56 protein-coding genes and 1 pseudogene (2 of these 57 cut by a window edge) are annotated in these 55,484 nt (G+C 60.4%); 30 read left to right on the top strand and 27 right to left on the bottom strand.

All coding sequences use genetic code 11. The features are described from left to right. A protein-coding gene (locus GGD57_RS13980) for a class I SAM-dependent methyltransferase (RefSeq protein WP_184470622.1) crosses the window boundary here: on the top strand, window positions 1–177 show its 3' portion. It extends 846 nt beyond the left edge of the window; the window shows 177 of its 1,023 coding nt (coding positions 847–1,023); its start codon lies beyond the left edge, outside the window; it ends in the stop codon at window positions 175–177. A gap of 36 nt (window positions 178–213) precedes the next feature. On the opposite strand, the gene GGD57_RS13975 is transcribed toward GGD57_RS13980, so the two are convergent. Further along, window positions 214–957 (bottom strand): sulfite exporter TauE/SafE family protein, encoded by a 744-nt coding sequence (locus GGD57_RS13975; protein ID WP_184470620.1) that lies wholly within the window; start codon window positions 955–957, stop codon window positions 214–216. Window positions 958–1,054: 97 nt separating this feature from the next. On the opposite strand from GGD57_RS13975, the gene GGD57_RS13970 reads away from it, so the two are divergent. Further along, complete coding sequence (locus GGD57_RS13970; protein WP_184470618.1) at window positions 1,055–1,945, top strand: LysR family transcriptional regulator; 891 nt, start codon at window positions 1,055–1,057, stop codon at window positions 1,943–1,945. A 192-nt stretch (window positions 1,946–2,137) separates the two neighbouring features. Next, entirely contained in the window at window positions 2,138–3,166 is a 1,029-nt protein-coding gene (locus tag GGD57_RS13965; RefSeq protein WP_184470616.1) for a trans-3-hydroxy-L-proline dehydratase, read from the top strand. Window positions 3,167–3,285: 119 nt separating this feature from the next. Here the strand turns inward: GGD57_RS13965 and GGD57_RS13960 are convergent, their stop codons facing one another. Together GGD57_RS13960 and GGD57_RS13955 are read right to left on the bottom strand one after the other, a co-directional pair. Beyond that, window positions 3,286–4,008: a response regulator transcription factor gene (locus tag GGD57_RS13960; RefSeq protein ID WP_049735793.1), complete on the bottom strand. Its 723-nt coding sequence runs from the start codon at window positions 4,006–4,008 to the stop codon at window positions 3,286–3,288. 13 nt (window positions 4,009–4,021) lie between these two features. Beyond that, on the bottom strand, window positions 4,022–5,425 hold the full coding sequence (locus GGD57_RS13955) for an ATP-binding protein (protein WP_432443358.1): 1,404 nt from the start codon (window positions 5,423–5,425) through the stop codon (window positions 4,022–4,024). Between the two features lie 114 nt (window positions 5,426–5,539). On the opposite strand from GGD57_RS13955, the gene GGD57_RS13950 reads away from it, so the two are divergent. The 5 genes from GGD57_RS13950 to GGD57_RS13930 all read left to right on the top strand — a co-directional run bounded on the left by GGD57_RS13950 (window position 5,540) and on the right by GGD57_RS13930 (window position 10,899). After that, the gene (locus GGD57_RS13950) at window positions 5,540–6,556 is read left to right on the top strand and encodes an ABC transporter substrate-binding protein (protein WP_184470612.1); all 1,017 of its coding nucleotides are present in this window, start codon (window positions 5,540–5,542) and stop codon (window positions 6,554–6,556) included. A 71-nt stretch (window positions 6,557–6,627) separates the two neighbouring features. Beyond that, a complete protein-coding gene (locus tag GGD57_RS13945) occupies window positions 6,628–8,079 on the top strand; it encodes a sugar ABC transporter ATP-binding protein (RefSeq protein WP_184470610.1) in 1,452 nt (483 codons plus the stop codon). Beyond that, a complete protein-coding gene (locus tag GGD57_RS13940) occupies window positions 8,076–9,023 on the top strand; it encodes an ABC transporter permease (RefSeq protein WP_184470608.1) in 948 nt (315 codons plus the stop codon). Before GGD57_RS13945 ends, GGD57_RS13940 begins: the two co-directional genes overlap by 4 nt. Then, a complete protein-coding gene (locus GGD57_RS13935; protein WP_184470606.1) occupies window positions 9,020–9,970 on the top strand; it encodes an ABC transporter permease in 951 nt (316 codons plus the stop codon). The genes GGD57_RS13940 and GGD57_RS13935 overlap by 4 nt, the downstream gene beginning before the upstream one ends. A gap of 14 nt (window positions 9,971–9,984) precedes the next feature. Then, window positions 9,985–10,899: an SMP-30/gluconolactonase/LRE family protein gene (locus GGD57_RS13930; RefSeq protein ID WP_184470604.1), complete on the top strand. Its 915-nt coding sequence runs from the start codon at window positions 9,985–9,987 to the stop codon at window positions 10,897–10,899. Window positions 10,900–10,955: 56 nt separating this feature from the next. On the opposite strand, the gene GGD57_RS13925 is transcribed toward GGD57_RS13930, so the two are convergent. Further along, on the bottom strand, window positions 10,956–11,138 hold the full coding sequence (locus tag GGD57_RS13925) for a hypothetical protein (protein WP_184470602.1): 183 nt from the start codon (window positions 11,136–11,138) through the stop codon (window positions 10,956–10,958). Window positions 11,139–11,392: 254 nt separating this feature from the next. Here GGD57_RS13925 and ligD (GGD57_RS13920) point away from each other — a divergent pair, with 254 nt between their 5' ends. Next, complete coding sequence (ligD, locus tag GGD57_RS13920; RefSeq protein WP_184470601.1) at window positions 11,393–12,445, top strand: non-homologous end-joining DNA ligase; 1,053 nt, start codon at window positions 11,393–11,395, stop codon at window positions 12,443–12,445. 485 nt (window positions 12,446–12,930) lie between these two features. Further along, on the top strand, window positions 12,931–14,931 hold the full coding sequence (locus GGD57_RS13915) for an SPFH domain-containing protein (protein ID WP_184470599.1): 2,001 nt from the start codon (window positions 12,931–12,933) through the stop codon (window positions 14,929–14,931). A 78-nt stretch (window positions 14,932–15,009) separates the two neighbouring features. Here the strand turns inward: GGD57_RS13915 and GGD57_RS13910 are convergent, their stop codons facing one another. The 3 genes from GGD57_RS13910 to GGD57_RS13900 form a co-directional block, all read right to left on the bottom strand. Further along, window positions 15,010–15,291, bottom strand: coding sequence for a hypothetical protein (locus tag GGD57_RS13910; protein WP_184470597.1), 282 nt, complete (start codon window positions 15,289–15,291; stop codon window positions 15,010–15,012). Between the two features lie 152 nt (window positions 15,292–15,443). Continuing rightward, window positions 15,444–15,929 carry an NUDIX domain-containing protein gene (locus GGD57_RS13905; RefSeq protein ID WP_184470595.1) on the bottom strand — a complete coding sequence of 162 codons (486 nt, stop codon included), beginning with the start codon at window positions 15,927–15,929 and terminating at the stop codon, window positions 15,444–15,446. Between the two features lie 300 nt (window positions 15,930–16,229). Continuing rightward, a complete protein-coding gene (locus GGD57_RS13900; RefSeq protein WP_184470593.1) occupies window positions 16,230–16,628 on the bottom strand; it encodes a RidA family protein in 399 nt (132 codons plus the stop codon). Between the two features lie 154 nt (window positions 16,629–16,782). Here GGD57_RS13900 and GGD57_RS13895 point away from each other — a divergent pair, with 154 nt between their 5' ends. Further along, the gene (locus GGD57_RS13895) at window positions 16,783–17,376 is read left to right on the top strand and encodes a TetR/AcrR family transcriptional regulator (RefSeq protein ID WP_184470591.1); all 594 of its coding nucleotides are present in this window, start codon (window positions 16,783–16,785) and stop codon (window positions 17,374–17,376) included. Between the two features lie 26 nt (window positions 17,377–17,402). Here GGD57_RS13895 and GGD57_RS13890 read toward each other — a convergent pair whose 3' ends face one another. From GGD57_RS13890 to ligD (GGD57_RS13855), 8 genes are all read right to left on the bottom strand, one after another. Next, window positions 17,403–18,083 carry a redoxin domain-containing protein gene (locus GGD57_RS13890; RefSeq protein ID WP_184470589.1) on the bottom strand — a complete coding sequence of 227 codons (681 nt, stop codon included), beginning with the start codon at window positions 18,081–18,083 and terminating at the stop codon, window positions 17,403–17,405. An 88-nt stretch (window positions 18,084–18,171) separates the two neighbouring features. Further along, entirely contained in the window at window positions 18,172–19,089 is a 918-nt protein-coding gene (locus GGD57_RS13885; RefSeq protein WP_184470587.1) for a carbohydrate ABC transporter permease, read from the bottom strand. Between the two features lie 24 nt (window positions 19,090–19,113). Continuing rightward, window positions 19,114–20,046, bottom strand: a complete 933-nt coding sequence (locus GGD57_RS13880; RefSeq protein WP_184470585.1) for a carbohydrate ABC transporter permease — start codon at window positions 20,044–20,046, stop codon at window positions 19,114–19,116. Between the two features lie 82 nt (window positions 20,047–20,128). Further along, entirely contained in the window at window positions 20,129–21,433 is a 1,305-nt protein-coding gene (locus tag GGD57_RS13875) for an ABC transporter substrate-binding protein (protein ID WP_097615653.1), read from the bottom strand. 159 nt (window positions 21,434–21,592) lie between these two features. After that, window positions 21,593–22,660 carry an ABC transporter ATP-binding protein gene (locus tag GGD57_RS13870; protein WP_184470582.1) on the bottom strand — a complete coding sequence of 356 codons (1,068 nt, stop codon included), beginning with the start codon at window positions 22,658–22,660 and terminating at the stop codon, window positions 21,593–21,595. Between the two features lie 145 nt (window positions 22,661–22,805). Continuing rightward, the gene (gene denD, locus GGD57_RS13865) at window positions 22,806–23,798 is read right to left on the bottom strand and encodes a D-erythronate dehydrogenase (protein ID WP_184470580.1); all 993 of its coding nucleotides are present in this window, start codon (window positions 23,796–23,798) and stop codon (window positions 22,806–22,808) included. Window positions 23,799–23,819: 21 nt separating this feature from the next. Beyond that, window positions 23,820–24,548 carry a FadR/GntR family transcriptional regulator gene (locus GGD57_RS13860; RefSeq protein WP_184470578.1) on the bottom strand — a complete coding sequence of 243 codons (729 nt, stop codon included), beginning with the start codon at window positions 24,546–24,548 and terminating at the stop codon, window positions 23,820–23,822. Between the two features lie 159 nt (window positions 24,549–24,707). Further along, window positions 24,708–27,362, bottom strand: a complete 2,655-nt coding sequence (gene ligD, locus GGD57_RS13855; protein ID WP_184470576.1) for a DNA ligase D — start codon at window positions 27,360–27,362, stop codon at window positions 24,708–24,710. Window positions 27,363–27,552: 190 nt separating this feature from the next. Here ligD (GGD57_RS13855) and GGD57_RS13850 point away from each other — a divergent pair. Beyond that, window positions 27,553–29,317, top strand: a pseudogene (locus GGD57_RS13850) (SLC13 family permease). 69 nt (window positions 29,318–29,386) lie between these two features. Here the strand turns inward: GGD57_RS13850 and GGD57_RS13845 are convergent. After that, the gene (locus tag GGD57_RS13845; RefSeq protein ID WP_184470574.1) at window positions 29,387–29,626 is read right to left on the bottom strand and encodes a hypothetical protein; all 240 of its coding nucleotides are present in this window, start codon (window positions 29,624–29,626) and stop codon (window positions 29,387–29,389) included. Window positions 29,627–29,764: 138 nt separating this feature from the next. Between GGD57_RS13845 and GGD57_RS13840 the strand changes: the two genes are divergently transcribed. Both GGD57_RS13840 and GGD57_RS13835 read left to right on the top strand, forming a co-directional pair. After that, window positions 29,765–30,250: a DMT family transporter gene (locus GGD57_RS13840; protein ID WP_184470572.1), complete on the top strand. Its 486-nt coding sequence runs from the start codon at window positions 29,765–29,767 to the stop codon at window positions 30,248–30,250. Next, window positions 30,247–30,687 (top strand): DMT family transporter, encoded by a 441-nt coding sequence (locus GGD57_RS13835; protein ID WP_184470570.1) that lies wholly within the window; start codon window positions 30,247–30,249, stop codon window positions 30,685–30,687. The genes GGD57_RS13840 and GGD57_RS13835 overlap by 4 nt, the downstream gene beginning before the upstream one ends. A 22-nt stretch (window positions 30,688–30,709) precedes the next feature. On the opposite strand, the gene GGD57_RS13830 is transcribed toward GGD57_RS13835, so the two are convergent. From GGD57_RS13830 to GGD57_RS29210, 7 genes are all read right to left on the bottom strand, one after another. Then, window positions 30,710–30,928 carry a hypothetical protein gene (locus GGD57_RS13830; protein ID WP_184470568.1) on the bottom strand — a complete coding sequence of 73 codons (219 nt, stop codon included), beginning with the start codon at window positions 30,926–30,928 and terminating at the stop codon, window positions 30,710–30,712. A 324-nt stretch (window positions 30,929–31,252) separates the two neighbouring features. After that, window positions 31,253–31,633, bottom strand: coding sequence for a RidA family protein (locus GGD57_RS13825; protein WP_184470566.1), 381 nt, complete (start codon window positions 31,631–31,633; stop codon window positions 31,253–31,255). A gap of 51 nt (window positions 31,634–31,684) precedes the next feature. Further along, complete coding sequence (locus GGD57_RS13820; RefSeq protein WP_281423744.1) at window positions 31,685–32,488, bottom strand: amino acid ABC transporter ATP-binding protein; 804 nt, start codon at window positions 32,486–32,488, stop codon at window positions 31,685–31,687. After that, on the bottom strand, window positions 32,485–33,429 hold the full coding sequence (locus tag GGD57_RS13815) for an amino acid ABC transporter permease (protein WP_184470564.1): 945 nt from the start codon (window positions 33,427–33,429) through the stop codon (window positions 32,485–32,487). Before GGD57_RS13815 ends, GGD57_RS13820 begins: the two co-directional genes overlap by 4 nt. 105 nt (window positions 33,430–33,534) lie before the next feature. Further along, the gene (locus GGD57_RS13810) at window positions 33,535–34,380 is read right to left on the bottom strand and encodes an ABC transporter substrate-binding protein (protein WP_184470562.1); all 846 of its coding nucleotides are present in this window, start codon (window positions 34,378–34,380) and stop codon (window positions 33,535–33,537) included. A gap of 278 nt (window positions 34,381–34,658) precedes the next feature. Then, entirely contained in the window at window positions 34,659–35,828 is a 1,170-nt protein-coding gene (locus tag GGD57_RS13805; RefSeq protein WP_184470560.1) for an aminotransferase class V-fold PLP-dependent enzyme, read from the bottom strand. A 113-nt stretch (window positions 35,829–35,941) separates the two neighbouring features. Next, complete coding sequence (locus GGD57_RS29210; RefSeq protein ID WP_246713650.1) at window positions 35,942–36,079, bottom strand: hypothetical protein; 138 nt, start codon at window positions 36,077–36,079, stop codon at window positions 35,942–35,944. Here GGD57_RS29210 and GGD57_RS13800 point away from each other — a divergent pair. Further along, entirely contained in the window at window positions 36,014–36,922 is a 909-nt protein-coding gene (locus GGD57_RS13800; protein ID WP_432443361.1) for a LysR family transcriptional regulator, read from the top strand. The genes GGD57_RS29210 and GGD57_RS13800 overlap by 66 nt on opposite strands. A 141-nt stretch (window positions 36,923–37,063) precedes the next feature. Continuing rightward, entirely contained in the window at window positions 37,064–37,999 is a 936-nt protein-coding gene (locus GGD57_RS13795; protein ID WP_184470556.1) for a DMT family transporter, read from the top strand. A gap of 59 nt (window positions 38,000–38,058) precedes the next feature. On the opposite strand, the gene yghX is transcribed toward GGD57_RS13795, so the two are convergent. Continuing rightward, on the bottom strand, window positions 38,059–38,946 hold the full coding sequence (gene yghX / locus GGD57_RS13790) for a YghX family hydrolase (RefSeq protein WP_184470554.1): 888 nt from the start codon (window positions 38,944–38,946) through the stop codon (window positions 38,059–38,061). 297 nt (window positions 38,947–39,243) lie between these two features. Between yghX and GGD57_RS13785 the strand changes: the two genes are divergently transcribed. From GGD57_RS13785 to GGD57_RS13740, 10 genes are all read left to right on the top strand, one after another. Next, the gene (locus tag GGD57_RS13785; RefSeq protein ID WP_184470552.1) at window positions 39,244–40,401 is read left to right on the top strand and encodes a Gfo/Idh/MocA family protein; all 1,158 of its coding nucleotides are present in this window, start codon (window positions 39,244–39,246) and stop codon (window positions 40,399–40,401) included. A gap of 13 nt (window positions 40,402–40,414) precedes the next feature. Next, window positions 40,415–41,299: a carbohydrate ABC transporter permease gene (locus tag GGD57_RS13780; RefSeq protein ID WP_184470550.1), complete on the top strand. Its 885-nt coding sequence runs from the start codon at window positions 40,415–40,417 to the stop codon at window positions 41,297–41,299. Continuing rightward, a complete protein-coding gene (locus GGD57_RS13775; RefSeq protein WP_184470548.1) occupies window positions 41,296–42,153 on the top strand; it encodes a carbohydrate ABC transporter permease in 858 nt (285 codons plus the stop codon). Before GGD57_RS13780 ends, GGD57_RS13775 begins: the two co-directional genes overlap by 4 nt. Window positions 42,154–42,226: 73 nt before the next feature. Then, on the top strand, window positions 42,227–43,432 hold the full coding sequence (locus GGD57_RS13770) for an ABC transporter substrate-binding protein (RefSeq protein ID WP_184470851.1): 1,206 nt from the start codon (window positions 42,227–42,229) through the stop codon (window positions 43,430–43,432). Window positions 43,433–43,528: 96 nt separating this feature from the next. After that, entirely contained in the window at window positions 43,529–44,662 is a 1,134-nt protein-coding gene (locus tag GGD57_RS13765; protein WP_184470546.1) for an ABC transporter ATP-binding protein, read from the top strand. A 420-nt stretch (window positions 44,663–45,082) separates the two neighbouring features. Then, the gene (locus GGD57_RS13760) at window positions 45,083–45,577 is read left to right on the top strand and encodes a GrpB family protein (RefSeq protein ID WP_210303871.1); all 495 of its coding nucleotides are present in this window, start codon (window positions 45,083–45,085) and stop codon (window positions 45,575–45,577) included. Between the two features lie 40 nt (window positions 45,578–45,617). After that, on the top strand, window positions 45,618–45,842 hold the full coding sequence (locus tag GGD57_RS13755) for a hypothetical protein (protein ID WP_184470542.1): 225 nt from the start codon (window positions 45,618–45,620) through the stop codon (window positions 45,840–45,842). 22 nt (window positions 45,843–45,864) lie between these two features. Then, window positions 45,865–46,737: an aKG-HExxH-type peptide beta-hydroxylase gene (locus tag GGD57_RS13750; RefSeq protein ID WP_184470539.1), complete on the top strand. Its 873-nt coding sequence runs from the start codon at window positions 45,865–45,867 to the stop codon at window positions 46,735–46,737. Window position 46,738: 1 nt separating this feature from the next. Continuing rightward, entirely contained in the window at window positions 46,739–47,812 is a 1,074-nt protein-coding gene (locus GGD57_RS13745) for a hypothetical protein (RefSeq protein WP_184470537.1), read from the top strand. A 439-nt stretch (window positions 47,813–48,251) separates the two neighbouring features. Then, window positions 48,252–49,847 (top strand): SIR2 family protein, encoded by a 1,596-nt coding sequence (locus GGD57_RS13740; RefSeq protein ID WP_184470535.1) that lies wholly within the window; start codon window positions 48,252–48,254, stop codon window positions 49,845–49,847. A gap of 316 nt (window positions 49,848–50,163) precedes the next feature. Here GGD57_RS13740 and GGD57_RS13735 read toward each other — a convergent pair whose 3' ends face one another. From GGD57_RS13735 to GGD57_RS13725, 3 genes are read right to left on the bottom strand one after another with little or no spacing between them, the layout of a single operon-like run. Beyond that, the gene (locus GGD57_RS13735; protein WP_184470533.1) at window positions 50,164–51,264 is read right to left on the bottom strand and encodes a D-TA family PLP-dependent enzyme; all 1,101 of its coding nucleotides are present in this window, start codon (window positions 51,262–51,264) and stop codon (window positions 50,164–50,166) included. Next, window positions 51,265–52,740: a M81 family metallopeptidase gene (locus tag GGD57_RS13730; RefSeq protein ID WP_184470531.1), complete on the bottom strand. Its 1,476-nt coding sequence runs from the start codon at window positions 52,738–52,740 to the stop codon at window positions 51,265–51,267. Between the two features lie 30 nt (window positions 52,741–52,770). After that, window positions 52,771–53,253 (bottom strand): hypothetical protein, encoded by a 483-nt coding sequence (locus GGD57_RS13725; RefSeq protein ID WP_184470528.1) that lies wholly within the window; start codon window positions 53,251–53,253, stop codon window positions 52,771–52,773. Window positions 53,254–53,364: 111 nt separating this feature from the next. Here GGD57_RS13725 and GGD57_RS13720 point away from each other — a divergent pair, with 111 nt between their 5' ends. The 4 genes in view from GGD57_RS13720 to GGD57_RS13705 are tightly spaced (at most 37 nt apart) and all read left to right on the top strand, a layout consistent with a single transcriptional unit that may run on beyond the window. Continuing rightward, the gene (locus GGD57_RS13720; RefSeq protein ID WP_184470526.1) at window positions 53,365–53,754 is read left to right on the top strand and encodes a RidA family protein; all 390 of its coding nucleotides are present in this window, start codon (window positions 53,365–53,367) and stop codon (window positions 53,752–53,754) included. A gap of 23 nt (window positions 53,755–53,777) precedes the next feature. Next, complete coding sequence (locus GGD57_RS13715; protein WP_184470525.1) at window positions 53,778–54,641, top strand: MurR/RpiR family transcriptional regulator; 864 nt, start codon at window positions 53,778–53,780, stop codon at window positions 54,639–54,641. A 37-nt stretch (window positions 54,642–54,678) separates the two neighbouring features. Beyond that, window positions 54,679–55,455, top strand: coding sequence for an SDR family oxidoreductase (locus GGD57_RS13710; RefSeq protein ID WP_184470523.1), 777 nt, complete (start codon window positions 54,679–54,681; stop codon window positions 55,453–55,455). A gap of 14 nt (window positions 55,456–55,469) precedes the next feature. Then, a protein-coding gene (locus tag GGD57_RS13705) for an MFS transporter (RefSeq protein ID WP_184470521.1) crosses the window boundary here: on the top strand, window positions 55,470–55,484 show its 5' portion. Its footprint extends 1,209 nt past the window's final position; 15 of the gene's 1,224 nt are visible here — the first part of the coding sequence; it begins with the start codon at window positions 55,470–55,472; the stop codon falls past the right edge of the window.

The raw sequence follows: 55,484 nt of genomic DNA, 5'->3' as shown, positions 1-55,484 counted from the left end.
GATGGCGTGTCGCCGCCTTTTCCCGCGGCCTTCTCCTGGGAGATGCTGGCCAGCACGCCGGCGGGTCAGGCTTATACGCAAGGTGAGCTGACGGAGATGGCAAGACTGGCCGGCCTTGCCGGCGTCACGGTCAAACCGATGCCGCCAACGCCGGCAAGCATCATCCTCTTTGAATAGCGGGCCGATCGCCGCTCCATGAAAACCGGAACCGCTCTAGAAGAGCGGTCTGAGGGCCATTTCTGCGCCGAGCAGGAACAAAAACACGAGAAACCCGCGGCGAAAGGCTATTGGACTGATGCGATCGCGCAGGCGTTGACCCGCCCACATCCCGACAAGCGCCGGGACGACGGCAAGAATGGAGAATGCCGTCTGTTCCAGTTGTAACGCACCCTGCGCGCCGATGCCTGCCGCAAGGGCCATGGTCGAAATGGTGAATGACAATCCCAATGCTTGAACCAGGTCATCCTTCGAAAGGCCGAGCGCCTGAAGGTAGGGCACCGCTGGAATGACAAATACGCCGGTCCCGCCCGTGATCAGGCCCGTCAGCGCTCCAATGATCGGCGACATCAAGGGTTCGACCTTCTTTGGAATGCTCAGTTGACGCGCCAAAAGCGTGTAGAGCGAATAGAGGGCGAGCGCGCCTCCGAGCGCGGCCGTTGTGAGAACGGTGTTGTCGCTTGTGATCAATGAAGATCCCAACACCGTCGCAACGACGATCGCCACCATCATCGGCCAGAACCTCAACAGCAGCGGGCCAAAGCTCGGGCCGGCGAAGAGCTGCCATAGATTGGTGACGAAGGACGGAACGATCAGCAAGCTTGCTGCGGCCAGCGGCGAGAGGAGAGAGCCGAGCACGCCCATCGCCACGGTGGGCAGGCCCATTCCGGTAACGCCCTTGACGATACCGGCGGCGAAGAAGGTGACGGTGACGATTACGCATATGGACAGGTTCGACATGCTTTTCGAATACCAGCCGCCCACAGGTCGACAATGCGGAAGGAACGGCGGCTGACTTCGGCTGGACCGAAGGCTGGCAGTTGGATATCCTCGCCGAATGCGTTTCGACCTGACCGATCTGCGCCTGTTTCTCGCCGTGGTGGATGCCGGCAGTATCACCCACGGGGCTTCGGATGCCGGCCTCTCCCTTGCGGCCGCGAGCGAGAGACTGCGAGACATGGAATTGGCTGGAGAGGTTGTGTTGCTGGAGAGAGGCCGGCGGGGCATAACGCCGACGGAAGCCGGCGAAGCGCTTGCTCACCACGCTCGGACCATCCTGCATCAGATAGCTCGGATGCGTGGCGAGATCGGTCAATTCGCAAGGGGAGTGCGCGCCACCGTGCGCATCCTGGCCAACACCGCCGCGGTGACCGAGATTTTGCCGGCGCGGCTCGCGCCGTGGATGGCCGCACATCCTCAAGTCGATGTCGAACTTCGGGAACGGCAAAGTGCGGAGATTGCCAGGAGCGTCGTCGCCGGCTTCGCCGAGCTCGGCATATTGTCGAGCGCGGTTGAGACCGGCGGTCTCGTCTTGCGACCCTTCGCGATAGACCGGCTGGTCGTGGTGACGGCGCGTGATAATCCTCTTTCAAAAAGACCGCAGATACGCTTTGCCGATTTGCTCGACCATCATTTCATTTCCCTCGCGGGAGGCGCCCTGCAGGATCATATCGACGCTCAGGCGTCTAAGCTTGGCGCCAAGCTCAAGAGCCGCATAGCACTGCGCAGCTTCGACGGGATTTGCCGCATGGCCGGTGAAGGCGTGGGCATCGGCATCGTGCCGGAAGCAGCGGCGCGCCGATGCAAACGGCTCACACAAATCGGCATTCTTCGCCTTCAGGACGAATGGGCGACGCGCCGGCTCTCGATATGCGTTCGAGCCGAGCACGACCTGACGCCGCATGCGCTCTCACTGTTTCAGCATCTCGGCGCGAAAGTGACGGAATGACGGCTGGTCATGCGTGTTGCATTCGGAAACTTTATGTAGCCGGCTACATAAAATGTGGCGTAATCGATCTTATGGAACATCAGAGGAGTCATCTCGTCGGGCGCTTGACTTGATCTTCAAAAATCGTATACGATATTCTATATCAAGGGTGCCTGAGCGTACCAGCAGGCGGTCACTCAGCAGGAGGAGCATATGCGCACATCGAAGGTCGTCCATATCGTGAGTTGCCATGCGGAAGGCGAAGTCGGCGATGTGATTGTCGGCGGCGTCGCGCCGCCTCCGGGCGCCACGGTCTGGGAGCAATCCCGCTGGATCGCCGAGGATGAGACGCTGCGCAATTTCGTGCTGAACGAGCCTCGCGGCGGCGTCTTCAGGCACGTCAACCTGCTGGTTCCCCCGAAGAATCCAAGGGCGCAGATGGGCTGGATTGTCATGGAGCCGGCCGATACCCCGCCGATGTCCGGTTCGAACTCGATGTGCGTGTCGACCGTCCTGCTCGACACCGGCATCATCCCGATGCAGCAACCGGTCACCCGCATGGTTCTCGAGGCGCCGGGCGGTCTGATCGAGGTCGAGGCGGAATGCCGTGACGGCAAGGCCGAGCGGATCCGGGTCAGGAACGTCCCGTCATTTGCCGACAAGCTCGATGCCAAGATTGAAGTCGAGGGTATCGGCACCATCACGGTGGATACGGCTTATGGCGGCGACAGCTTCGTTCTTGTCGATGCCGCATCGCTCGGCCTCAGCCTGCAACCCGATCAGGCGCGCGATATCGCCCGCATGGGTGTCAAGATTACCGCGGCGGCCAATGAGCAGCTCGGCTTCAAGCACCCTGCCAACGACTGGGACCACATTTCCTTCTGCCAGATCACGGATCCCCTGACGATGAAGGACGGCGTGCTCTGGGGCAGGAACGCGGTCGCCATCCGGCCGGGCAAGATCGATCGGTCTCCATGCGGGACGGGTTGCTCCGCCCGCATGGCGGTCCTTCATGCCAAGGGGCAGATGAAGGCGGGCGACAAGTTCGTCGGCACCTCGCTCATCGACACGGAATTTCATTGCAGCATCGACAGCGAGGTCGACATCCACGGCAAGGCCGGGATCAGCCCGATCATCTCGGGCCGAGCCTGGGTGATCGGCACCAAGCAGCTGATGGTCGATCCCGCCGACCCCTTCCAGGCCGGCTACCGCCTCTCCGATACCTGGCCGATGGACCTATAGCAGAGCCCTATCCAGAAGCGGCCCGACGCCTGGTTGTTTGGCTTTTGGTCGCTGCCATGCCAGCGCCGAATGCATGTTGCCGGCGTCTATATCCCGTTTGCCCGAACGCGTGTGCGCTCCTACTTTCCGTCAAGCCACTCCTGCAGTTCCGCCTCGGCCCGCTCCAGAGCGCTGTAGTTCAGGAGCTTGCGCAGGAAGGCGACGGTAACGGCGCGGGCGCGGAGATTGAAGCGGCCGTCCTCGTGGTCGTCGCCGGCGCTCTGGTAGACATCGAGCTTGTCGTAGAGTTGCTGCAGGCGGTTCTGCACGCTGCGCAGCGACAGGCCCCGGCGTTTGGCGATCGCCCGGTCGGTGAGGCCAAGCGCGATATCGACGAGGATCTCGTATTCGGAATCGGTAAAGCCGTTCGTCTGGCCGAGGCTCTTCTGCTGCAGGCCGCGCACCTCGCGGTCGATGACGCACTGGCTCTCGATGAAGATCGAGCGCAGCGCAAGCTTCAGCCGCTCGTCGGAAGCGGATTTCAGTACATAGCCGTAGGCCGCGCCATCCGGCACGATGCGCGAGACGCCGCGCACATAGGCCTCGTCGGAATAATTCGACCAGAACAGAATGCGGGTCTCCGGCCGCTCCTTCCAGATGGTGCGCGCCGCCTCGATGCCGTTGCGGTTCGCCATCTGCAGGTCCATGACGATATGCGCCGATTTGTGGTCGCGGGCGAGCTTTTCGCCGGCCGTCCCGTTCTCGGCCTCGATCACCGTGTCGCATTCCGGCAAGGCGGCGTTGACAGCCTCGTGCAGATAGGAGCGGTGCAGCGGGTCGTCCTCGACGATCAGAACCTTCATTGCGCCCTTCTCCTCAGTTCGGCTCGTTCGCCGGGTCGTGCGGGCCAAGCGGCAGCACGACGCGCACCACGGTCCCGCGATTGTTGTGGCCTGGCCCGGTCGCAAAGCGCGCCGAAATCAGCCGCGCCCGGGTCTTCATGTTGTCGATGCCGCCGCCGATCCGCCCCCTGGCCTTGGCGAGCCCGGTGCCGTCGTCGGAAATTTCGATCGACAGCCGCTCGTCGTCGGCCTCGAGCCGCACCGTCACAGTGAGCGGCGCGGCATGGCGCACCGCATTGTTGATCGCTTCCTGGGCGATCCGGAACAGGGCGACGCTGACCGTCGGCTCCAGCCGCTCCAGCGCGCCGTGCGTCTCGTCGACCAGGCCCCATTCGATCGTCGATCCGGTGTCGCGGGTCGACCGGTCGAGATGATGCTCGATTGCCTGGGAAAGCCCGAAGAGCTGAAGCACGGAGGGTTTGGCCTGTTCGATGATCTGCCGCAGATCCTGCATGCAATGCTGCAGCGAGCGGGAGACCGGCTCCAGCGCCTCGGGCGCCACCTCGCCGTTGCGCGACAGCCGATCGATCCGGCGGGCGAGCCGCGTCAGGTCGGCGAGCGTCTGGTCGTGCAGGTCCATGCCGATGCGCTGGCGTTCCTGCTCCAGCGCTTCGGTCAGCTTCAGCGCGCCTTGCCGCAGGCCCTCCTCGCGGGCGCGGGCCTCGGCCTCGACGATCGCCGAGCGCTGCGCCTGCTCGGCCGCCTGCAGCGCGAAGAAATAAGGCGTCAGCAGGTCGGCGATGATGCGGGCCCGTTCGATATCCTCCATCGTATAGACGCCGGCCGTTTGCGACGAACAGGAAAGCGCGGCGATGATCGTGCCCTGCACCTTCATCGGCACATGCAGACGGCTCTTCAGCGATTGTTCGACGATCGGCCGTTTGAACGCGCCCTCGAAGTGGAACCGCGGGTCGGTCATGGCGTCGTCGGCCAGCAGAAAGTCCACCTCCCCCCAGAGCAGCGAGCGGATCGGGCTGTTGACGACAGGCGCGCCGGCAATCTCGCCCCAGGCGGTCTCGATGCCCGTTTCGTAGGCGGTGTGGTAATTGCCGCCCTCCAGCAGCACGCAGACATCGAGATGGTCGTGCGGAATGATATGGGCGACCTCGGCGGCGACGGAACGGATGGCCGAACGGAAGTCGAGCTGGCCCGCGAGCAGCCGGGAAATGCCGAGATAATGTTCGAACATGGCTGCGGGTGCGAGTTGCAGCATTGTGGTTCCTCCCCGAGACGGCGACAGGCTCCTCAACCCGCCACGATCCCTTCGCAGTAAGCGCCCGCGGAAGCGCGCCGTCTTGCATAAACCCGCAGCTTGTTGCGCAAAACCCGCAAACGACTTGCTGCCTTGCCCCTGTACAGGCCGGTGGATCTCCCGCATCCTGCCCTTACTGAGAGGAGGAAGCTCAGTGCAAGAACAATTTTCACTCGAGCCCGATTGGGTCGGCAGGAGTGAAACGATCCGCCGACCGGCGCGATCATCAGGGAGGAAGACATGACAATCCGCAAGATGCTTCTGGCATCGGCCGCTATTGCTTGCGCCGCGATGCCCGTTTCCGCCTTTGCCGACACCTCGGCCAAGAAAATCGCCCTTTCCAACAATTATGCCGGCAACTCGTGGCGCCAGGCCATGCTGACGAGCTGGGGCAAGGTGACAGGCGAAGCCGTGAAGGCTGGCGTCGTTGCCGCCGCCGATCCTTTCACCACCGCCGAGAACCAGGCGACGGAACAGGCGGCGCAGATCCAGAACATGATCCTGCAGGGCTATGATGCGATCGTGCTGAACGCCGCCTCGCCGACGGCGCTGAACGGCGCGGTCAAGGAAGCCTGCGACGCCGGCATCACCGTCGTTTCCTTCGACGGCATCGTGACCGAACCCTGCGCCTGGCGCATCGCCGTCAACTTCAAGGAAATGGGCCGCAGCGAGGTCGAGTATCTGTCGAAGAAACTGCCGGCCGGCGGCAATCTGCTCGAGATCCGCGGTCTGGCCGGTGTCTTCGTCGACGACGAAATCTCGGCCGGCATCCATGACGGTGTCAAGCAGTTCCCGCAGTTCAAGGTCGTCGGCTCGGTTCACGGCGACTGGGCGCAGGACGTGGCGCAGAAGGCCGTTGCCGGCATCCTGCCGAGCCTGCCCGATATCGTCGGCGTGGTGACGCAGGGCGGTGACGGTTATGGCGCCGCGCAGGCGATTGCCGCGACCGACCGGAAGATGCCGACCATCATCATGGGCAACCGCGAAGACGAGTTGAAGTGGTGGAAGGAACAGAAGGACGGCAAGGGCTACGAGACCATGTCGGTGTCGATCGCCCCCGGCGTCTCCACCCTGGCCTTCTGGGTCGCCCAGCAGATCCTCGACGGCAAGCAGGTCAAGAAGGATCTCGTCGTGCCCTTCCTGCGCATCGACCAGGACAATCTCGAAACCAACCTCGCCAATACACAGGCCGGCGGCGTCGCCAACGTGGAATACACGCAGGCTGATGCGATCAAGGTCATCGAGCAGGCAAAGTAATCTCCCGGCGACTGCCGCGCGGCCGCAAATGGCCGCGCGGCATTCTTTGCGAGCAGGCATGGCGGGGCAGCATGGATGAGGTTTTGAAGGCGGTGATCGCCGTCGATGGCGCCAAGGTGAGTTTCGGCGCGGTCAGGGCGCTCGACGGCGTCACGCTCCGCGTCATGCCGGGCGAATGCGTTGGGCTCGTCGGGCATAACGGCGCCGGCAAATCGACGATCGTCAGCGTCATCAATGGCGGCCTGACGCCGCATGAAGGAAGTGTGGCGAGCGACGGCGAGCGGCTGGAGCGCTACGGCATCAACGCGGCGCGCGCCCGCGGCGTACGCTGCGTCTTTCAGGAGCTGTCGCTCTGCCCCAATCTCTCCATCGTCGAGAACACCCGCATCATGCATCGCCATCTCGGCGGTTTCGGCTGGCGCAGGCGCGCCGCCGATATCATTGAGAAGAGCCTCGACACCGTCTTTCCCGGCCACGGCATCGACAGCGGCCGGGCCGTCGGTGATCTTTCGATTGCCGAGCGGCAGATGGTCGAGATTTCAATGGCCTTTTCCGACGCCGGCACGCCGCCGCGGCTGGTCATCCTCGACGAACCCACCTCGTCGCTCGATGCAAGCCTTGCCCGCCAGATGCTCGATCATGTCCGCCGTTTCATCGCCACCGGCGGGGCCGTCATCTTCATTTCGCATATCCTGCACGAAATCCTTGAAACCTCCGACCGCATTATCGTCATGAAGGATGGCCGCGTCGTCGCCGAACGGCCGGCTGAGGGATTCGACCATCACGGCCTCGTCGAAGCGATGGGCACCGTTGCGAAGGAGGAGAGCGGGCAGCGCGCGGCGCGCGAACAATCAACCGCGCCCGTCATTCTGTCGCATCCGGCAAGAGGCCTGCCCTTTGCGGCGCGCAAAGGCGAGATCGTCGGACTGGCGGGGCTGGCCGGCCACGGCCAGACCGAGCTGCTGCTTGCCCTGCATGCCGCCCAGTCCGGCAACTGGCTGCCCGAGCGCGATCCGCTCGTCACCTTCGTCGCCGGCGACCGCCGCCTCAACGGCGTCTTCGAACTTTGGAGCATCATGCGCAACTTCTCCATCGCCTCGCTCGGCGATCTGTCACGACGCGGCCTCATCCTTGCCACCGAAGAAGAGACGAAAGGCGCCGACTGGAAGCGGCGGATCGAGATCCGCACGCCCGATATGGAAAACCGCATCCTGTCGCTTTCCGGCGGCAACCAGCAGAAGGTGCTGTTCGCCCGGGCGCTCGCGACGCGCGCGCCCGTCGTGCTGATGGACGATCCGATGCGTGGCGTCGATGTCGGAACCAAGCAGGAGGTCTACGCGATCATCCGCGAGGAGGCAGCGCACGGCCGCACCTTCATCTGGTATTCGACCGAAATGGACGAGGTGCGGCTCTGCGACCGCGTCTACGTCTTCCGCGAAGGCCGCATCACCGCCGAACTCGCTGGCGACGCCGTCAACGAGACGAATATCATCGCCGCCTCCTTCGAAGGGGGCGCCGCATGACGTTCCGGCTGTCGTCCGACGCCCTGCGTCTTGCCATTCCCGCCTTGTCGCTGACGCTGCTGCTGGCCGCCGTCTTCTGGCTGCAGCCGCGCGCCATGAGCTATGTCGGCCTCAACCTGCTGTTCAACCTGGCGGTGCCGATCGCGCTTGCGACGATCGCCCAGATGCTCATCATGGCGGTCAACGATCTCGATCTGTCGATGGGCACCTTCGTCAGCTTCGTCGCCTGCGTCACCGCGACCTTCCTGCGGGATGACCCCGCGATTGGCGTGCTGATCCTTGCCGGCGCGATCGCCACCTATGCGGCCCTCGGCGTCGTCATCCATCTGCGCAACCTGCCGTCCATCGTCGTCACCCTCGGCATGAGTTTCGTCTGGGGCGGCCTTGCCGTGCTGCTGCTGCCCGCCCCCGGCGGCCAGGCGCCGGACTGGGTGCGCTCCCTGATGACCGTCAAGCCGCCGCTGGTGCCGATGGCGATCGTCGCCAGCATCGTCATCGCCGCGGTCGCCCATCTCCTCGTCATGCGCTCCTCGCTCGGCGTGCTGATCCGCGGCATCGGCGGCAACCAGCGCTCGGTCGAGCGCGCCGGCTGGTCGATCGTCGGGGCGCGGGCCACCGCCTACGGACTTGCCGGCTTCTTCGCGGTGCTCGCCGGCATCGCCCTCGTCGGCCTGACCACCTCGGCCGACGCCAATATCGCGCTGCGCTACACGCTGCTGTCGATCGCCGGCGTGATCCTCGGCGGCGGCGAGTTCATCGGCGGCCGTGTGTCACCTGTCGGCGCCGTCATCGGCGCGCTGACGCTGACGCTTGCCGGCTCGTTCCTGTCTTTCCTGCGCATCTCGCCGGACTGGCAGATCGGGGCTCAAGGGGCGATCCTGATCGTCGTTCTCGCGCTCCGCCTGATGCTGAACCGCCTGGAAAAGCGGGAGAAACGCCGATGACCCCACTGCTTCGCCTTTTCCGTAGACCCTGGATCTGGTCGTGGCTTGCCGCCTTCGTCGTCTGGTTCCTGACGATCATGGTGACGCTCGGGGCGAGCACGCTCGGCCTGTCGCAGGCAGCCCTGACATTTGCCGCCTTCTCGGTCATCGTCGGCATCGGCCAGATGTTCGTCATCACGCTCGGTCCCGGCAATATCGATCTCTCGGTTCCCGCCACGATGACGTTGGCCGGCACGGTGGCGCTAAAGCTGATGAATGTCGAAAACGGCCTGATCCTGCCCGGCCTTCTCGTCGCCATCGTCCTCGGCCTTGTCGTCGGCCTCGGCAATTATGCGCTCATCAAGGCGCTGCGCATTCCGCCGATCATCGCGACGCTGTCGATGAGCTTCATCGTGCAGTCCGCCGCGATCTGGACGAACCGGGGATTGCGCATCAAGCCTCCGAGTCTGCTCGCGGAATTCACCACATCGAACACGCTCGGCATGCCGAATGTGGCGATCGTCGCGCTGCTCATCTCGCTTCTCGCCTGGTTTCTGCTCGAGAAGACGATCTACGGGCGCTGGATCTCGGCGATCGGCCAGAGCATGCCGGCCGCGCGCATGGCCGGCATCCCGGTCGACGGCACACGTTTCGTCACCTATCTGTTCTGCGCCGTGCTCGCCTCGGTCGCGGGTTATCTGCTCGCCTGCTTCTCCGGCGGCGCAGCACTCAACATGGGCTCGGAATATCTCTTGATGTCGATTGCCGTCGTCGTGATCGGCGGCACGGCGGTCGCCGGTGGCGATTCCAACGTGCCGGGCATCTGGGGCGCTTCGCTCTTCATGTTCCTGGTTGTTTCCATGCTCAACACCTACGGCGTCGGCGCAGGCATCCGCCTCATCATGACCGGCCTCATCATCATCAGCGTCATCATGCTCGCCGGCGGCCGCCGGGCCGGCATGCGATAAACGGGAAGACCGCCATGGCCGAGGCCAGTATCTATGAAATCCACGACCCGCGCTTCCGGCAGATGATCGTGACGAGCGCCGGCCTCGATGAACTCTATTCCGGCTGCCGCTGGGCGGAAGGTCCCGTCTGGTTCAATGATGCCAACCAGCTGCTGTGGAGCGATATTCCCAACCAGCGCATGCTGCGATGGACGCCGGAGAGCGGCGTCTCCGTCTACCGGCAACCCTCCAATTTCGCCAACGGCCACACGCGCGACCGGCAGGGCCGGCTGGTCTCCTGCGAACATGGCGGGCGCCGCGTCACCCGCACCGAGGTCGACGGTTCGATCACCGTGCTCGCCGACCGTTTCGAGGGCGCCAGGCTCAATTCGCCGAACGACGTGGTGGTGAAATCGGACGGCTCGATCTGGTTCACCGACCCCACCTACGGCATCATGTCGGACTACGAAGGCTATCGCGCCGATCCGGAGCAGCCGACCCGCAACGTCTACCGGCTCGACCCGACGACCGGCGCGCTTGCGGCCGTCGTCAAGGATTTCATCCAGCCGAACGGCCTCGCCTTTTCGCCCGACGAGACCATCCTCTACGTGGCGGATTCGGCAGCAAGCCACGACGAAAGCCTGCCGCGCCACATCCGCGCTTTCCAAGTGATCGACGGCAGCAGGCTTACAAACGGCCGCGTCTTCTGCCAGATCGACAACGGCATTCCGGACGGCATCCGCACCGACGTGAACGGAAATCTCTGGTCGAGTGCGGCCGATGGCGTGCATTGCTTCGACCCGGAAGGCAAACTGATCGGCAAGATCCGCGTGCCGCAAACCGTTGCCAACCTCACCTTCGGCGGGCCTCAACGCAACCGGCTGTTCATCGCGGCGACGCGGTCGGTTTATGCGGTGTACGTTGCCGTGAGTGGGGCGCAGGTGCCGTGAGAGCCTGATGGTCTGCTCGCGGATAGAGCTCTTCGATACCGGAGCACGCTGCCTTGTCAGTGCTTGGTGGCCCGATCGCCGCGGTCGCCCTCGCCCGGCTTTGCTTTGGTCTTTGCCGTTTGGCGGCGATCGGCCGACAGAGAGCGGCCGACATCGTCGCTTTCCTTGAATTGTCCCTTTTCATTGCGTCTGGTGTAACGTTTGTCGGTGCCGGTATCGATGAGTTCGCGCTTTGTCATGTCATGCATTCCTATGGTTGCCGTCTGGTTAGAACGCGTGACGCCGCAAAAAGATGCATGGAATCAACGGCATCTCCGGGCTGGCGATACGGGCGGTGCTTAGGCCCCATGTCATTGAATTTTGATTCTTTTCGACGCGGAACAATCCGCCGGCCGATTGGGTTGAATCGCACCGGTTGCGTCACGTCCAATATCCGGACACACTGCGCATTCGGTCGAGGCCGAAACCGGTCCGGGAAGGGTGAACATCGATCATGACGCGCTCGCGCCGCCCCTCATTGCCATTCCTCAACGAGTCCAATGCGACGCTGCAGTCTCGTCCGATCCGCAAGCGCGATCCTGACCAGCCGAGCCTGCCGTTCGATCCGATGCCGTCGAGGATCGAGCCATGCCTGGCGCTGCTGAAGCCCGCCGTGCCGCCGGGATCGGATTGGCTCTACGAGGTGAAATGGGATGGCTACCGGCTGGCGATCCATATCGAGCCGAAGGGCGTTCGCGTTATCACCCGCGGCGGCCATGACTGGACGCACCGCTTCCCCACCATCGCCGCGGCAGCAAAAGAACTGGGCGTGACCACCGCCATACTGGACGGGGAAGCGGTGGTTTTGGACGATGACGGCCGATCGGATTTCGGCGCGCTGCAACGTTCGCTCGGAGGCCGAGGCGGCAAGCGGGCTTCGACCGAGTCCATATTCTACGTCTTCGACCTTCTCTATCTCGACGGGCATGACCTCGCAGGCACTGAGCTCGCCGTGCGCCGGCACCTTCTTGAAGACCTGATACCAGGCGGTGATGGGACGATCCGCTTTTCCGAAGAGCTGGAACTGCCGGCCGAAGACCTGCTTGCGCATGCCTGCCATCATCGGCTGGAAGGCATTATCGCCAAGCATCGCGACCGGCCCTACAGCAGTGGCCGTACCGGCGATTGGCTGAAGATCAAGTGCGTCGAGAGCCAGAGCTTCATGATCGTCGGTTACGAACAATCGGCATCCGCCCGCGGCGGCATCGGCAGTCTGCTGCTTGCCGGCAAAAAAGGCTTCGACTGGATTTACGTCGGGTCGGTTGGAACCGGCTTCAGCGCCAGGGATGCCGAGCAGCTGAAAAAGACGCTCGACCGGCTGAAGACGAGCCGGCCGGTCGTTTCCCTGAAGGGCAAGGGCCTTGTCTTCGTGCAGCCGACCCTCATCGCCGAGATCGAGTTCCGCGGCTGGACCGATGACGGCAGCCTTCGTCACGCCTCCTACAAGGGGCTGCGCGAAATTCAGGACAACGCAGCCGTGTTCGATATGACCGGCTTCGGCGGTTGAGGGATCACGATTGCCGGTGGAAGACGCGAAACCTCGATGGTCGCGTCTGGAACGCGCTCTGCTCGTCGGGCTTTGCAATCACCAATACTGTCGCCAAACTTTGCGGAAGCTTGGCGAGGGAAATACTGACCGAAAAACAGACTGAAACAACATAATTTAGTAGAATTGAATGCTCGAAATATAGAAATCGTTGGAAGTACTTACTCGATTTGCGCATCCGCCATCTTTAAACCTGTAGGCGCAATCCTTACGTCCTCCATCGTCATGTCTATCAAGGCGACACCGATGTGAGAGCATTCACGACCACGCCGCCCCTCATCGGGGACTCGGGACGCGCGGTCGTTTTTTCCGGACAATGAGCAGCCCAAGCGTTCGACACACTCTGAGTGCGTCGAGCCAATAGGCGCGTCCTCCCCATTTTATCAACCTGTACCAACCGGGCGGCCATCGGGTGGATGAACCCGTGCGCCCATACGAGAGAAAAGATGGAAAACCTGCAATATTTAGGTCCGATGGCAGCAAGGGCGATCGTCATCGCCTTGCCGTTCATCGTGGTGGCACTGCTGTTCCGGTGGAGCGGCGTGATCCGCTATATCCCGAACGACAGGCTCGGCATTCTCGAAAAGCTCTGGAGTTTTCGCGGCTCCGTCGACAACGGCTTCATCGCGCTTTACGGCGAGGCCGGCTTCCAGCCGGAAGTCGTGCGCGGCGGCCTGCATTTCTTCATGCCGTTCCAGTATTCGATGCATCGCGCCAATCTCGTCACCATTCCGCAGGGCCAGATCGGCTATGTCTTTGCCCGTGACGGCGAGCCGCTGCCGCCGACCCAGACACTGGCCTCGAATATCGATGCCGATGATTTTCAGGACGTGCGCAGCTTTCTCACCAAGGGCGGCCAGAAGGGTCCGCAGCGCAAGATCCTGCGCGAAGGCACCTATACCATCAATCTCGCGCAGTTCATCGTGCTGACCGCGCAATCGACCTACGCCGTCAACCTGAACGCGTCGGAACAAAAACTATTTGCCGACATGTCTACTTTGATCAGCGAGCGCGATGGCTTCGAGCCCGTCGTCATCCATGACGCCGAGGACCTGATCGGCATTGTCACCATCCATGACGGTCCGGCGCTGCCGGATGGCGAGATCATCGCGCCGACGGTTGCCAACAATCCGAAGGATGCAAACTTCCACAATAATTTCCAGGATCCGGAGAAGTTTCTCAATGCCGGCGGTTATCGCGGCCGGCAATTGCAGGTGCTTGCCGACGGCAGCTATTTCCTCAACCGCATCTTTGCGACGGTCGAACTTGTGGAGAAGACGATCATCGACGTCGGCACGGTGGGTGTCGTCGTCTCCTATACCGGCCGGCGGAGCGCGGATATTTCAGGCCAGTCCTATCGCCATGGCGAGCTGGTCGAGACGGGGGCACGCGGTGTCTGGTCGACACCGCTTCTGCCGGGCAAATATGCGTTCAACACCTATGCCGGCAATATCATCATCGTGCCGACCACCAACTTCGTGCTCAAATGGACGAAGGAACAGTTCGGCGAGCACAGGCTGGACGAAAATCTTTCCGAAGTGTCGTTGATCACCAAGGATGCATTCGAACCCGTGCTGCCGCTCTCGGTCGTCGTGCATATCGACTATATGAAGGCGCCGCTGGTGGTGCAACGCTTCGGCGATATCAAACGGCTGGTCGAACAGACGCTCGATCCAATGGTCTCGGCCTATTTCAAGAACATCGCTCAGACCAAGACGCTGATCCAACTGCTGCAGGAACGCAGCGAAATCCAGCGCAAATCCGGCGACGAAATGCGCGAGAAGTTTGGCTCCTACAGCCTCGAGCTGCAGGAGGTGCTGATCGGCACGCCGCGGGCCAACAATGGCCAGAACAGCATCGAGCAGATCCTGATCCAGCTGCGCGAGCGTCAGATCGCCGTTGAAAAGGTCGAGACCTATAAATTGCAGGAAGCGGCCGCAATCCAGGAGCGCACATTGCGCGAGAAGGAAGCGCTCGCCGAACAGCAGGCCAAGATCACGACATCGGCACTGACCATCGAGATCAGCGAGAACGAAGGCAAGGCGCAGCTCGCCCGCACCCGCCAGCAGGCAGAGACCATTCAGGTCACCGCCAAGGCGGAAGCGGAAAAGGTCCGGCTTGCCGGCCTTGGCGAGGCCGACCGGATCAAGGCGATCGCCCTTGCCGATGCGGAGCGCATCAAGGCGACTGGTCTCGCCGATGCCCAGAAGGTGCGCGCCGTCGGTCTGGCGGAAGCCGAGGCCACGGAGAAGAAGGTCGCGGCCTTCGGCGGTCCGGACTACCAGCTGCATTCGCAGGTGCTGATGCGGTTTGCCGAAGCGATCGAGAATGGCAGGCTGCCGCTCGTGCCGCAGATCCAGCTCGGCGGTGCCGGCGGCGAAAAGGGCGGTGCAAACGGCCTGGTGGAAATGATGTTGTCGATGCTGGTCGCCGACCGGCTTGGATGACAGGATTCCCCTGATGTCGTGCCGGCACCGGCCGAATAGCATTGATTGCAGATGGGCCGGTTTTGCCGGCCCATCTTTTTAATGAACCATTCCGCGTGGTTTCGCCCGGTTGGCGAACTGGTGGACGAGCATGATGCCCTGCTCGAGCAGCAACTCGGCGGCGCGCAGATCGTGTGGGCCAAGCTCCCCGGCCAGTCCGCGGATGGTATTGGCGATGCAGACGGAGTTGGCGACGAAGCGGGCGTCGCCCTCCCCTTCGGCCTCCTCGGCAGTGGCCTCCAGGGCATCGGCGACGGTGTCGAGCAGGCTCGACCGTTCAACAAGCGTCATGTCGTTCAGGGTTTTCGAAATGCCGTTCATGATTGTCTCCTCGCGCGTGTCCAAGGCGGGCCGCAGCACCGATTTTCTCGATGTGAGAGAGGTGGCTGTGACTGTCAGATGGAGATGAATGTCTGCAGAAGCAAAGCATGGCTGCCGCGCGCTTGACGCATGCGTGCAGCAAGACGGGCGGCTCAATCACTATTTCGCGTCGATCCTTGCTGATGCCTCAGCAGGTCGGCAAGCATCGGTCGCTGTCCTTTCAAGAGCTTCGTCGCTGCCTCGGCGAGAGAAAACCAGCCTGCGCGATCAACCTCGGGAAAGCTCTTCACCCGGCCCGATTTCGGCGGCCATTCCATTTGAAATTCCGAACTCCGTATCGCGTTCAGGTCCAGCACCGGATCGGCTTCGATCGACCAGGCGACGACGATCTTGCCGCCGGGCTGTCGGTATTCGCCGAGCAGCGTGGCTATGCCGTCGACTTCTACACCCAGCTCTTCGGCCGTCTCCCTCAGCGCCGCCGTGAGCTCATCTTCCTCAGGCTCGATCAATCCCTTCGGGATCGACCAGGCAGCCTCGTCTTTCCCAGCCCAGAAGGGACCACCTGGATGGACGAGAAGGACTTCGACGTCCGTGGACAGGCGCCGATAGATCAGAAGTCCGGCGCTACGGATTGCCATTGCCTTGTGCCCTTGTCGCGTTCACGAGGCCAGGCATTCCTCGCAAATGCCGCAGCCGTCGTCATCCATCCACCGGCATCGGCGCTGACAGCAAAGGCAGGCACGGCCATCGGGTTCGTCTTTCGTGTCTTCCGGAGGAAAGATCTCGATCACCGTATCGTATAGAGTGTCGGCCACAAGCTCCGCCATCACGTCGCTCCATCAGTCTCTTGGATATGAGATAGGAGCGGCCGCCGATGTCGGCAAGTTCTCGACAACGGCAGCGGCAGGCGTTTTCCGTGCACCCGGGGTTTGGCGATGTCAGTGACTGGCCGGAATGCGGGCGATGACCTTGATCTCGAAGTCGAAGCCGGCGAGCCAGTTGACGCCGAGCGCAGTCCAGTTCGGATAGGGTGGCTTGCTGAAAATCTCCTGCTTGACCGCCAGGATGGTTCCGAACTGGTTTTCAGGATCGGTGTGGAAGCTGGTGATATCGACGATATCGTCGAACGTGCAGCCGGCGGCGCCGAGCGTCTCCTTCAGGTTTTCAAAGGCCAGCCGGACCTGGCGTTCGAAATTGGGTTCCGGCGTTCCATCGGAGCGGCTGCCGACCTGTCCGGAGACAAACAGCAGGTCACCGGAGCGGATCGCGGCGGAATAGCCGTGCTTCTCGTAAAGATCATGCCTGCCGGCAGGAAAGATTGCTTCGCGTTGGGTCATTCTGATCTCTCTTGATTGTTGGGAATCACCGATGAGGGCCGGATGAGACTTCACAAGCCGGCCCATCATTTGATATACGGTGCGTATGTGAAGTAACAGACATACGCTTCGTATGTCAAGTCCATATACGCTTCGTATATGAATTGAGGGTCGAATGGCAAAAACGCGCAGCGAAACGATGCAGGAAAACCGCGCCAAGCTGATCGCGGCTGCGCGCAAGGCCTTTGCCGAAAAAGGCTACGCGGCAGCGTCCATGGACGAGCTGACGGCTGACGCCGGGCTGACGCGCGGCGCGCTCTACCACAATTTCGGAGACAAGCGCGGTTTGCTGGCGGCGGTCGTCGATCAGATCGACACCGAAATGGCGGCGCGCGCCAAAGAGATCGGAGCCAGAGCTGATAGCGACTGGCAGGGCCTGCTTGCCGAGGGCGCCGCCTATATCGAGATGGCGCTCAATCCGGAGGTCCAGCGTATCGTTCTGCTCGACGGGCCCGCGGTGCTGGGGGATCCCTCGCAGTGGCCGAGCCAGAACAGCTGTCTGCAGGTGACCAAGAGCACCGTGGAACGCCTGACCGCACAAGGCATCCTCAAGCCGCTCGACGCGGAAGCGGCGGCCCGATTGCTGAGCGGCGCGGCTCTCAATGCGGCTCTCTGGATTGCTGCGAGCGAAAACCCGCAGGGCGTGCTGCCGAAGGCGGTCGAGGCTTTTCATGCCTTGGCGGCAGGTCTGCTGTTGCAGCGTTTGTGATCGGCTGGCGGACCATTCGCTGCAGGTCAGTGCCCAAGGCTGCCGGCGGCGGCGATGATCTCGGCTGTCGTCGGGAAGACGGAGAGGCTGTTCGGCTCGTCCAGCGCCTCGATTCGCGTCCAGCCGATGGTGCCGTCCGCATTGACCAGGAAGTGCCCGACGAGCTGGGTCGCGTGTTTCGCGAAGATCGCATGATCGGCTTCGGTAAGCTCGAAGTGGTCTTTGGCGTTGAGTATCGTGTTGGCTTCCATCGGGTGCAGCGGTTCCCGCAGTTCGCCGGTGGGGTTGATGCGCACCGCCTGGAACTGCGCCATCGTTGCGCTATAGGGCCATTCCGGCTGCTCGTGGCTGCCATCGGGCAGGAACTCGGCATGCGGCACGCCGTAGGCCCGGTGCGTGCGGCAGTCCGGGTCACAGAGAAGCACTACCGGCGTCGGCCGGTGGCGGAAATACAGGCGGGCCCGTTCCGCCGGCGTGTTGATAACCGCGACGGTCTCCACGCCGGCGGCGTGCAGGGTCGGCTGTACCGCGGCAAGCTGTTCCAGCTGGCGCCGGCAGAATGGGCAGTGCAGCCCGCGAAAGAAGCCGATCAGGAACGGGCGGCCGCGCAAGTCGGCGAAAGAGACTGTTCCGTCGAAGTTGGCGGCGGCCAGTGCGAATCCGGGCGCCGTTTCTCCAGGCTGCAGCGGGTGTTTCTGGTCCCCCATGGAATATTTCCCTTGTCGTATCGTCCAGCAGGACGACCGGAATTCAACTATACCACGTGTCGCAAGAAGGCCCAGTGCTCAGCGTCCGTCACTCCTTCACCGCCCCGGTCATCGAGGAAACATAGTAATCCACGAAGAACGAGTAGAGGATGACCACCGGCAACGAGCCGAACAGGGCTCCCGCCATCAGCGCCCCCCATTCGAAGACATCGCCGCGCACCAGCTCGGTCAGTACCCCGACCGGGATGGTTTTGTTTTCCGAAGACTGAATGAAAGTAAGGGCATAGATGAATTCGTTCCAGGACAGCGTGAAGGCGAAGATGCCGGCTGAAATCAGCCCCGGCACGGCGAGCGGCAGGATGATCTTGACGAGGATCTGCCACCGGTTGGCGCCGTCCACCAGCGCGCTTTCCTCCAGTTCGAAGGGGATCGAGCGGAAATAACCCATCAGCAGCCAGGTGCAGAAGGGAATGAGAAAGGTCGGATAGGTGAAGATCAGCGCCAGCCGCGAGTCGTAGATCCCGAGCTTGAAGACGATGAAGGCAAGCGGGATGAAGAGGATCGACGGCGGCACGAGATAGGCGAGGAAGATCACCAGGCCGACCGAACGGGAGCCGGTGAAGCGGACGCGTTCGATGGCATAGGCGCCCAAGACCGAAGCCACCAGCGAGAGAAAGGTCGAGCAGATCGCCACCAGCATCGTGTTCCACAGCCAGCCGGGATAGGAGGTTTCGAGGAACAGGTATTTGATGTGGGCGATCGTCGGTCCCACCACCCAGAAGGGGCTGTAATTGCTATAGTCGGTCAGCTGTTCATTGGGTTTCACCGCGGTGATCGCCATCCAGTAGAACGGGAAGAGCAGCACGAAGACGAAGACGGCCATCGGCAAATAGAGCATCACGATCCGCCGCGGCAGGCGGTTCAGATAGCTCATGCCTTCGGCATTGTCGGTCAGGGCCTGATCGGTGGTGTTGGCCTGGTCGGCGGTGTTTGAACGTGTCGACATTGTCATTTTCCTAATCCTTGGCCCCTAGTCCTGGCCGCCCTGTTGCCATTTGCGCCGTTGCAGGCCGAAGAAGCTGAACATGATGGCGCCGAGCAGGAAGGGCACCATGGCGACCGCGATGGCCGCGCCCTCGCCAAGCTGGCCGCCGGGAATGCCGCGTTGGAAGGACAGCGTCGCCATCAGATGCGTCGCGTTGACGGGGCCGCCCTTGGTCAGCACGTAGATGAGCTGGAAATCGGTAAAGGTGAAAAGCACCGAGAAGGTCATCACCACGGCGATGATCGGCGTCAGCATCGGCAGCGTCACATAGCGGAAACGCTGCCAGCTCGTGGCGCCGTCCAGCGAGGCTGCCTCCTGCAGCGAGGCCGGGATCGTCTGTAGCCCGGCAAGCAGCGAGATCGCCACGAAGGGAATGCCGCGCCAGACATTGGCGACGATGACCGATATGCGCGCATTGATCGGGTCGCCGAGGAAGTTGATCGGTCCGCTGATCAGCCCCAGCTTCATCAGCGACCAGGAGATGATCGAGAACTGGGAATCGTAGATCCACCAGAAGGCCAGCGCCGAAAGCACGGTCGGCACCACCCAGGGGAGCAGGACGATTGCCCGGAAGAAGGATTTGTAGGGCAGGTGCTGGTTGAGCAGCATCGCCAGCCAGAGCCCGAGCGCGAATTTCAGCACCGAGGCGATGAAGGTATAGAGAACGGTGTTGAAGACCGACAGCCAGAAGACCGAGTCCTCCATCAGGAACTGGTAGTTTTCCAGGCCGATGAAGATGCCGTCGCGGCCGATCCTGGTATCGGTGAAGCCGAGCCAGACGCCGAGCCCCAGCGGATAGGTGAGAAAGCAGACGAGAAACACCGCCGCCGGCAGCATGAACAGGAAGCCGAGCACATTATTGTTCTGCAGGAGCGAAGAGACCGGCCCGCGCCCACCCTCCGAATTCGCCATCGACATTGCTGATCTCCAGATCGCCGTTTGAACTGCCAGTTATCGCGGCATGCCGAAGGCCGGCATGCCGCGTGGTTTGAAGCGCGGGTCAGACGCGGTAGTAGCGGTTTGCCCGGCGTTCGGCTTCCTTCATCGCATCCTCCGGCGACATCTGGCCGGTGACGGCGGCCGCATACATGTCGACCAGAACGTAGTCGGCCATGGTCGCTGCCGAGGCGTAGCCGAGCGGACCGGCATAACCGTTCGGGCGCAGCTTCTCCGAAGCCCGCGCATAGGGCGCGTGGACCGGATCGGCGGTCCAGATCGGGTTCTTGGCGAAGGCCTTGAGCGGCTGGCAGCAATAGGCGCTGGAGCCCTGGATCCAGGCATTCATCTGGTCGGCTTCCATCATGAACTTGATGTAGGCCTTGGCCGCTTCCGGATATTTGCTGTGCTTGAAGAGCAGCAGCGAGCTCGTCTGGCAAAGCTCCACGCTCTTGCCGACGGGCCCGATCGGGAAGTTCGTCGTGCGGATGTCCTTGGCGATCTCGGCGAGCTTCGGGTCGTTCTTGGCGGTGTAATAGACCGAGACGCCGTTGGCGATCAGCGAGACCTGGCCGGCGAGGAAGGCGCGGTTGTTGTTGACGTCCTGCCAGCTTTCCGTGCCCGGGATGAAGGTCGCATAGAGCTCCTTGGCATAGTTGATCGAGGCCAGCGTTTCCGGGCTGTTGATCGTGACCTTGCCGCTTTCGTCGACCATCATGCCGTTATGGCTCCACAGCAGCCAATGGGCGTAGTTGTTACCGTCGCCGACCGCCTTGCCGTGCGGGAAGCCGGCCGGCGTGCCCTTTGCCTTCATCGCCTTGCAAAGCTCTAGGAAGCCCGCGGTATCGTTGGGGAATTCGTTGAAACCGGCGGCCTTCACATGGCTGTCGCGATAGACGACGGCATTGCCGATCGCCGTCAGCGGCATGGCGATGAAGGTGTCGCCGCGCGTGGCATAACCCTTCACGCCGTCGTACCAGCCCTCGTACTTGTTGCCGAGATAATTGCCGAGTTCGGTGAGGTCGACCAGCTTGTCGGGATACTGATGCGCGTCGTCGAACCAGCACATGATGAGATCGGGACCGGAGCCGACATTGGCGGCAACGGCTGCCTTCGGGCGGATGTCCTCCCAGCTTTCCTTGTCGATGCGGACTTCCACACCCGTGGCTTCCGTGAATTTCTTGGTATTGGCGATCCAGGCCTCTTCGTCACCCTTGACGAAGGGCGTCCAGCGCAGCAGCCGCAGGCTCGCTCCGCTTTCCGGCGTGTAGGTCGGTTCGGCCTGCGCCAGCGATGGCTTGATGCCGAAGCCGGCGGCGCCGGCGACGGCAGCCGTTGCAGCAAGAAATTCACGTCTCTTGATCGTCATGAGATTCCTCCTCATTGAAACAGCGGGAGCAATTCTCCGGCATCCACCTCCCGCTTGGCGAACGTCGGTCTGGCACCCCCGGAACCGAAGCTCCCATGGAATGCGTGCGCTCCGGCGGCCGGGAAGACTCCTCGCCTCCCGTGCCGCCGCCGGATGGCGTCAGTCGGTCAACCTCTGTCCGCCTTCGGCATCGAAGAGATGGACGTGCGAAGCGTCGATCGCCACGCGGATCGCTTCGCCAGGGCGCGCATTGACACGCTCCCGGAACACGCAGCTGACGTCGCTGCCGCCGAGGCGAACGGTCAGATGGGTCTCATAGCCGGTCGGCTCGATCACCACGATTTCGGCCGGCACCCCGTTGGCATCGAGCGAGATATATTCGGGGCGCAGCCCGTAGACGAGATCGCGGCCGATCGCGCTCGCCGGCGGATTGGCGACGGGCAGCCGCGTGCCGTTGGCGGCGACGAACTGACCGGCGTCTTCCGGATCGAGCCTGCCCTTGATCATGTTCATCGCCGGCGAGCCGATGAAACCGCCGACGAAGAGATTGGCCGGCTTGTCGTAAAGCTCGAGCGGCGAGCCGATCTGCTCGACGATTCCGTCATGCATGACGACGATCTTGTCGGCCATGGTCATCGCCTCGATCTGGTCGTGGGTGACGTAGACGGTGGTGGTTTTCAGCCGCTGATGCAGTTCCTTGATCTCGGCGCGCATGGCGACGCGCAGCTTGGCATCGAGGTTGGAGAGCGGTTCGTCGAACAGGAAGACTTCCGGATCGCGCACGATGGCGCGGCCCATGGCGACACGCTGGCGCTGGCCGCCGGAAAGCTGGCGCGGATAGCGGTCGAGCAGCTTGTCGAGGCCAAGGATGCCGGCGGCATATTTCACACGGCTTTCGGCTTCCGCCTTCGGCGCCTTGTTCAGCATGAGCGAAAAGCCCATGTTCTGCTCCACCGTCATATGCGGATAGAGTGCATAGTTCTGAAACACCATGGCGATGTCGCGGTCCTTCGGCGGCAGCGTGTTGACCACGCGCCCGCCGATCTTGATTTCGCCGCCGGAAATGTTCTCGAGCCCGGCCAGCATCCGCAGCAGTGTGGATTTGCCGCAGCCCGAAGGGCCGACGAGGATGACGAATTCCCCATCGGCAATGTCGATATCCACCCCCTTGATGACAGGATGCACACCGAAGGACTTCCGCACATCTGCGAATTGAACGCCTGCCATACTCACTCCTCCCAGAAATCGAGCGTTACATGCTTTAAGTATTCGTATTTCACTATGTCTTGCCGGCGGCTGCCATCATCTCTCCCAAGTCCTTCAGCCACCGCAATCCCGCATCTGTAGGGGATGGGCCTCCTCCGTCCTCCCCTCAATCTCCTCGGGACGCACCCGGAGCGTCTTCGGCAAGATAGACCTCGATCAGCTCGTCGACGCTGGTTTCGGCGGTAAAACCCAGCTGTGTCGCACGTTCCGGCGTAAAGGATTTCGGCCATCCGGCGACGATCCCTTCGATGACCTCGTCGCGGCGACGGTCGATCAGTTCGGCGGCCTCCGGCCCGGCAACACGGCGCAGCGCATCGATCTGGTCGGCAACAGTGGCGGCAAGCCCCGGCATGGTCAGCGTACGGCGAACGCCGAGCGCCGATGTGTCGAGCGTCGCGGCGTGGATCAGAAAGCTGACGGCCGAGCGCGGGCTCGCCAGCCAGTGTTTGACCGTTTCCTCGACAGGAAGAACGGCCCGCTGGCCGGCGAGCGGTTCGCGAAGGATCCCGGAAAAGAAGCCCGATGCGGCGGCATTCGGCGCACCCGGCCGGATGACGATGGTCGGCAAGCGAATTCCGATGCCGTCAACGAAGCCGCGGCGCGAATAGTCGGCAAGCAGAAGCTCCGATATCGCCTTCTGCACGCCGTAACTGGTGAGCGGCGCCAGCACGTAGTCGTCGGGAATGGGATCGGGAAACGGCGAGCCATAGACGGCAATCGAGGAGGAGAAGACGAAACGCGGAACATAGGTCTCGCGCATGCCTTCCCGGCGGATCGCTTCCAGCAAGGCGCGCGTGCCGTCGAGGTTGACCCGATAGCCGAGTTCGAAATTGCGCTCGGCTTCGCCGGAAACGATCGCGGCGAGATGAAAGATCACATCGGCCCGGTAAGCCGCCAGCGTCTGCGCGCCGCCGCTTTCGGAAATATCGACGGCCAGGGCTTCCACCGGTGCGACGACGCCTGATGGCACCGGCGGGGTGGCGAGATCCGCAAGCGTCATGCGGGTGATGCGATGACCGTCGAGAGAACCGCTGCGCCCCAGTGTGGTGGCGAGCTTCCGGCCGACCATTCCTCCGGCGCCGATAATGAGAATATGCATCGTGTTTCGCCTCCCTGCGAGCTACGAGATCAGCAGCTTGGTTGTCGTATAAATACGGGTTTCGTGGATGGCGAAGGCCGCGGCCGCGGCCTCCGGGTCCCGCGTCTCCAGGCCGGCAAGGATCAGCCGATGATCGGCGATGCTCGTGGCGATCGTACCCGGCTGCGATACGACGCGCCTTCGGTGGCTGAGAAGATAGGAATAAAGGTCGGCGGCCATGTCGGCCAGCACCGCATTGCCGCTGGAACGGTAGATGGCGGTGTGAAATTCGCGGTCGCAGATCAGAAAGCGGACGGGATCGTCGCAGGCGGCTTCCTGCGCTGCGATCGATTTGCGGAGATAATCGAGGGTCGCCGGCTCCATCTTGACGGTAGCCGCCCTGACGACCTGCGCTTCGATCAGCAGCCGCGCCTCATGCACATTGTCGAGACTGTAGGCCGCAATGTCGCGATACCGCGCCGTCTGCACCGCCAACTCCCCGACATCCTCCGACGCCACGACCGTCCGCGTTCCCTGGGCAACCGAGAGAATTCCATGGGTGGACAGGATCAGGATCGCGCCGCGAACGGTCTCGCGGCTGACGGAGAGCGCGGAGGCCAGCTCCCGCTCGCTGGGCAAGGGATCGCCTGTTTTGAGGATACCGGTGGCGATGAAAGTCACAATCTTCTGAACGACGAAGTCTTTCATGGACTTCTTCGGCGCTCCCCCAAGCGTCGCAACATCGTCTTCGAGCATCGCCCGAACGTCCATGGCCATCCCTCCCCCGAGGTCTACTGGTCCGGTTAGTGGGCCAGTAGACCTGAGGGGCAGGAGATTGTCAACGCCTGGTGTCCGCGATCCACTCCGCTGTTATTTGGAGCAGTTTGAGGAAGGGCAAGATCGGCCGGTTGAGAAAAATCACCCGCATGCTCAGGCCGCCTTGGAGGCCTTGCCGAGGCGTTTGATCGCCTGCTCCAGCGGGCGCTGGCCATCGCGGTAATCCTCCCAGGCCGGCGATTTCGACAGCAGTGCCGGCACGGTGCGGATGGTGAAGCGTCTGGGGTCCAGATCCGATTTGACCTCAGTCCAGGTCAGCGGCATCGAGACGGTGGCGCCCGGCCGGGCGCGTGGCGACAAGGGCGCCACGGCAGTCGCCATCCGGTCGTTGCGGAGATAGTCGAGGAAGATGCGGCCGTTTCTCAGGCTCTTGGTCATCTTGATCAGATAGAGATCGGGATTTTCGCGGGCCATCTGCTGGCAGACGTCGTGCGCGAAGCTCTTCGCCTCGGCCCAGGAAAGCGGCTTGCGTTTGTTGATGGCAAGCGGCGTGACGACGTGCAGGCCCTTGCCGCCTGTCGTCTTGCAGAAGCTGACGAGACCCAGCGCGTCGAGACGATCGTGCATTTCTCGGGCGGCGGAAACGACTGTCGAAAACGGCACGTCAGGGCCGGGGTCGAGGTCGAACACCAGCCGTCCCGGCACCTCCGGCCTATGCGGTTGGCAATTCCAGGGATGCAGTTCGACGGCGCCGATCTGCGCGACCGCGGCCAGTCCCTCGATCCGGTCGATCTGCAGATAGGGCTTCTTGTCGCCGAAGACTTTGACCAGTTCGAGAAGGTTCGAGGTGCCGAGCATCGCATGGCGCTGGAAGAACTGCTCGCCGCCGATCCCGTCGGGCGCACGGATGATCGAACAGGGGCGCCCCTCGATGTGCGGGATGATCCACGTTCCGACGGCTTCATAGTAGCGGGCCAGATCTTCCTTGGTCACCGGCTTGCCGTCATTGGCATCCGGCCACAGCGGCTTGTCCGGATTGGAGATAAATACGCCCATGACTTCGGCTTTGGCGCCCTTCCGGCGGGCGGGCCCGGCCTTCGTCTTCGCCTTCACCGCCGCCGGCTCCGGCACCTCGGTCTCGGCGGGCTTGGCCGGCCGTTCGGCCTTGACCTCCCTCGCCGGCTTGTCCTCGCGCAGGCCCTTGAACGCCGCCTGGCGGACGATGCCGTCGGCAGTCCAGCCGGCGAACTCGATTTCCGCCACCAGCTTGGGCTTCACCCAGGTGACCGCGGCCTCCTTCTTCGGCGCGCCGATGCCGGTGAAGGGCGATTTCGCCGTCTCCAGCGCTTCCAACTTCGGCAGCAGCGTCTCCACTTTCTTCGCGCCATATCCCGTGCCGACGCGGCCGACATAGACGAAGTGATCGCCGCGATAGACGCCGACCAGCAGCGAGCGGAATCTGCCGTTGGTCCTGGCATAGGCGCCGATCACCACTTCGTGGCCGGCGCGGCATTTCGATTTCGCCCAGCTATCGGTGCGGCCGGATTGATAGGGAGCGTCGGCCTGTTTGGAGACGATGCCTTCCAGGGAGAGCTTGCAGGCGGAGCGAAACACCGCATCGCCGCCGGTCTCGAAATGCTCGACGAAACGCAATCGAGGGTCGCTGCCGGCATCCGACAGCAGGTTTTGCAGCCGCGCCTTGCGATCGACCAGAGGCAGGGATCGCAGGTCCTCGCCGCCGTCATAAAGAAGGTCGAAGGCGAAATAGACGAGATCGACCGTCTTGCCTTCCGAAATGGCCGCCTGCAGGGCTGCGAAATCCGGTGCGCCATGATCGTCGAGAGCGCAGATCTCGCCGTCGATGATGGCGTCGGGCAGCGCCGATGCCGCCTCGGCGATCTCCGGATATTTGCCGGTCCAGTCGAGCCCTTTCCTTGTCTTCAGCGTCACCTCGCCCTCGAGCGTGCGCATCTGGATACGGTAGCCGTCGAACTTGATTTCGTGCAGCCAGCCGGTGCCGGGAGGCGGCCGCTCCAGGGTCTGGCAAAGCTGCGGTACGATGAAGTCCGGAAGATCGACCCTTGCCGCCTTCTTCGGTCGTCTTCCCGCCCGGGCGTCCTCTTTTCTCTCTTCGGCGGCCAGCCCGTGATTGCTGTCCCAGACGGCATCGGCTTTGATATCGCCGCCCTTGATCATGAACGGTTTCGGCTTGCGGCCCTTGCCGGCGGCGATCGCCTCCATCGTCCGGCCGGAGGCGACGGAGGTGTCGTTGTCTTCCAGGATCGCTTCGCCATTTTCGTCGACCGAGAAGGCGTCGTGATGTTTGATCAGCAGCCAGTTGGTTCGCTTGCCGCCGTCGCGATCATTGCGCATGCGCACCAGCACGAAGCTGCCGTGCAGCCGTTCGCCTTCCAGGATGAATTTGAAGTCGCCCTTGGCAAGCGCCTGCTCCGGGCTTTTCTTGCCCTCCGGCTCCCAATAGCCGCGGTCCCACAACATCACCGTGCCGCCGCCATACTGGCCTTTGGGGATGGTGCCTTCGAAGTCGCCATAATCGAGCGGGTGGTCCTCGACCTCGACGGCCAGCCGCTTGTCGTGCGGATCAAGCGATGGGCCTTTGGTGACAGCCCAGGATTTGAAGACCCCGTCGAGTTCGAGCCGCAGGTCGTAATGCAGCCGGGTGGCGTCATGTTTCTGGATGACGAAGCGACGGCGATTGCTGTGCGCGATCTGCCTGTCGCCGCTCGGCTCCGCCGTCTTTTGAAAGTCGCGCTTCGATCGATATGTCGAAAGGTTGTCGCTGGCCATGGTCGTTTCCGAAACAGCATCCAAAGCACGGAATGCCGGCCGGCGGCCGGAAGTTCCATGATGGCCTTCTCCAGCTCAAATATTGGCAACAAGTGCATTTATGCCAGGTCAGGCGTCATCGAAAAAATTCTCCGGCTCACCGCATCGTTCTGACGTGTCAAACGTTAATTGCTACCACAGGGATGCAAACATGCGCGTTGATCAATGGCTTTCTCTTCTCGTCATCGCGCTCATGATGGGCGCCTTCGTATGGGGGCGTTATCGATACGATATCGTCGCCGTCAGTTCCCTTCTCGTGGCAATCATCGTCGGCATCGTGCCTGCCAAGACCGCCTTTTCCGGTTTTGCCGATGACATCGTCATCATCGTCGGCAGCGCGCTGATCGTCAGTGCGGCAATCTCCAGGTCGGGGATCATGGATCTCGCATTGCAGATTTTCTCCGGAAAGGCGCGGGCCGCGAATGCAGCTGATCATTCTGGTTGCCATCGTCGCGGCGCTCTCGGCTTTCGTCAAAAATATCGGCGCGCTGGCGATCATGATCCCGGTTGCGGTGCAGATGGCGCGAAAATCCCGCGTATCTCCGTCGATGTTCCTGATGCCGATGTCTTTCGCCTCTCTGCTCGGAGGGCTTATGACGCAGATCGGCACATCGCCGAATATCATCGTTTCCCGGGTGCGGGAGGAGATCACCGGGCAGCCGTTCACGATGTTCGACTATACGCCTGTCGGCCTGACGCTCGCGGTCACAGGCGTCGTCTTTCTGGGGCTGTTCTACAAGCTGCTTCCAGAGAGATCGCGGATAGAGACGTCGATGGACGAGGCGGTGGCGATCAAGAATTACACGACCGAAGCCAAGGTCACCGCGCCATCGGCGGCGATCGGCCGGTCCGTCAGCTGGCTGCAGAAACCGGCCGGCGGCGATGCGATGGTGACTGCGATTATCGGCGGCGGCGGCCGGAGACGAACGCCGCTGCCCGATACCGTGCTGAAGGACGGCGACCTTCTGATCATCGAGGGAGAGCAAAGCGCCCTCGACAAGATCGTCAGCGAAGCCAGGCTGCAATTGTCCGATCGCAAACACGAGCCCGAGATCCGCCGGGACCTCAGTTCCGTCGAAGCGATCGTCGGCGAACATTCCCGCTTGATCGGCGTCAGCGCAAAAGACGTCGCCCTCTTCCACAATACCGGTCTCAATCTTCTTGCCGTCAGTCGCCGTGACAGGCGCTTCACCGAGCGTCTCGGCGAGATCAAGATCCGCAACGGTGACGTGGTGGTCCTGCAGGGCGACTTGCAGAAGCTCCCGGATCTTCTACGCGAATGGGGGTGCCTGCCGCTGGTCGAACGCGATCTGAAGCTCGGCAATGCCCGCAACGGCGTGATCCCGGTCATCATCCTGGCGGCGACGATGGCGGCGACAGCCTTCGGCGGCATTCCGGTCGCGACGGCATTTTTTGCCGCCGCCTTTCTGATGGTGGTGACGGGATCCGTTCCCTTGCGCGAAGTCTATCACCACCTCGATGCGCCCATTCTGATCATGCTGGCGGCTCTCATCCCGATCAGTGACTCGCTCAGAACCACAGGCACCACGGAGATCATCGCCGACCTCCTCTCGCGCACCGCCGAAATGCTCCCGCCCTTCGGCGCTCTGGCATTGATCCTGGTGGCGGCCATGGCCGTGACGCCGTTTTTGAACAATGCGGCCACCGTTCTGGTCATGGCGCCGATCGCTGCGACCTTTGCCGCCAAGCTCGGCTTCCGGCCCGATGCGTTTCTGATGGCGGTGGCGATCGGCGCCGGCTGCGATTTCCTCACGCCCATCGGCCACCAGTGCAACACGCTGGTGATGGGGCCGGGCGGATATCGCTTTGGCGACTATGCGCGACTGGGCCTGCCGCTTTCGCTCATCGTCGTGCTGGTCAGCGTGCCGGTCCTGCTGATTGTCTGGCCGATCTAATGTTCTTCTTTCGAAATGCCCGATCTTGGGGCCAGTTCAGGCTGCGCCATCGGCGCAGCCTGGGCAGCGTTACTTCCACTGCGTCCCGTCGGCGGCGGCGCAGCCGTAAGGCGGCAGCGAACCGGCAAAGGTGCTTTTCAGCTTGGCGCAGCCCCAGCTGTTGAGCGGGCCAGGCATGGCGCTGTTCAGCGTGATGCCGATTTCATCATAGGGGCTGTCGGTATTGGTGATATAGCGATACCAGCGGAAACCGGTAAAAACGACGACAGCGAGCGCGATGACCAGCAGCAGGCGAATCAGTTTTTTCATATTATTTCCTTTAAGTGCAAACGCCGCCGTTTAGCATTCCGATGTCGAAGCTGAAAGCTCCAGCCAGGTGCAGGATGCGCGGCGTCATGGCGGCAATTTGAAAATATAGGCGCAATCGATTCTCTGACGGGATCTGCAATGACCATCGAAGCAGGACGCAATTCGCATCCCATTCATTTCATCGGAGCTTTTGCGACAGGCGGGCTGCTGACCTTCATGGTGCATCTGAACGGGGAGCTGGCGCGCTACGGCAATCCTCTGTTCTCATCCTGGACCGCTCACGGCACCGGCATCATCGCTGCCGTCATTCTTCTCCTGGTGCTCCGCGGCCGACGTGCCCCGATGGCCGAAAAAAACGCCGGCGCGCCTTGGTGGGCCTATCTCGGCGGGGTATCCGGCGCCGCGACGGTCATTCTGACCTCGACCGCGGTCAACTCGCCGCTCGGTCTCTCCGGCACCTTGGCCCTGGGGCTGGCGGGCCAGGTCGCCTTCAGCGTCGCCGCCGACAGTTGGGGACTGTTCGGCCTGCCGAAGCGGCGCCCGGATATACAAGACATCGCCGCGCTCGGCCTTGTCGTCACCGGCGGTGCGCTCATCATCCTGTTCGGGCGAGGTGCGGCGTGACGGTATTCATTCTCCTGGCTTGCCTGGGCGGCGTGCTCGTCGGCCTCAGCCGTCAGCTCAATGGGCGGTTGAGCATATCCACCACGCCGCTGATCGCATCCTTCTGGAACCACGCCGTCGGCTTTGCCGTCCTCACCTGCCTTGGTCTCTTTGTCGGAGGTCTGCTTCCCGCAGGTGCTGCCGAGGCGCCCTGGTATGCCTATTTGGGCGGTTCCATCGGCGTTGTCTTCGTGGCGGCCGGCAGTTGGGCGATCGCGCGCATCGGCGCGGTCAATTCGGCGCTGCTGATCATCGGCGGCCAGATGGTAACGGGGGTGGCGTTTGATTATGCCAGCGCCGTTCCAACCTCGTTTTGGGCGAACGCGACCGGAATTATTCTGATCATCGGCGGAATGATGCTCAGCCGGAGACGCCGCAAAGCCGGCGGCTCGCAATAACAGCGCTGCGCATGCCGAGCGGCTAGTTCGTGCGTCCAAGCGTGGAAAGCGCGTCCTGCAGCCTGAGCGCCGCAAGTGCTTCGGTCGCCTCATCGGGAGGCCATCCCGCTTCGAGCGCCGCTGCGAGAACCAGCGATTCCATCTGAAGCTCGAGCTTCTCATAAAGCGGCTCGATCGCCTCGCGCGCTGTCACAAGGTGCTGGTCGGGGGGAGTAATGGGTGTGGCGGCAACCCTGGGCATGAAATGCTCCTCCTTTAAACGCTAAGGTTCGAAACCAATGACGGACATGCTTGTTCCGTTCAGATCGCTGTTGGCCCTGGAAAAATTACAATGAGGCCACGTATCCTTGTCGCCCGACCTCGGTCCTTCGTGGGGCCGTCTTTGGTGTCGGAGCAATCCTTCGCGCGATGTGAAAAGCACGCGAAAAATGATGATAACACAGATGACGAAATTTCAACTACCTCAGAAATGAAGGCGGGGCGGGAAATCCTCCCGCCCCGTCGGTCACTCAAGCAATGGCCTGCCAATGAGAGATAGTCGGAAAATGACGTTGGCGTCTCTACGTCACGGCTTCAAAGCCACGATAGCCTCGATTTCGACCAGAGCACCTTTTGGAAGAGCGGCGACCTGGTAACAGGCTCGCGCTGGAAACGGATCGCTGAAATAGCCGGCGTAGACCTCATTCACTGCGGCAAACTCCGTCAGATCGGTCAGCAGGACCGTGGTTTTCACCACCCGTGTCATATCTGCGCCGGAAGCCTCCGCAATGGCCTTCAGGTTCTCCAGGCATTGGCGCGCCTGCTCCGCCGACGTTGTTCCGGATATATTTCCAGTTCCGGGATCCAGCGGAAGCTGACCCGAGATGAAGAGAAAGCCGTTGTGGATGATCCCCTGAGAATAGGGCCCAATGGCTTTCGGAGCGTTTGCTGTTTCGATCTTCTGCATGTTTCTCTGTCCCTAAAGCTTTGAAGATGCGCCAAGCAAGGCGCACCGGTGTCAGCGTACTCTCGACAAGAACTCCCGTGTGCGGGCGGATTTGGGATTGGCAATCATCTCCCGAGGCTCTCCGGTTTCAACGACCACACCACCGTCCATGAAGATGAGCTGGTCGGCAACGTCGCGTGCAAAACCGATCTCATGAGTGACCACCACCATGGTCATGCCGCTGGTGGCCAGATCCTTCATGACCGCCAGCACTTCGCCGACGAGTTCGGGATCGAGTGCTGACGTCGGCTCATCGAACAGGAGAACTTTCGGTTTCATGGCCAATGCGCGCGCGATTGCGACGCGCTGCTGCTGTCCACCCGAAAGGCTTCGAGGATAGGATCCCGCCTTTTCGTTGAGGCCAACCCGATCGAGAAGCTGGAGTGCGTGTTTCCTCGCACTGACAAAGTCCTCCCGGCGAACCCGTGTCGGGGCTTCCATCAGGTTCTCCAGCACAGTCATATGAGGGAAGAGATTGAACTGCTGGAAAACCATGCCGATTTCCGCGCGGCGCTGGCAAATCGCCGCAGCAGGCAGTTCGTACAGCCGGTCGCCTTCCAGCCGATAGCCAACGAAATTGCCGTCCACCAACAGAAGACCGCCGTTGATCTCTTCCAGGTGATTGATGCATCTCAGGAAGGTGCTTTTGCCGGAGCCCGACGGACCGATGATGCAGGCAACCGATCCCGCAGGAACCTGCAGGTCGACGCCCTTCAGAACTTCGAGGCTGCCAAACGACTTTCGGATACCAGATGCATGCACCATGATATTCTGGGCAACTCCGAATTTTGCCCGATGTGAAACGAGTGCGTTCATGCTGCGAGCTCCCGATGACGAAAGTTGAATGCAGACTTGAGGAAAGCGCCGAGGAAGGACTTCTGAAGGGGCTGCTCATCTCTCGAGAAATGCTGCTCGAGGTGATACTGACCGAAGGTCAATATGGAAACGATGATCAGATACCAACAGGTCACCACCAACAGCAACGGCATGGTTTCGAACGTTCTCGCGTAAATCGACTGGGCGGAATACAGTAGTTCCTGCACCGCAACGACGCTGACGAGCGATGTCATTTTCAGAAGGTTGATGGCCTCATTGCCCGTCGGCGGAATAATGATCCGCATGGCTTGGGGAAGGACGATGCGCCGCGTGAGCTGGCTCGGCGTCATTCCCAGCGAAATAGCCGCTTCCGTCTGGCCCTTCGCTACGGCCTTGAGCCCGCCCCGGATGATTTCTGCCATGTACCCGGATTCATGCAGCGACAGCGCCACAACGGCTGCGGTTATCGGCGTCATGATGTCGTTCATGGATACGGAAAAAACCGTCCCTACGCCCGGAATCCGTAGGGAAACGGTCTTGAAAATCAGGGACAGATTGTACCACAGGATGATCTGGACGAGCGCGGGAGCGCCCCGGAAGAGCCAGATATAGGCGCGCGCCGGCACGGAAAGCAGCTTGCTCGGAGACAGCATCATCAGCGCGACAGCAGTCCCGAGCACCACCGCGCAAAGCATGATGACGACGGTCAACAGCAGCGTTGTCTTAACACCGTCGACAATGACGGGGTCGAACATATAGCGCCCGACGACCGGCCACTGCAGGTTCGGATTTTCATAGAATGCGTAGCCCACGCCCGCCAATCCCAGCGCGACAAGGCTGATGGCTGCGACGCGCAGCGGGTGCCGCAGAGGGACAACCTTCAGGCTGCCGGGGGCGATTTGCGTGGAGTGCTGGATACTCGTCGCCAGGATTTTAGACATGATGGTCGGTCCTTGTCCGCAACGAACCGGTTGAACACCGGTTCGGTTCGTGAATTTCGGCAAGAGTCGCGGGCGCCCTTTGAGCAAGGCACCCGCTGATCGTGGTCACTGCGGGAGCTGATCTGCGCTGGAAATCACGTCTGCTTGCTGAACAGCTGCCGGTCCCATCTCGTACTTGGCCAGGACCTTGGCATATGTGCCGTTGTCCATCAGGTGTTGCAGAACCTTCTGCAGCATCTCGGCTGTCTTGGGGTCGTCCTTGGGAATGGCGATGCCGAGCGGCAGCGGGAAGTATTCGCCAGGAGCGACCACCATCGCACCCTTCGTGGTGCCGACATAATAGAGCGCGGCGGTCGTATCGTCGAAATAGCCATCGACCCTGCCGGACAGGACCGCCTGGATGATGTTCTGCTGCTGGGGATAGAGAGACTTCTCGATCTCCGGCTTGCCGGCCGCTTTGCAATCGGTGCTCAGCTTGTCGGCAGCGAAGTCCCCCGAGGAACCATTATGCACGGCGACTTTGGCGCCACACAAATCGTCCTTCGACTTGAAACGCGAAGCTTTGTCGGCCGGCGTCACGAGAACAATGCCGGACTTCAGAAAGGTGACGAAGTTGACGATCTTCAGCCGTTCGGGCGTGGCGGTAAACGTGCTCCACGCAATCTTGCCGCGGCCGGCGGTGATGCTCGGAAAGATCGACGGGAAAGGCGTCGTGACGATATCCAGCTTTGCGCCCAGAGCCTCTGCCGCGGCTTGAGCCAATTCGATGTCCAGGCCATCAGGTTTTCCGCTCTTGTCGAGAAACTCGAAGGGGGCGTAGTCCATCGTGCTGAGGATCGTCAGCTTCCCGGTTGAGGTGACGTCGTCGCTTTTCGGCAGATCGGCGGCCCAGGCAGCATTGGCTGCGGCAATTCCTCCGAGAACGAGCGCATTGCAGAGTATTTTTGACATTTCGGCTTCCCCTTTTTTGGTTTGCTGGGAAATAATTGCGCGGGGTAGCTGAATTAGTCAAATTGATGTTCATCATATAAAATATGCGCTGAATTCATTATGATGCAGCTTAAGCGCTCGCGAATTCAGCAGGGGCGCGGCTTGCCGAGACTGCCTCTCATCTCCTTGAAATAATTCATCATTGGTCGGGACGAAGTTTGTTCGCCAGATACGGTCAACATAGAAAGGCCCCGCAACGGCGTGCGGAGCCTTTCCAATTTTACCCGATAGACTGTCGCCTATAGAGAGGCGGCTTGATGCCTGGTCGTTTGGCTTTCGGTCGCGGCCATGACCGAGATGATCTCCTCCATCTCGGCCGCGGTGTTGTAATAGTGCGGAGATATTCTGATCGCTTCGCTTCGAACGCTTGCATAGACGCGTTGAGCCGTCAGCGCCGAATGCATGTCGACGGCGCCGATGCCCGGTTTCCGCAGCAGCGTGATACCCGAACGCGAGCGTTGCTCGAACCGATGAACAGGTTCGATTCCGTGACGCAGTGCGGTTTCGCAGAGAAGCTCATTCAAACTCAGAACCCTGTTCTCGATCCAGTCGATGCCGAGCTCGTCGATCTGGGCGAGGCGCTCGGCGAGCCCGAGGATTCCGGAGCCGTTCGGCGTTCCCGGCTCGAACCGTCGCGCGTCGGGCAGGAAGTCGAGCTCCCGGTGAAACGCAAACGGATCGTTGACGCTGAGCCACCCGACGACCGCCGGCGTGATTTCGCCGAGCGCCCGCTCCGAGAAGGTTGCAAAGCCGATGCCGCGGGGGCCCATAAGCCACTTATGCGCACTGACGACGAGGACGTCGACGCCGGCGGCGCCGACATCCAGGCTGATGGCGCCGATCGACTGCGTGCCGTCGACAACCAGCAGGGCGCCGGCATCGGAACACAGCTCCGCTAACGCGGCGACATCAGCTCTAAAACCGCTGAAAAACTGGACATGGCTCAGCGCGACGACACGGGTGCGGCTGTCGATCGCCGGTCTGATCTGATCCGGATCCAGCCGCCCGTCGTGTGAGGATATCAGGCGGACATCGACGCCCTTTGCGGCCAGCTGAATCCAGCAGAGATAGTTCGAGGGAAACTCCTGTGCGCAGACGACGAGGTTGTCGCCGGGACGCCAATCGATCCCCAGAGCCACCAGCGAGAGACCGTGGGAGGTGTTTTGCACATAGGCAACGTTTTTCGATGCCGAGCCGACGAGTTTCGCCGCCAGCTCGCGACCCTTGTCGAAATAGGGTTTGGAAACCTGCTTTGCGTCGCGGAGCTGCTCTGCGATGATCGTATCGTAATGTTGAGCGGCGATGCGAACGCGCGTCGGAACCGGCGTCACAGCGGCATTGTCGACATAGATCTTATTCTCCAGATACGCGATGTCGCTGCGCACCTCGTTTAATTTTTCATCGTCCATAGCTGCAACTTTCGTTTTCTCGATTCAGAGGGCGTCTCATCGCTGTCGGGAATTGTAGGTGCCGATGGTGGATGAGGCAAATTCGATGTGATAATGAGGAAAATGAATCTGGCTCATTCCGGGGAGAGGATCGGATGAACTTCAGCGCGATCGATCTCAATCTCCTGCGTGTGTTCGACGTGCTCATGCGGGAAGGCAATGTCACGCTGGCGGCCGAGCGCCTGGGGCGGACGCAGTCTGCGGTCAGCCATTCGCTCGGCAAGCTGCGCGAGCTGTTCAAGGACAAATTATTCGTGCGTGACGGCGGTTCGATGAAGCCGACGCCGCGCGCCGTCGAATTGTCTGCCGAAATTTCCGATGCGCTCGCCAGCATCAGAGCCACGATCGATCGCTATCAGCTGTTCGCACCGGACCAAACGCGGCGTGTTTTTCGGGTTGGGCTGATCGACTATCACGGAGCGATGGTCATTCCGGAACTGATCCGGCATTTTCGCGCAGAAGCTCCTCACGCGACCCTCAATATCATCCCGACCTCGAAGGAGGAGGCCGGGCGGCTGGTGCTGACGAGAAAACTGGATTGCGCCATCATCCTCAATTTCGACCAGGACGACCAGAACCTGCTGCTGTCCGAAATCGGGCGCGACGAACTGATGTGCGCGATATGGAGCGGCAGCCCGCTGCTGAGCCAAGCTCTCACGCTCGAACGTTATCTGGCGGCCACGCATATTCAGATTTCTGCCGATGGCATGTCCGAAGGCCTGGCCGACAAAACGCTTCGCGAAATGGGATTGCACCGAAATGTCGCGGCGAAAATCCCGAGTTATCTGGTGATCCCCTGGGTGTTGCGGGGAACCGACCTGATCACCCATTGTGCCGACAGCATTCTCCTAAATCTTGATGAGAAAAGCGAAGTGAGCCTGCTGAAAGCTCCCATTGCGCTGCCCTCGATGCCGATCTCGCTCCTTATCCATAAGCAAATGGCGAGCGATCCGGCGACGACCTGGCTGGTGCGGCTTATCGAGGAGATCTATGCGGACCGGCAAAGACGCAAGGAGGCGGCACGCGCCGCCAGCCCTTTCGTCAAACGGGATTGAATACTTCGCCGTATCGCTTGCGGGCTTATGAGTGCCTCGCATTTTTCGTATGAAGAGATCGAATTTGTTTCATGCCGGCGACGACGCTATAGGGGCGCTGGCTTTCGATGATTTGCCGACCTCCAACCGTGACCAGCCTATATGAAACTCGATCGAACCATCGGCGTCAGTATCTTTCTCCTAGTCGCTTTCGCACTTTGCCGGGGCAGCGCCTACAGCCTCACCACGGTTGCCTTCACCGCTTTGTCGACCGGTACGGTCGCGTTCCTGCGGTTTGCGATCGGGGCGTTGGCGCTGCTCGGCTGGGCCGCCTTCTCGGTCCGGGGTTGGCGCTGGATCAAACGCGACTGGAAGCCGATTCTGGTCTTTGCCCTGATCGGAAATTCCGTGCCGTTCGGTCTTATGACCCTCGGCCAGCAGACCGTTCCGAGTGGCCTGGCATCAGTGATGATGGCGCTCACGCCGATGTTCTCCGCGATCATTGCGCATCTCTCCCTACCGGATGAAAAGCTGAACGCGCGCGCGATCCTCGGCGTGGGTGTAGGCTTTGCGGGTGTCTTCGCGATCGTCTATGCCCGCGGCAAGATCAATCTAGACGCAGGCATGTTATACGGCTTGGGCGCGTTGACGCTGGCGGCAATCTGCATCGCCATCACCATCGTCTCCGTTCGCTTTTTTCGCCCGACGAACCAGTTGGGAACTGCGACGCTGAGCCTTGTCGTTGCGGCCGTGACGCTCGTGCCGTTCGTCGACTTTTCCGATTTCCAGAAGCCCGTGCCGCTAGACGTGATTTACGCCTGTATTGCGCTCGGCGTTGTCGGCACCGCATTGGGTTGGCTGTCCCTGCTTGCCTTGTCGAAGCGCGCGAGTGCCGCGTTCTCGTCGACAGTCAACTATCTCATTCCGATCGTCGGAATGGCGATCGGTGCGATCTTTCTCAATGAAACGCTCTATTGGACCGACGCAGTGGCGCTTGCGCTGATTATCGGCGGTACGACGCTGGTGAAGGCTGGTCCCGTTGCTCCGGCAACGAGCAAGGGGCCTGCCGAAGAGGCGGACGCTGCGATCAAGGCATAGGCTCTCGATGCGGCAGGAGGGCGGGCCATGCCCGCCCGATCGTTCAAGCCATGGCCTTCTCAGGCAAGGTATTTCGTGAACCAGTCGACCGTTCGCTGCCAGGCGAGCTTGGCGGCCGCCTCGTCGTAGCGCGGCGTCGAATCATTGTGGAAGCCGTGATTGACGTCGGGATAGATATAGGCCTCGTAGGTTTTTCCGGACGCTTTCAGCGCGGCCTCATAGGCCGGCCAGCCTTCGTTGATGCCCTTGTCCAGCCCGGCATAGTGGAGAAGCAAGGGCGCCTTGATCTTCGGCACGTCCTCGGCGCGCGGCTGCCTACCATAGAACGGCACGGCGGCGGCAAGCTCGGGATAGGCCACCGCCGCGGCATTGGCGACGCCGCCGCCATAGCAGAAGCCTGTGATGCCGACCTTGCCGGTGGTCAGCTCGCTCTTCATCAGAAACTCGACGGCCGCGAAGAAGTCGTTCATCAGCTTCTCCGGATCGACCTTCTGCTGCAGTTCCCTGCCCTTTTCGTCGTTGCCGGGGTAACCGCCGACCGAAGTCAATCCATCAGGCGCCAGGGCGATGAAACCAGCCTTTGCCACGCGCCGCGCCACATCCTCGATATAGGGGTTGAGGCCCCTGTTCTCGTGAACGACCACCACGGCCGCGACCTTGCCGGCTGCCTTTGCGGGGCGGACGAGATAGGCGCGGACATCGCCGTTTCCTTTCGGCGAGGGATAGGTGATGTATTCGGCCGATATGTCGGGATCAGTGAATTCGACCTGGGTCGCCAGCGCATAATCGGGGCTGAGCGAGGCCAGAATGGCAGCCGCCGTCACGCCGCCGACGGCGAATTTGGCGGCCCGGTCGAGAAACTCGCGCTTGGTGATTCTCCCATGCGCGTAGTAATCATAGAGTTCGAGAAGTTCCTGCGGGAAATCCTTGGCTGTCATGCGGGTCATGATGGCTCCTCCTGGCCTCGGGTTCTCGGATCATCCTACACACGTAAACTCGCGGTTCTTTTCAACATTTCGCGAGATGAGCGTGAGGCCCGATTTCGCCTCCCGCCTCAGCCGCGTGCGGGCGTTTCCATGCTGCAATCGACGTCCGGTTGGCTGTTGCGCGCAAACGGCAGCCGCCTACCGATCTATGAAAATTAATTTCATACTCATGCTGTGAGGCCCGTTTTCTATTGACGCCCCTCGTTTTTTGTCCCAACTTAAAGAAAATAAATTACCTAAATTGGGAACCTGATCGGCATGAAAGTGGGAATCATCGGGCTCGGATTCCGGCTCGGCTATCTCGGCTATGTCTTTAAAGCGATCGATAGCAGCTTCGACATCGTCGGCTATGTGGATCCGGAACCTGCCGGGCTTCCCGGATTGACCGAAAAGGGAATTTCGGTCGGCAAGGCCTATGGCTCGCCGGAAGAGTTGCTCGCCTCCGAAAAGCTCGATCTCCTGATGATCGGCTCCCCCAATCATATGCATCTCGGCCATATCAGGCTCGGGCTCCAGGCCGGTCTCAAGGTCTTCTGCGAAAAGCCGATCGTCACGACGATCGCCGAAAGCATCGAGCTTGCCCATCTGATGGCGAAGTTCGGCCATGAGCGGCTGATGGTCGGCCTGGTGCTGCGTTACTCGCCTCTCTACAAGGATCTGCGCGCCATCCAGGCCGAGGGCAAGCTCGGCCAGATCGTCTCGATCGAGGCTTCCGAACATATCGAGCCCTATCACGGCGCCTTCTTCATGCGCGACTGGCGCCGCTACGAGCGTTATTCCGGCAGCTTCATGCTGGAGAAATGCTGCCACGACCTCGACCTTTATAATGGCGTCGTCGGCGCGCGGCCAGAGCGGGTGGCGAGTTTCGGCGGCCGCAAGAGCTTCACTCCGGCCAACGACCCGGCGCGCGAGGGCATCAACGATCTCGAGATGTTCCATCGCAAGCCGAGCGGCTGGATGGGCTCGGACAAGGTCTTCGACAGCGATGCCGATATCATCGATTATCAGGTGGCGATCGTCGAATATGAAAATGGCGTCGGCATGAACTTCCACACCAATCTGAACGTGCCCGACCAGTTCCGCCGTTTCGCCATCATGGGCTCGCGCGGCATGGCCGAGGGCGATTTCGTGCGCGGCTATCTCGATGTGCACGAGCAGCTGACCGGCAACAAGGTGGTCGAAAACAAATATGCCGCGACCGAACTCTCCCAGCATTACGGCGCCGACGAACAGATGGCGAGCGATCTCTTGGAAAGCGTGCGCACCGGCCTCGAACTTCCGGTTTCCACGCTGAATGCGCTCGAAGCCGGCATTCTGGCGCTGGCGATGGACGAAGCGAGGATGAAGAAAACGGTCATCGATCTCAGACCCATCTGGGACCGCTTCGACGAAGCCCTTCACGCAAGAGCGGCTTGAGGACGGCGGCAAGATGAGTGTTCAAAGAAGCGCCTTCATCTTCGCCTGGATCCTCCTTCTTCCGGCCGTCCTCTACGTTCTCGCCATCGTCGCCTATCCCCTCGTCGATACCTTCATTCTCTCCTTCACCGACGCGTCGCTGAAGAAGACCACCAATTGGGTCGGCTGGGTCAATTACGAGAAGATCTTCAACGCCACCTTTGCCGAGGTCATTCTCCGCACCTTCGTGTGGACCTTCTTCTCCGTTGCTCTCAAAATGGTGATCGGCACCTTCGGCGCATGCATGCTGAATGCCGCCGTGCCCGGCCGCTCGCTGTTCCGGCTGTTGACCATGCCGCCCTGGATCGTGCCGATGGCGATCGGCATCTTCATGTGGGGCTGGATGTATAACGGCCAGTTCGGGATGATCTCGGGCCTGCTGCAGCGCTTCGGCCTCGTCGACGGCCCGGTCGCTTTCCTTGCCTACGGAAGCACCGCCTTCTGGGCGACGATCGTCACCGATGTCTGGATCGGCGTGCCGCTGGTGACGATCTATTTCCTGGCGGCGATCCAATCCATTCCGAAGGATCTCTACGAGGCCGCCTGGACCGACGGCGCCGGCCGCTGGTACCGCTTCCGCCGCATCACCCTGCCGCTGATGGTGCCGGCCATCATCACCATGTCGATGCTGTCGCTGATCGCCACCTTCAACTCGTTCGACATCATCTGGATCCTGACGCAGGGCGGGCCGAGCGGCGAGACCACGACGATGATCATCGACACCTATCACACCGCGATCGGCTCGAAGAAATACGGCGAAGGGGCGGCGCGTGCCGTTCTGATCTGCATCTTCCTGTCGCTCTTCTGCTTTGCCTATTTCCGCGTCACCCGCCGCCTCAACCCGGAGAAGCGCGCATGAGCAGCCCCGCGATGATCGACCGTTACCGCTGGTGGGAAATCATCCTGATCTATTGCGGCATCGCCCTGTTTCTTTTTTTCGTGCTGGCGCCCTTCTTCGAAGGTTTCATGGTGTCGCTGAAGCCGCTCAGCCAGCTCTTCTCCTCGCCCTACCGCTTCTGGCCTGAGAATGGCTCGTTCGAAGCCTACCGGACGATGTGGATCAGCGTGCCGGGTTTCGGGCGCTATATCTTCAACTCCTTCTTCATCTCGATCATCGTCACGCTGATCGTGCTCTGCCTGGTCATTCCGGCGGCCTATGCCTTCGCCAAATTCGAATTCAAGGGCATGGGCATCCTGCTCGGCGCCTTCCTGACGGTGAACATGTTCTCCGGCGCCGTGCTGCTCATCCCGCTCTTCCGGCTGATGCGCAGCATGGGCGTGCTCAACACCTATCTCGCCATGATCGTGCCGGGCGTCGCCTTCCTGATCCCTTCGGCGATCTGGCTGCTGCGCACCTACATGATCCGCATTCCGCAGGAGCTCAACGAAGCCGCCTATATGGATGGCGCCAGCCATTTCTACACGCTGCGCCGGGTCATCCTGCCCATTGCGATGCCGGGGATCATCGTCGTCGCCATCACCACCTTCATCGGCGCCTACGCCCAGCAATTCATCTTCGCGCTGACCTTCAACTCGAAGACCGAATACATGCCCCTGCCGGTGGGTCTCTTTGCTTACTTCGGCAAGCAGGAGGTCATCTGGAACGAACTGATGGCGGCCTCCTTCGTCGGCATCGCGCCGGCGATGGTCGTCATCTTCTTCCTTCAGCGCTACCTTGTCGGCGGGCTGACCGCCGGTGCGGTGAAACAATAAGAGCAAAAAACGAGTGAACAGCTAACACAAGAACGGGAGTCACGACGTGAGCATAACAATTAAGACAGGCCTTATGGCGCTCGCTTTGCTCGGTTCGACGGCATTGACCGCGGTCCATGCCCAGGCGGCCGACAAGGAAATCAGCTGGATCTATTGCGGCGACACGATCGACCCGGTCCACACCAAATACATCAAGCAGTGGGAAGAAAAGAACGCCGGCTGGAAGGTCGCCCCCGAAGTCGTCGGCTGGGCGCAGTGCCAGGACAAGGCAACGACGCTGGCGGCTGCCGGCACGCCGGTTGCCATGGCCTATGTCGGCTCGCGCACGCTGAAGGAGTTCGCGCAGAACGACCTCATCGTCCCGGTGCCGATGACCGATGACGAGAAGAAGACCTATTACCCCCACATCGTCGATACGGTGACCTTCGAGGGCAACCAGTGGGGCGTTCCGATCGCCTTCTCCACCAAGGCGCTCTACTGGAACAAGGATCTCTTCAAGCAGGCCGGCCTCGATCCCGAGAAGCCGCCGAAGACCTGGGCCGAAGAAATCGAGATGGCCAAGACCATCAAGGAAAAGACCGGCATTCCCGGCTTCGGTCTCTCCGCCAAGACCTTCGACAACACCATGCACCAGTTCATGCACTGGGTTTACACCAATAACGGTGCGGTGACGGATGCCGACGGCAAGGTGACGCTCGACAGCCCCGAGATCCTCGCCGCGCTGAAGGCCTATAAGGACATCGTCCCCTACTCCGAAGAAGGCCCGACCGCCTACGAGCAGAACGAAGTGCGCGCCATCTTCCTCGACGGCAAGGTCGCCATGATCCAGGCAGGGTCTGGTGCTGCCGACCGCCTGAAGAAGACGCAGATCAGCTGGGGCATCACGACGCTGCCGCTCGGCCCCAACGCCAAGGGCCCCGGCACGCTTCTGATCACCGACAGCCTGGCGATCTTCAAGGGCTCCGGTGTCGAGGACAAGGCGACCGAATTCGCCAAGTTCATCACCTCGCCGGAGGTTCAGTCGGAATACGAGCTTCAGGGCGGCGCCGGCCTCACCCCGCTGCGTCCTTCCGCCAAGGTCGACGAATTCGTCGCCAAGGATCCCTATTGGAAGCCGCTCATCGACGGCATCAGCTATGGTGGCCCGGAACCGCTCTTCACCGATTACAAGGGCTTCCAGAATTCGATGATCGAAATGATCCAGTCGGTGGTGACGGGCAAGGCCGAGCCGGAAGCCGCGCTGAAGAAGGCTGCCGGCGAAATCGAAGCCTTCAAGTAACCCCCTTGAGGCTTTTTGGGGTCGCGGCGGGATGGCCGCGGCCCCTCCCCTATGACGATCGAATGTGCGACGAAGGCCGCCGGCGGAGACAGATTTTTGGGACAGCTCCTTCTCAACAAAGTTCAGAAATTCTACGGCGACTACGAAGTTCTGAAGGGCGTGCAGCTCGATGTGAAGAACGGCGAGTTCGTCGTCTTCGTCGGCCCGTCCGGCTGCGGCAAGTCCACCCTGCTGCGGATGATCGCCGGTCTCGATGCGACGACGGCAGGCGACATCGTCATCGACGGTATCAGGGTCAACGATCTGCCGCCGGTCAAGCGCGGCATCGCCATGGTGTTCCAGTCCTACGCGCTCTATCCGCATATGACCGTCTTCGAAAACATCGCCTTTCCGCTTCGCGTCGAGAAGATGGAGGAGACAAAGCTCAAGGCCAAGGTCGAAAATGCGGCGCGCATCCTGCACCTCGAACAACGCCTGCAGCAGAAACCCGGCATGCTCTCCGGCGGCCAGCGCCAGCGCGTCGCGATCGGCCGCGCTATCGTGCGCGAACCGAAGATTTTTCTGTTCGACGAGCCGCTCTCCAACCTCGACGCGGCGCTGCGCTCCGATATGCGCATCGAGCTGGCCAAGCTGCACAGGGCGTTGAAGGCGACGATGATCTATGTGACGCACGACCAGGTCGAGGCGATGACCATGGCCGACCGTATCGTCGTGCTCGACGCCGGCAACATCTCCCAGACCGGCGCGCCGCTGGAGCTTTATCACAAGCCCGCCAATCAGTTCGTCGCCGGCTTCATCGGCAATCCGAAAATGAATTTCCTGCCCGTCACCTGCAAGGGCGTCGGCGCCCATGGCGTCGAGGTCGAGTATCACGGCCAGACCGCCGTTCTGCCGGTGACGCCGCGCGACGGCATATCAGGCAAGACCCTGACGCTCGGCATCCGCCCGGAGCATATCCAGCTCAACGGCGGTGATATCGTCTTCACCGTGACGCCGACCGTCATCGAACGCCTCGGCGCCAATACCGTCGCTTACGCCTCACTCAACGGCGAGGCCGAAAATTTCTGCGCCATGCTCCCCGGCAGCGTCGGTATCCGCGCGGATGCGCCCGTTTCGACCGGCATCAATGCCGCGGATTGCCATCTCTTTGACGAGGCCGGCATTGCCTTTGAGCGGCGCGTCGAATTGACAGAGATCGATATGAATGTGATCAATCCGACGGCGGCGTGAGCCGCTTGGCTCAGTGGCGGCGATTTGTCCCGCCAGGGGCGGTTCCGGGGCGGAATGACACGCTAAGCATTACGACTGCTTGCCCGCAGAAGTTCGGGCTGTTTTTCACGCCACGGATCCGGGTTCCCGCAAGACCAAGACCAGATACTTGGACACTTGCTCAACAGGCCTTGGGGTGGCGGTATTCTACCTGCCTTCACTTATGCTCCAGGTCGCGGCGGGCGGCATGCGGAGCAAATATTTCTGGCGCATCTATAGCAAGCGATGCGGTGGATGTTCAAAGGGGTCGATGTGAAATTCTTTGATTTCGCAAACTGAAGTTATGCTTTGCAAAGCAAGCGCTCTCAAGAAAACAAAGGGGATCTCGGTGCAACCTATCAGGTATTTATAGCTTGCATTGAACGTTATTAATGGATATAGTTGCATATCGGCTTTCGAGGCCAGGCGTTGGATAGCGTATTTCGAATAGTTAGTCATGACTGCGATGAATTTAGACGCGAGCGTGAGCGTCTATTCATCGAGGTGCGAAATGTGACTCCGGTAGGGTTGCTATTGGAAGTCGGCAGTACTGCGGTCCCGGGCCTAATTGGAAAAGAAGACATCGACTTTGCATTGATCGTGCCGGCAGATCAGTTTGTCGTGGCACGAGCGGACTTGGACAAGTCGTTCCAGAGGGATGGTCAGCAACTATCGAATTTTCAGTATCAGGGGTACGTGCTGCCATCGAAATTTGATGCGGCAGTACAGCTGACGATACGTGGAAGTAAGTTTGATACTTTCCAAAATTTTGTCTCCAAGATGAGGCGCAGCCCATCGCTAAGGCGGGCGTACAACAAACTGAAATTGGAGTGGGATGGTAAGCCAATGGATGAGTATCGAGTCGCCAAGCGCAAGTTCATAGAGGATGTACTTTAGACTGGACGAAATTTGTTCAGTGCAACAGGAGGATAATTATATGTCGGTCGAACAAAATATTGACCTATCGCCAGATGAACAAAAAATCATCGAAGAAAGTGTGGCGTCGATACGGAAGGTTCTTCGATCAAAGAACAAAGATATCAAAAGCCTAATCGGAATGGTTACCAGTGAGGACGTCGGCAAAACTGCAAAAGCGGTCGAGGTACGGTTCGCTGAAGAGAACGTCCTAAACGTTCAAATGAATATGGTAGCCTTTGATTAGCTAGTTCCATATGGAGCGCGACATGCTCTCGCTTTGTGAGCCTAAGCAGGCATTTGGAAATTTGTATCGGCTTGCGCGGGTTCAGGACCCGAGCGTAAGCATAATAACCGCGGAAGACCTGCGCCGCGGATATCTGGCATTTCTAGAGGGTCGTCAGCCAAGCGTCCCTGTAAATTACTCGGATGATATCTTTGTTGTCGACCAAGCAATTCAAGACAAATTAGCCGGCGCGTTCAGCAAAGGAGCCCTGAACGATCTCAATCAAGAAGATGTTGTCGGTGAGAATTACCCTCTCCAACTCCTTGGGCAGCGCACTCAGTTGGTGCAGGAGGCTCTAGCATACCTGTTAACCTTGAATGATGATTTCAGTTCGGTTTTTGATATCGTTATCCATTCCATTTTTGTAAGGCCTAGCAAACCCACTAAGACGACCCACGGTTCGCATGGCGGCTCGTCGAGTGCGTCGATTGGTGCAATCTGGCTTGCGGTTGGGGAGCAAATCCAGCAAGTTGATCTTGTAGAAATGCTTGTGCACGAGTTAACGCACCATTTGATGTTCATAGATGAACTCAATCAACCACAATTCGACTATGATCTCATTACTCGAAAAGAAAACTTCGCGTTGTCCGCAATTCTCAAAAGACAAAGACCTCTGGATAAGGTCATCCATAGTATCGCGGTCGGAGCATCGATTATTGACGCGAGAAACAGATATCTTCCCAGCCATGGTAAGACCCTCGTCCATCCGGCGACACCTGAACTGAAGAGTGACACCCTTGCTGCGATCGCCAGCGTTATGCAATTGCAGAACATAAAGGAGTTGGTCACACGCCACACCATTCAGCTTTTAGAAGAATGTGAAGAATTTTGCCACGCCACCAGCTTGGTGGCCTAGAATGAGTACGATGCTCCTGTTTCAAGAGTTGCGATCACGATGTCTGGATATCGATCGGTCGTGGCGCAACTTCGATTACAAGCATCAGGCCTTTTCGGATATTGTTCAAGAGCTAACGCACGACCTAGATCTGTCCCCCTTCGGACACGTTGAGCAAGCTGTGCAGCTTCTGGGCGAACCGGAGATTGCTGAGCTCCAAAGACTCTCATCTTTTTCAGACCTGTACCTGAAGTTGTTCGATAACGGGCGGTTTTGGGTCGAAATCTTGAATTGGTGGGGCAGTGATATCAACATTCACGATCACGACTTCGCGGGCATCCAGTTTCAACTTGCGGGTCACTCTCTCAACGTCGGTTATAATTTCCATCAGGACGGTGAGCTAGGTGAGCTGTCGATGGGGGAGCTATCGGTGTCCAGTGCCGCCCTTTGGAGGCCAGGCGATCGATCGATTGTTGCACCTGGGCGCAAAGCTCCTCATAATGTTTGTCACATTGACATTCCTACCGTAAGCCTCCTCATTCGCACGCACCCCGATCCATTGTTTGGTCCCCAATGGAATTATTTTCCACCGGGTGTCGCGGGTAGCTATGGGGTTGCTACTCCGTCTTTTAGAAAACACGTTCAGGCCCTAAGGTTGCTTGCACGTGGTGACAAAGATGTTTTCCGCCAGGCTTTTGGGCGTTTCTGCGAGCGCGCTACAGCCCGAGAACTGTTATTTGGGCTCGTTAAGATGATTGATGTTCTGTTTGAGGTCGACAAAGTTGATCTCGTCTACGAGCTTGCTGCCAAGTCGGGCGCGAATGAGACGGTCGTTGAGGCGGTCGTATTTTACCGCGCCACCGAGTCGATAAAACACTTCAAGAATACTACTGCGTTGCCTTGGCGTGCCCAACTTGCCCTTTCCATTGTGGCTTCGGGTATTAACGCTACGCATTTCGCAGATATTGTGCATCATTTGAGATTAGGCGGCTTTGATCCTGGATTTGACAATCCGTTAGAAGAACTTCGATCCCTAATCGACGAGCAGGTTGATCGGCGAATCTCAGAGACGCTTGCCATTTTTGACATCGCGTAATGAGGGGCGGATTCTTCATTGTCTAATCATATCATGTCGTTCGAAGGCAAACAGATGGTGTAGCTTGTATCGACGGCATTTCCTTGGAAGGGGCCTCGTCGTGCGGTGTGCACATGTGGCTCTCCACATCACGCTTCATGAGGGTAACTACACGGTCCGCAATTCCTGCGAGAGCGTCCGCTGATGGCGCGAAGCTGCCCTCCCCGACGGGCGGTACTATTCGAAACAGGATACACCTCGTAATCAAAGTGTGAGCGTAACAGCGCCTGCGCTTTTCTTTGAGGTGAAGCCTGCTCTTTTATGCCTTTTGTAAGCTCTTTGCTGGAATTCACGGGGCATGTGGCGTGATCATAAGACTTGGTGGGAATGCTAATTTCTAGGGACGAATCAAACTTTTATGATATTTGAAGCTTTCTTATTTATTATGTGAGTTGTCGCCGTGGTCGATATTACCGATAGCCTTACAAAAGCCCTTCACAGCTGCGGATCCGCACCATTTCTCTTTATTGGGTCAGGCTTTTCTAGAAGGTATATCGGTCTAGAAACATGGTCTGATCTGCTCGCGAGGTTCTGCACAAACATCAACGACTATGGCCTGTACCTATCGAACGCTGACGGCGATCTGCCGCGCACTGCGTCATTCATCGCCAAAGACTTCAATGTGATGTGGTGGAAGCATGCTAGCTACGAGGCGAGTAAACAAGATTACGGAAAGGAAGCCACGGAGCAGTCGGCTTCTCTGAAATATGAGATCGCGAAATATCTGCGCGGACTATCGCTCGAATACAAAGGCACAGGTCTAGAAGACGAGATCAAAGCGCTCTCCCAGATGAACGTCGACGGTATCATCACGACAAATTGGGACTTGCTTCTCGAAGACCTCTTCCCTGATTACAAGGTTTTCATCGGGCAGGAAGAGCTGATCTTTTCAAATCCGCAGAGCATTGCCGAAATCTACAAGATCCATGGCTGCTCCTCTCGTCCTTCCTCGCTTGTCTTAACAGAGGATGACTACAAGGACTTTCAGAAGAAAAACCCTTATCTCGCAGCTAAGCTGATCACGATCTTCGTAGAACATCCAGTGATCTTCCTTGGCTACTCCATAAATGATCCGCATATCCAAGCGATAATCGCATCGATTGCAGAGTGCGTGGGTGGAGACAAGCTCAAGCAATTTGAAGAAAACCTGATCTTCGTTGAGCGCGCAGATAAGGGGCAAGACGACGCTTTCGAAGGCGCAACGATCACTATTGGTCCAAGCAAAGTGCGTGTCACGCTCGTCCGAACTAACGATTTTTCAAAGATCTATGCTGCTGTTGAGGCGACGAAGCGTAAGATCCCGGCTCGCGTCCTTCGATACTGTAAAGAGCAGATGTACGAGCTTGTGAAATCGGCGGACCCCGAGATCAAGCTGGCCGTCCGAGATCTCGACGATATTGGCGAGAAGGACGATATTGAGTTCGTTGTTGGCGTCGGCGTTGCGAAGGAATTCAGAGAACGCGAAGAAAAGGTCACAGAACGCCAGAAAGAGGTAATGACGGCAAGAGGCTATGCTGGCGTTTCGGTCGATGACGTGTTCGCTGACATTATCAAGGAAAAATCCGAATATGATGCCGAGCAGCTCCTGAAATCGACCTATCCCCTCTTCAGGAAGTTGTCGAATAGCTACATCCCCTCGTTTCGATATCTCCAAGCCGTTGGTGTCGTAGATAAAGTCGCCTTCGCGAAATGCGAATTTGTAGAGGGAAAAAGGGTCGCACAGCGCACCGTCTCGCGCGGGTTCCAGACGAGCCAGTTTCGGGTAGCCTACGACCGAGATTTCAAGGGCCTGACAACCGCTCAGATCATCGAACGTACCACACCCGAGAAGGCAGTGGGTATTATACCCTTTCAGCCGAGAGACCAAATTGACTTGGCCGTAGTAGCCAAATTCCTCAACGACAATGCAGATAAGCTGAAAGAAGGGGCCTACCGATCATTCTTCCGCAAATTAGCATGCCTCTACGACTATCTTGCGTTCGGATTTGAAGGGTAAGAAATCAGTGTCATCACCGAAGGCTACCATATCGGGCAGCCTCCCGGCGAACTAGCTTCTATTGGCGAGCAAGTAACGTTGGATTGACCGACCCCACGTAGTTTTTGGACACTTCTGTCGCGACGTTACAAATGAGATTTATGGGTACAATCTGAAGGATGTCAGGGCCGCCATTGGCACAACGACGTCCTCCGTCGCGCACGCACGCTCTTGCGATATAGGCGACTGCATTCTTGCTAACATCGAGATCGCGAGCAATCCCTACCGGCAACTGCGACCTTCGGCGGGCCATTTGCCCCTCGACCGAAACCGCCCCCTACCAAACAAGCCCTCGAGCCGCGACCTCCTCCACGCGCGTCACCACACCACCCCGATGAAACACCATCGTATCGAACAGATTGGACACCACGCAGGTGTGATTGGGGATGATGAACAGCTTCTCGCCGATCTGCGGCCGGGGACCGGTGCAGTTCGACAGGTCGATCACGCCGTGTTCTTCCGAGAGGCTGGTGATCCGTGCTTCGGGATAACCGACGATTAGGCCGTAATCGCTGAAACCCTGGAGATCCGAGGTCAGCGCCTTCGAGCCGGCGTCGATGACGGCGCGGTCGGGGGTTGGGCGGGAGACGACGGTCGCCAGCACGTGCATGGCGCAATCGTCCTCGGTGCAATGGCCCATGCGCACCATCTGGCGGTCATTGTAGATATAGGTGCCGGCGCGGTGTTCTGTGGCCGAGGGGACGAGATGCGCTTCGAACAGGCTCGGTGTTCCGCCGTTGCTGACGATCGGGCAGTCTATGCCGTCGGATGTCAAGCGCTGCAGCGTCTCGGTGATGAAGGCTTCGGCGGCGGCGGCCGATTGCGGCTTCGGATAGGTGACGATGCCGCCGAAGGTGAGGCCGTCGGCGGCAGCAATGCGCCTGGCGAGCGAGGCGGCTTCCGCCGCTGTCTGCACGCCGCAGCGGCTGCCGCCGGTATCGCATTCCACCAGCACGGTCAGCGACTTGTGGCCGGAGAAATGCGCTGCCAGCCCGTCGACCGTCGTTTCGCTGTCGGCGACGACCTTGAGGGCCGGGATTTTGTCGTTCAATCTCGCCAGGCGCTCGAGCTTCTGCTGGCCGAGGATGTTGAAGGTGATCAGGATGTCGCCGAAGCCGGCTTCGGCAAAGACCTCGGCCTCCGTCACCTTCTGGCAGTTGATGCCCTTGGCGCCGGCGGCGACCTGCGCGACGGCCAAGGCCGGGATCTTGTGGGTCTTGATATGCGGGCGGAAGTTCAGCCCGTGCTCATCCATATAGGATTGAACACGGTTGATGTTGGCAGCCAGCCTGTCTTCGTCGATCACCGGACGCGGTGTCGAGAGATCGGCGATCCTGTCTCCTGCCCTGGCGACGACGGCAAAGCTGGCATCATGCATCTAGGCGGCTCCGCGTTGTAGCCCGTGTGGATCGGCAACGATCGGCCAGATCGTCTTCGGCGCTCGCTGGTATGGCGTCGTCGCCGGATTATTGGGATAGGGCGTTCCGGCCGAGCAGTAAAGGATCTCGGTGGCGATCCTGGAGAAGGAGGCGAAGAAGTGATTGGTGGATTTGATCACCAGGATCTTCTGTTTTGTCGGATCGATGCCCATCACCGAAAATAGGCTCGGATCGAAGCTCTGGGCGCGCGTCGAATTGAGGATGATGTCGATGCCGTTGAGCACGATATGGGCGGCATCGCCGAAAGGCGCGAGGCTCTCGCCGAACTGCATCTCGGCATTTTTCACCAGCCTGACGACCCTGACGGTGCCGTCGATGGGGCTGCCGGTGCCGGGCGCCGATTTGGCGCCGAAGCGCAGTGGAATTTCCGCCCCCTCGCCCGCCGCAAAACAGATCTGCACGGCCACCGGATCCCAGATCGTGCCGATCGCCGCACTGGTGACGCCGCGGGCAAGGAGCTCGCCGAGAATAACCGTCGCATCGCCTGCCGTACCGCCGCCCGGATTGTCCCAGACATCGGCAATGACGACGGGCCATGCGGTGGCATCAATCGCCCGCGCAACGGCTTGCTTCTCGTCGATCTGCGGCACCATGAAGGTGCCGCGTTTGGAAAACAGCTCGAGGCCGAGTTCACGCGCCAGGGCCGCGCCCTTTTCCGGCCTGTTGTCGGTGACGACAAGCAGCTTCGTTCCCATTTCGGGAACGTCGCCGACCATGAAGCCGTGGATCACCGAGATCGACAGAATGTCCGGATCGTCCTTCTCGATCTGCATGATCTTGTCGACGAAGGAGCGCATCGGCTCGCGCGATGTCGGAAAGACGTCGATCATCCGGCAGTCGAATACCGAGATAACAGGCTTGACCCGGCCTTCGAGCGTATCGACGGCGATGCGCCAGAGATCCTCGGCGCGGTCGACGAAGTCGGTATGCGGAAATTCCTTGAAGTAGACGGCGAAATTAAGTGCTGCAACGCGTTTTGCCGTGAGATGGCTGTGGGGGTCGAGTTCGGCTGAGATGAGCACATCAGGCCCGACGATCTCGCGCATGCGAGTGAGGAGATCGCCTTCCGTATCCTCGTATCCGGCCGCGACCATCGCGCCATGCAGGCCCATGACGACGGCATCGACCGGCATTGCCGCCTTGAGCTGGCCGAGGATTTCGTCGCGCAATTCTTCGTAGGTTGCCCGGTTGACGAGGCCTGCCGGGTCGGCCCAGGTCGCCGTTCCCTCGATCAGGTCCCAGCCCTTTTCTTTTGCCACGCGCCTGCCGATGGTGATCGGCGCGGTGCAGAGCGTCGGTGTTTCCGGATGCTGGCCGGGCGGGGCATAAAGAGAGGCTTCGAATGCGCGGCGATCCACGCAGATCGGTGAAAAAGTATTGGTCTCGGTCGCCAATGCTGCCGTGAAAATGCGCAAAAAAGTGGCCTTCGTGTTGTCGGCCCCGCTTTACCCCATCGGGTTCGGCAGGTAGCCGGTGAAACCTGAGATCTTCCAGCGTCCTTGATGAAGCCTGCAATAATAGAGCGTCTGCCATTGCAGCACGTCGCGGGTGCCGTCGGACTTGGTAATGCTGCCGTCGAATTTCTTGCGGACCAGCGCCCTATCGCCTTCGATCTCGATATCTTCGAGCGTCGTCGTGGTGAAGATCGCCGTGCGCGCATCTTCGGCAAAACTCTGCTCGGCGAAATCCTTCGCCTGCCTCAGCCATTCCTGGTGATAGGCTGCGAGTGTCGGGAAAGCCAGGCGCCACCTGTCGGGGCTCACCTGCTTCTGGGCATCGATGCCGATGAAGCCCTCTTCGACGAAATCATGCTCCACCTTCGACCAGTCGGCAGCGAGAAATGCATCGATATCGCGCAGAACGAGCATTTCCCAGATCGCGTGCCGGGCGCTGTCTGCGGGGAAAGGATTCAGGAAAGGATCGCGCATATCAGCCCCGGATTGAAATTCTTTTCATAATTTATGTTTTTCACTGGTCAAATTCTGCTTTTTGTGGTCATTTGTCAACTTATCAAGAAAATAATTTGCAAGGACTTCAGCATGCCCATCAAGCGCTATGGCACTGTTCAAACGGGGGGCGGCGGCAAGGCGCTGCCTTTCGCGCGCGCGGTCGAAGCCGACGGATGGCTCTATGTTTCCGGCCAGGTTGCGATGGAAGACGGCGAGATCATCGACGGCAACATCATCGCCCAGACCCACAAGACGATCGCCAATGTGCTCGCGATACTCGATGAGGCCGGATACGGCGTCGAGGATGTCGTGCGCGTCGGCGTCTGGCTCGACGATCCCCGTGACTTCTGGACCTTCAACAAGATCTATCAGGAATATTTCGGCGAACATCCGCCGGCACGCGCCTGTGTGCAATCATCGATGATGGTCGATTGCAAGGTTGAGATCGACTGCGTGGCCTATAAGAAGAAGGGTGACTAGCGGATACGATCGGGGGAGCGGCTTTGGATATCTTTTCGACATTGCAGGAAGACAAGGGCCGGCTCTCTCCCTCCGAAAGCCGCATCGCCGAGATCATCGTCAACGATTTCGAATTCGCCGTGAATGCCTCGATCATCGAGCTTGCCGAACGCGCCGAGGTCTCGCCGCCGACCGTCACGCGCTTCTGCCGGCGGCTGGGCTGCGAGAGCTTTTCCGATTTCAAGGTGCAGCTTGCCCGCACCGCCCATATCGGCGTGCGTTATTTGAAGCCGGAATCGAAAAGCACCGATCCGGCCGATGTCGCCCAGGATATCATCACCAAGGCGCAGAACGCCCTCTTTCTGCTGCACCGCTCGCTCGATCTGGCCGCGATCCAGGCCGCCGTCTCCCATATCGCCAAGGCCGATATGATCTATGCCTTCGGCTCCGGCGGCAATTCGTCGATGATCGCCGACGAACTGCAGAACCGCCTGTTCCGTCTCGGGCTTCGCATCACCGCCAGTTCCGATCACAGCATGCAGTTGATGATGGCGGCCGCGGCAAGGCCGGGCGACGTGCTGATCGGCTCGTCCTTTTCGGGGCGCAATATGGAGCTGGTCCGGGCCTTCGAGCTTGCCCGCGACACCAAGGTGAAGACGATCGCTCTCACCCAGACGGATAGCCCGGTCGCCAAGGCCGCCGAAATCGTCGTGCCGATCGACCTTCCCGAAGGCAACAACATCTATCGCCCGACCTCGACACGCATCGCCTACCTCGCGACGGTCGATATTCTGTCGAGCCTCGTCGCCTATGCCGTTCAGCCGAAGGCGACGACCACGCTTCGGCGCATCAAGCAGCAGCTGGTCATTCACCGCGACGGTGACGACCGGCAATTGCTTGGCGATTGAAACCACAAGATTGAACCATGAGCGGGAGCGCGGGAAAATGACCCAATCGGCAGCCATCGTCACGGGTGCGGCGGGCGATATCGGTGCTGCGATCGCCGCACGGCTCGCCGATGATCATGACGTCGTGTTTCTCGCCGACATCGATGCCGCGGCTGCGGCTGCCGCGGCCTCGAAGCTCGGGCCGGCCAATCGCTTCGTGGCCGCCGGATGTGACGTGACCAGCGAGGCAAGCATTGCGGCATTGGTCGGGCGCGCCGCCGGCGCCGGGGTGGTTCGAACGCTGGTCAACAATGCCGGGGCGGCGCGTGCGACCAGCCTGCACGAGACGACGCCGGAGATCTGGCGGGCGGACAATGCGCTCAATCTCGAAGCGGCATTCCTGTGTTTCCGCGCCTTCGAGCCGATGCTGAAGGCCTCGAAAGGCTCGGTCGTCAACATCGCCTCGGTCAACGGCATGCATGTCTTCGGCCATCCGGCCTATAGCGCCGCCAAGGCCGGTCTTCTGCATTTCACCCGGCTGGTCGCCGTGGAATACGGCAAGTTCGGCATCCGCTCCAATGCGGTGGCGCCCGGCACGGTGAAGACGCAGGCCTGGGAGGCGCGCGCGAGCGCCAACCCGAATGTGTTCGAGGAAGCGCGCCGCTGGTATCCGCTGCAGCGTGTCGTCGATCCCAGGGATGTCGCCAATGCCGTCGCCTTCCTTGCCGGTCCGTTGGCTGCGGCCATCACGGGCGTCTGCCTGCCCGTCGATTGCGGCCTGACGGCCGGCCAGGCCGAGCTGGCGCGAACCTTCTCCCAATCAGAACATTACTGACGTCAGACAACTCCATGAGCCGCCTCTTC

The sequence above is a fragment of the Rhizobium esperanzae genome (genome assembly GCF_014197615.1).
Taxonomy (GTDB): Bacteria; Pseudomonadota; Alphaproteobacteria; order Rhizobiales; family Rhizobiaceae; genus Rhizobium; species Rhizobium esperanzae_A.
This window is presented reverse-complemented; position numbering and strand designations above follow the sequence as displayed.

What these genes read in the sequence shown, in the direction of transcription:
- GGD57_RS13945 (WP_184470610.1), top strand. Translation starts at nt 6,628, where the DNA reads ATGGATGAGGTTTTGAAGGCGGTGATCGCCGTCGATGGCGCCAAGGTG.
- GGD57_RS13895 (WP_184470591.1), top strand. Translation starts at nt 16,783, where the DNA reads ATGGCAAAAACGCGCAGCGAAACGATGCAGGAAAACCGCGCCAAGCTG.
- GGD57_RS13905 (WP_184470595.1), bottom strand. Translation starts at nt 15,929, where the DNA reads ATGGCAATCCGTAGCGCCGGACTTCTGATCTATCGGCGCCTGTCCACG.
- GGD57_RS13800 (WP_432443361.1), top strand. Translation starts at nt 36,014, where the DNA reads ATGCGGGAAGGCAATGTCACGCTGGCGGCCGAGCGCCTGGGGCGGACG.
- GGD57_RS13770 (WP_184470851.1), top strand. Translation starts at nt 42,227, where the DNA reads ATGGCGCTCGCTTTGCTCGGTTCGACGGCATTGACCGCGGTCCATGCC.
- GGD57_RS13870 (WP_184470582.1), bottom strand. Translation starts at nt 22,660, where the DNA reads ATGGCAGGCGTTCAATTCGCAGATGTGCGGAAGTCCTTCGGTGTGCAT.
- GGD57_RS13840 (WP_184470572.1), top strand. Translation starts at nt 29,765, where the DNA reads ATGACCATCGAAGCAGGACGCAATTCGCATCCCATTCATTTCATCGGA.
- GGD57_RS13950 (WP_184470612.1), top strand. Translation starts at nt 5,540, where the DNA reads ATGACAATCCGCAAGATGCTTCTGGCATCGGCCGCTATTGCTTGCGCC.
- GGD57_RS13780 (WP_184470550.1), top strand. Translation starts at nt 40,415, where the DNA reads ATGAGTGTTCAAAGAAGCGCCTTCATCTTCGCCTGGATCCTCCTTCTT.
- GGD57_RS13775 (WP_184470548.1), top strand. Translation starts at nt 41,296, where the DNA reads ATGAGCAGCCCCGCGATGATCGACCGTTACCGCTGGTGGGAAATCATC.
- GGD57_RS13750 (WP_184470539.1), top strand. Translation starts at nt 45,865, where the DNA reads ATGCTCTCGCTTTGTGAGCCTAAGCAGGCATTTGGAAATTTGTATCGG.
- GGD57_RS13710 (WP_184470523.1), top strand. Translation starts at nt 54,679, where the DNA reads ATGACCCAATCGGCAGCCATCGTCACGGGTGCGGCGGGCGATATCGGT.
- GGD57_RS13745 (WP_184470537.1), top strand. Translation starts at nt 46,739, where the DNA reads ATGAGTACGATGCTCCTGTTTCAAGAGTTGCGATCACGATGTCTGGAT.
- GGD57_RS13935 (WP_184470606.1), top strand. Translation starts at nt 9,020, where the DNA reads ATGACCCCACTGCTTCGCCTTTTCCGTAGACCCTGGATCTGGTCGTGG.
- GGD57_RS13880 (WP_184470585.1), bottom strand. Translation starts at nt 20,046, where the DNA reads ATGTCGATGGCGAATTCGGAGGGTGGGCGCGGGCCGGTCTCTTCGCTC.
- GGD57_RS13965 (WP_184470616.1), top strand. Translation starts at nt 2,138, where the DNA reads ATGCGCACATCGAAGGTCGTCCATATCGTGAGTTGCCATGCGGAAGGC.
- GGD57_RS13815 (WP_184470564.1), bottom strand. Translation starts at nt 33,429, where the DNA reads ATGTCTAAAATCCTGGCGACGAGTATCCAGCACTCCACGCAAATCGCC.
- GGD57_RS13755 (WP_184470542.1), top strand. Translation starts at nt 45,618, where the DNA reads ATGTCGGTCGAACAAAATATTGACCTATCGCCAGATGAACAAAAAATC.
- GGD57_RS13970 (WP_184470618.1), top strand. Translation starts at nt 1,055, where the DNA reads ATGCGTTTCGACCTGACCGATCTGCGCCTGTTTCTCGCCGTGGTGGAT.
- ligD (WP_184470601.1), top strand. Translation starts at nt 11,393, where the DNA reads ATGACGCGCTCGCGCCGCCCCTCATTGCCATTCCTCAACGAGTCCAAT.
- GGD57_RS13915 (WP_184470599.1), top strand. Translation starts at nt 12,931, where the DNA reads ATGGAAAACCTGCAATATTTAGGTCCGATGGCAGCAAGGGCGATCGTC.
- ligD (WP_184470576.1), bottom strand. Translation starts at nt 27,362, where the DNA reads ATGGCCAGCGACAACCTTTCGACATATCGATCGAAGCGCGACTTTCAA.
- GGD57_RS13830 (WP_184470568.1), bottom strand. Translation starts at nt 30,928, where the DNA reads ATGCCCAGGGTTGCCGCCACACCCATTACTCCCCCCGACCAGCACCTT.
- GGD57_RS13885 (WP_184470587.1), bottom strand. Translation starts at nt 19,089, where the DNA reads ATGTCGACACGTTCAAACACCGCCGACCAGGCCAACACCACCGATCAG.
- GGD57_RS13930 (WP_184470604.1), top strand. Translation starts at nt 9,985, where the DNA reads ATGGCCGAGGCCAGTATCTATGAAATCCACGACCCGCGCTTCCGGCAG.
- GGD57_RS13925 (WP_184470602.1), bottom strand. Translation starts at nt 11,138, where the DNA reads ATGACAAAGCGCGAACTCATCGATACCGGCACCGACAAACGTTACACC.
- GGD57_RS13825 (WP_184470566.1), bottom strand. Translation starts at nt 31,633, where the DNA reads ATGCAGAAGATCGAAACAGCAAACGCTCCGAAAGCCATTGGGCCCTAT.
- GGD57_RS13890 (WP_184470589.1), bottom strand. Translation starts at nt 18,083, where the DNA reads ATGGGGGACCAGAAACACCCGCTGCAGCCTGGAGAAACGGCGCCCGGA.
- GGD57_RS13795 (WP_184470556.1), top strand. Translation starts at nt 37,064, where the DNA reads ATGAAACTCGATCGAACCATCGGCGTCAGTATCTTTCTCCTAGTCGCT.
- GGD57_RS13875 (WP_097615653.1), bottom strand. Translation starts at nt 21,433, where the DNA reads ATGACGATCAAGAGACGTGAATTTCTTGCTGCAACGGCTGCCGTCGCC.
- GGD57_RS13955 (WP_432443358.1), bottom strand. Translation starts at nt 5,425, where the DNA reads ATGCGGGAGATCCACCGGCCTGTACAGGGGCAAGGCAGCAAGTCGTTT.
- GGD57_RS13805 (WP_184470560.1), bottom strand. Translation starts at nt 35,828, where the DNA reads ATGGACGATGAAAAATTAAACGAGGTGCGCAGCGACATCGCGTATCTG.
- GGD57_RS13785 (WP_184470552.1), top strand. Translation starts at nt 39,244, where the DNA reads ATGAAAGTGGGAATCATCGGGCTCGGATTCCGGCTCGGCTATCTCGGC.
- GGD57_RS13975 (WP_184470620.1), bottom strand. Translation starts at nt 957, where the DNA reads ATGTCGAACCTGTCCATATGCGTAATCGTCACCGTCACCTTCTTCGCC.
- GGD57_RS13810 (WP_184470562.1), bottom strand. Translation starts at nt 34,380, where the DNA reads ATGTCAAAAATACTCTGCAATGCGCTCGTTCTCGGAGGAATTGCCGCA.
- GGD57_RS13720 (WP_184470526.1), top strand. Translation starts at nt 53,365, where the DNA reads ATGCCCATCAAGCGCTATGGCACTGTTCAAACGGGGGGCGGCGGCAAG.
- GGD57_RS13860 (WP_184470578.1), bottom strand. Translation starts at nt 24,548, where the DNA reads ATGGACGTTCGGGCGATGCTCGAAGACGATGTTGCGACGCTTGGGGGA.
- yghX (WP_184470554.1), bottom strand. Translation starts at nt 38,946, where the DNA reads ATGACCCGCATGACAGCCAAGGATTTCCCGCAGGAACTTCTCGAACTC.
- GGD57_RS13735 (WP_184470533.1), bottom strand. Translation starts at nt 51,264, where the DNA reads ATGCATGATGCCAGCTTTGCCGTCGTCGCCAGGGCAGGAGACAGGATC.
- GGD57_RS13910 (WP_184470597.1), bottom strand. Translation starts at nt 15,291, where the DNA reads ATGAACGGCATTTCGAAAACCCTGAACGACATGACGCTTGTTGAACGG.
- denD (WP_184470580.1), bottom strand. Translation starts at nt 23,798, where the DNA reads ATGCATATTCTCATTATCGGCGCCGGAGGAATGGTCGGCCGGAAGCTC.
- GGD57_RS13940 (WP_184470608.1), top strand. Translation starts at nt 8,076, where the DNA reads ATGACGTTCCGGCTGTCGTCCGACGCCCTGCGTCTTGCCATTCCCGCC.
- GGD57_RS13960 (WP_049735793.1), bottom strand. Translation starts at nt 4,008, where the DNA reads ATGAAGGTTCTGATCGTCGAGGACGACCCGCTGCACCGCTCCTATCTG.
- GGD57_RS13820 (WP_281423744.1), bottom strand. Translation starts at nt 32,488, where the DNA reads ATGAACGCACTCGTTTCACATCGGGCAAAATTCGGAGTTGCCCAGAAT.
- GGD57_RS13725 (WP_184470528.1), bottom strand. Translation starts at nt 53,253, where the DNA reads ATGCGCGATCCTTTCCTGAATCCTTTCCCCGCAGACAGCGCCCGGCAC.
- GGD57_RS13900 (WP_184470593.1), bottom strand. Translation starts at nt 16,628, where the DNA reads ATGACCCAACGCGAAGCAATCTTTCCTGCCGGCAGGCATGATCTTTAC.
- GGD57_RS29210 (WP_246713650.1), bottom strand. Translation starts at nt 36,079, where the DNA reads ATGGCTGACCGCAGACTGCGTCCGCCCCAGGCGCTCGGCCGCCAGCGT.
- GGD57_RS13845 (WP_184470574.1), bottom strand. Translation starts at nt 29,626, where the DNA reads ATGAAAAAACTGATTCGCCTGCTGCTGGTCATCGCGCTCGCTGTCGTC.